Source organism: Brevundimonas sp. (genome assembly GCF_041919755.1).
Taxonomy (GTDB): Bacteria; Pseudomonadota; Alphaproteobacteria; order Caulobacterales; family Caulobacteraceae; genus Brevundimonas.
Genome location: NZ_JAYRTD010000009.1, coordinates 1 through 55899, shown reverse-complemented (window position 1 = coordinate 55899; position 55899 = coordinate 1). Strand labels below are relative to the sequence as shown.

The 55899-nt window shown below is 66.2% G+C and carries 53 protein-coding genes (1 of these 53 only partly in view); 18 read left to right on the top strand and 35 right to left on the bottom strand.

Annotation, left to right across the window (positions count from 1 at the left end):
* The 5 genes from ACE3TH_RS11590 to ACE3TH_RS11570 form a co-directional block, all read right to left on the bottom strand.
* Positions 1–377: the 5' portion of a CpaD family pilus assembly protein gene (locus ACE3TH_RS11590; RefSeq protein ID WP_374599829.1), read on the bottom strand. 292 nt of this gene lie to the left of the window's left edge; 377 of the gene's 669 nt are visible here — the first part of the coding sequence; the start codon lies at positions 375–377; its stop codon lies off the left edge, out of view.
* A gap of 8 nt (positions 378–385) precedes the next feature.
* The gene (locus tag ACE3TH_RS11585) at positions 386–1783 is read right to left on the bottom strand and encodes a type II and III secretion system protein family protein (RefSeq protein ID WP_374599828.1); all 1398 of its coding nucleotides are present in this window, start codon (positions 1781–1783) and stop codon (positions 386–388) included.
* Positions 1780–2691 (bottom strand): Flp pilus assembly protein CpaB, encoded by a 912-nt coding sequence (gene cpaB, locus ACE3TH_RS11580; RefSeq protein ID WP_374599827.1) that lies wholly within the window; start codon positions 2689–2691, stop codon positions 1780–1782. The genes ACE3TH_RS11585 and cpaB overlap by 4 nt, the downstream gene beginning before the upstream one ends.
* A 133-nt stretch (positions 2692–2824) precedes the next feature.
* A complete protein-coding gene (locus tag ACE3TH_RS11575) occupies positions 2825–3337 on the bottom strand; it encodes a prepilin peptidase (RefSeq protein ID WP_374599826.1) in 513 nt (170 codons plus the stop codon).
* A 117-nt stretch (positions 3338–3454) separates the two neighbouring features.
* Positions 3455–3622, bottom strand: a complete 168-nt coding sequence (locus ACE3TH_RS11570; protein ID WP_374599825.1) for a Flp family type IVb pilin — start codon at positions 3620–3622, stop codon at positions 3455–3457.
* A gap of 281 nt (positions 3623–3903) precedes the next feature.
* Here ACE3TH_RS11570 and ACE3TH_RS11565 point away from each other — a divergent pair, with 281 nt between their 5' ends.
* From ACE3TH_RS11565 to ACE3TH_RS11555, 3 genes are read left to right on the top strand one after another with little or no spacing between them, the layout of a single operon-like run.
* Positions 3904–4335 (top strand): pilus assembly protein N-terminal domain-containing protein, encoded by a 432-nt coding sequence (locus ACE3TH_RS11565; RefSeq protein WP_374599824.1) that lies wholly within the window; start codon positions 3904–3906, stop codon positions 4333–4335.
* Positions 4336–4340: 5 nt separating this feature from the next.
* The gene (locus ACE3TH_RS11560) at positions 4341–4901 is read left to right on the top strand and encodes a TadE/TadG family type IV pilus assembly protein (RefSeq protein WP_374599823.1); all 561 of its coding nucleotides are present in this window, start codon (positions 4341–4343) and stop codon (positions 4899–4901) included.
* Positions 4898–5434: a TadE/TadG family type IV pilus assembly protein gene (locus ACE3TH_RS11555; RefSeq protein WP_374599822.1), complete on the top strand. Its 537-nt coding sequence runs from the start codon at positions 4898–4900 to the stop codon at positions 5432–5434. Before ACE3TH_RS11560 ends, ACE3TH_RS11555 begins: the two co-directional genes overlap by 4 nt.
* On the opposite strand, the gene ACE3TH_RS11550 is transcribed toward ACE3TH_RS11555, so the two are convergent.
* From ACE3TH_RS11550 to thpR, 8 genes are all read right to left on the bottom strand, one after another.
* Positions 5386–6726, bottom strand: a complete 1341-nt coding sequence (locus tag ACE3TH_RS11550) for an anthranilate synthase component I family protein (protein WP_374599821.1) — start codon at positions 6724–6726, stop codon at positions 5386–5388. The genes ACE3TH_RS11555 and ACE3TH_RS11550 overlap by 49 nt on opposite strands.
* Positions 6723–7502 (bottom strand): tyrosine-protein phosphatase, encoded by a 780-nt coding sequence (locus tag ACE3TH_RS11545; protein ID WP_374599820.1) that lies wholly within the window; start codon positions 7500–7502, stop codon positions 6723–6725. The genes ACE3TH_RS11550 and ACE3TH_RS11545 overlap by 4 nt, the downstream gene beginning before the upstream one ends.
* Positions 7503–7550: 48 nt before the next feature.
* Entirely contained in the window at positions 7551–7880 is a 330-nt protein-coding gene (locus ACE3TH_RS11540) for a winged helix-turn-helix domain-containing protein (RefSeq protein ID WP_374599819.1), read from the bottom strand.
* Positions 7877–8500 carry a hypothetical protein gene (locus tag ACE3TH_RS11535; protein ID WP_374599818.1) on the bottom strand — a complete coding sequence of 208 codons (624 nt, stop codon included), beginning with the start codon at positions 8498–8500 and terminating at the stop codon, positions 7877–7879. The genes ACE3TH_RS11540 and ACE3TH_RS11535 overlap by 4 nt, the downstream gene beginning before the upstream one ends.
* A gap of 92 nt (positions 8501–8592) precedes the next feature.
* The gene (locus ACE3TH_RS11530) at positions 8593–9456 is read right to left on the bottom strand and encodes an SDR family NAD(P)-dependent oxidoreductase (protein WP_374599817.1); all 864 of its coding nucleotides are present in this window, start codon (positions 9454–9456) and stop codon (positions 8593–8595) included.
* Positions 9457–9468: 12 nt separating this feature from the next.
* Positions 9469–10710: an NAD-dependent epimerase/dehydratase family protein gene (locus ACE3TH_RS11525; protein WP_374599816.1), complete on the bottom strand. Its 1242-nt coding sequence runs from the start codon at positions 10708–10710 to the stop codon at positions 9469–9471.
* 67 nt (positions 10711–10777) lie between these two features.
* Positions 10778–11314 carry a GNAT family N-acetyltransferase gene (locus ACE3TH_RS11520; RefSeq protein WP_374599815.1) on the bottom strand — a complete coding sequence of 179 codons (537 nt, stop codon included), beginning with the start codon at positions 11312–11314 and terminating at the stop codon, positions 10778–10780.
* Positions 11311–11850, bottom strand: a complete 540-nt coding sequence (gene thpR, locus ACE3TH_RS11515; protein WP_374599814.1) for an RNA 2',3'-cyclic phosphodiesterase — start codon at positions 11848–11850, stop codon at positions 11311–11313. Before thpR ends, ACE3TH_RS11520 begins: the two co-directional genes overlap by 4 nt.
* A gap of 126 nt (positions 11851–11976) precedes the next feature.
* On the opposite strand from thpR, the gene ACE3TH_RS11510 reads away from it, so the two are divergent.
* Entirely contained in the window at positions 11977–12732 is a 756-nt protein-coding gene (locus tag ACE3TH_RS11510; protein ID WP_374599813.1) for a Bax inhibitor-1/YccA family protein, read from the top strand.
* Between the two features lie 95 nt (positions 12733–12827).
* On the opposite strand, the gene ACE3TH_RS11505 is transcribed toward ACE3TH_RS11510, so the two are convergent.
* The 4 genes from ACE3TH_RS11505 to ACE3TH_RS11490 form a co-directional block, all read right to left on the bottom strand.
* Complete coding sequence (locus tag ACE3TH_RS11505) at positions 12828–13160, bottom strand: DUF2794 domain-containing protein (RefSeq protein WP_374599812.1); 333 nt, start codon at positions 13158–13160, stop codon at positions 12828–12830.
* Positions 13161–13470: 310 nt separating this feature from the next.
* Positions 13471–14784: a trypsin-like peptidase domain-containing protein gene (locus ACE3TH_RS11500; protein WP_374599811.1), complete on the bottom strand. Its 1314-nt coding sequence runs from the start codon at positions 14782–14784 to the stop codon at positions 13471–13473.
* A 29-nt stretch (positions 14785–14813) separates the two neighbouring features.
* The gene (locus ACE3TH_RS11495; RefSeq protein ID WP_374599810.1) at positions 14814–16283 is read right to left on the bottom strand and encodes an ATP-binding protein; all 1470 of its coding nucleotides are present in this window, start codon (positions 16281–16283) and stop codon (positions 14814–14816) included.
* Positions 16280–17074 (bottom strand): response regulator transcription factor, encoded by a 795-nt coding sequence (locus ACE3TH_RS11490; RefSeq protein ID WP_374599809.1) that lies wholly within the window; start codon positions 17072–17074, stop codon positions 16280–16282. The genes ACE3TH_RS11495 and ACE3TH_RS11490 overlap by 4 nt, the downstream gene beginning before the upstream one ends.
* A 143-nt stretch (positions 17075–17217) precedes the next feature.
* Here ACE3TH_RS11490 and ACE3TH_RS11485 point away from each other — a divergent pair, with 143 nt between their 5' ends.
* Positions 17218–17991: a DUF3313 family protein gene (locus ACE3TH_RS11485; RefSeq protein ID WP_374599808.1), complete on the top strand. Its 774-nt coding sequence runs from the start codon at positions 17218–17220 to the stop codon at positions 17989–17991.
* A 107-nt stretch (positions 17992–18098) separates the two neighbouring features.
* Here the strand turns inward: ACE3TH_RS11485 and ACE3TH_RS11480 are convergent, their stop codons facing one another.
* Positions 18099–19289: an acyl-CoA dehydrogenase gene (locus ACE3TH_RS11480; protein ID WP_374599807.1), complete on the bottom strand. Its 1191-nt coding sequence runs from the start codon at positions 19287–19289 to the stop codon at positions 18099–18101.
* 140 nt (positions 19290–19429) lie between these two features.
* On the opposite strand from ACE3TH_RS11480, the gene ACE3TH_RS11475 reads away from it, so the two are divergent.
* On the top strand, positions 19430–19696 hold the full coding sequence (locus ACE3TH_RS11475; RefSeq protein ID WP_374599806.1) for a DUF6356 family protein: 267 nt from the start codon (positions 19430–19432) through the stop codon (positions 19694–19696).
* Positions 19697–19699: 3 nt separating this feature from the next.
* On the opposite strand, the gene ACE3TH_RS11470 is transcribed toward ACE3TH_RS11475, so the two are convergent.
* Both ACE3TH_RS11470 and ACE3TH_RS11465 read right to left on the bottom strand, forming a co-directional pair.
* A complete protein-coding gene (locus tag ACE3TH_RS11470; RefSeq protein WP_374599805.1) occupies positions 19700–20266 on the bottom strand; it encodes an ActR/PrrA/RegA family redox response regulator transcription factor in 567 nt (188 codons plus the stop codon).
* 70 nt (positions 20267–20336) lie between these two features.
* Positions 20337–21845: an ActS/PrrB/RegB family redox-sensitive histidine kinase gene (locus tag ACE3TH_RS11465; RefSeq protein ID WP_374599804.1), complete on the bottom strand. Its 1509-nt coding sequence runs from the start codon at positions 21843–21845 to the stop codon at positions 20337–20339.
* A 53-nt stretch (positions 21846–21898) separates the two neighbouring features.
* Between ACE3TH_RS11465 and ACE3TH_RS11460 the strand changes: the two genes are divergently transcribed.
* Complete coding sequence (locus tag ACE3TH_RS11460; RefSeq protein ID WP_374599803.1) at positions 21899–22528, top strand: SCO family protein; 630 nt, start codon at positions 21899–21901, stop codon at positions 22526–22528.
* Between the two features lie 47 nt (positions 22529–22575).
* Positions 22576–23766, top strand: coding sequence for a CaiB/BaiF CoA transferase family protein (locus ACE3TH_RS11455; RefSeq protein ID WP_374599802.1), 1191 nt, complete (start codon positions 22576–22578; stop codon positions 23764–23766).
* Here the strand turns inward: ACE3TH_RS11455 and ACE3TH_RS11450 are convergent.
* From ACE3TH_RS11450 to ACE3TH_RS11405, 10 genes are all read right to left on the bottom strand, one after another.
* Positions 23760–24167: a hypothetical protein gene (locus ACE3TH_RS11450; protein ID WP_374599801.1), complete on the bottom strand. Its 408-nt coding sequence runs from the start codon at positions 24165–24167 to the stop codon at positions 23760–23762. The genes ACE3TH_RS11455 and ACE3TH_RS11450 overlap by 7 nt on opposite strands.
* 25 nt (positions 24168–24192) lie before the next feature.
* Positions 24193–25773 (bottom strand): 2-oxoglutarate dehydrogenase complex dihydrolipoyllysine-residue succinyltransferase, encoded by a 1581-nt coding sequence (odhB, locus tag ACE3TH_RS11445; RefSeq protein ID WP_374599800.1) that lies wholly within the window; start codon positions 25771–25773, stop codon positions 24193–24195.
* A 56-nt stretch (positions 25774–25829) separates the two neighbouring features.
* Positions 25830–28835: a 2-oxoglutarate dehydrogenase E1 component gene (locus tag ACE3TH_RS11440; protein WP_374599799.1), complete on the bottom strand. Its 3006-nt coding sequence runs from the start codon at positions 28833–28835 to the stop codon at positions 25830–25832.
* A 195-nt stretch (positions 28836–29030) separates the two neighbouring features.
* Positions 29031–29933, bottom strand: coding sequence for a succinate--CoA ligase subunit alpha (sucD, locus tag ACE3TH_RS11435; protein ID WP_296165342.1), 903 nt, complete (start codon positions 29931–29933; stop codon positions 29031–29033).
* A 21-nt stretch (positions 29934–29954) separates the two neighbouring features.
* On the bottom strand, positions 29955–30380 hold the full coding sequence (locus tag ACE3TH_RS11430; protein WP_374599798.1) for a PIN domain-containing protein: 426 nt from the start codon (positions 30378–30380) through the stop codon (positions 29955–29957).
* Positions 30364–30627 carry a ribbon-helix-helix protein, CopG family gene (locus ACE3TH_RS11425; RefSeq protein WP_374599797.1) on the bottom strand — a complete coding sequence of 88 codons (264 nt, stop codon included), beginning with the start codon at positions 30625–30627 and terminating at the stop codon, positions 30364–30366. Before ACE3TH_RS11425 ends, ACE3TH_RS11430 begins: the two co-directional genes overlap by 17 nt.
* Positions 30628–30717: 90 nt before the next feature.
* Positions 30718–30912: a hypothetical protein gene (locus ACE3TH_RS11420; protein WP_374599796.1), complete on the bottom strand. Its 195-nt coding sequence runs from the start codon at positions 30910–30912 to the stop codon at positions 30718–30720.
* Between the two features lie 362 nt (positions 30913–31274).
* Complete coding sequence (sucC, locus tag ACE3TH_RS11415; protein ID WP_374599795.1) at positions 31275–32465, bottom strand: ADP-forming succinate--CoA ligase subunit beta; 1191 nt, start codon at positions 32463–32465, stop codon at positions 31275–31277.
* Positions 32466–32543: 78 nt separating this feature from the next.
* Positions 32544–34109 carry a spinster family MFS transporter gene (locus ACE3TH_RS11410; RefSeq protein WP_374599794.1) on the bottom strand — a complete coding sequence of 522 codons (1566 nt, stop codon included), beginning with the start codon at positions 34107–34109 and terminating at the stop codon, positions 32544–32546.
* Positions 34110–34225: 116 nt separating this feature from the next.
* Complete coding sequence (locus tag ACE3TH_RS11405; protein ID WP_374599793.1) at positions 34226–36496, bottom strand: TonB-dependent receptor; 2271 nt, start codon at positions 36494–36496, stop codon at positions 34226–34228.
* A gap of 178 nt (positions 36497–36674) precedes the next feature.
* On the opposite strand from ACE3TH_RS11405, the gene ACE3TH_RS11400 reads away from it, so the two are divergent.
* On the top strand, positions 36675–37397 hold the full coding sequence (locus ACE3TH_RS11400; RefSeq protein WP_374599792.1) for a TetR/AcrR family transcriptional regulator: 723 nt from the start codon (positions 36675–36677) through the stop codon (positions 37395–37397).
* Here ACE3TH_RS11400 and ACE3TH_RS11395 read toward each other — a convergent pair.
* Positions 37384–37800 (bottom strand): DUF2141 domain-containing protein, encoded by a 417-nt coding sequence (locus tag ACE3TH_RS11395; protein WP_374599791.1) that lies wholly within the window; start codon positions 37798–37800, stop codon positions 37384–37386. The genes ACE3TH_RS11400 and ACE3TH_RS11395 overlap by 14 nt on opposite strands.
* Positions 37801–37856: 56 nt before the next feature.
* On the opposite strand from ACE3TH_RS11395, the gene ACE3TH_RS11390 reads away from it, so the two are divergent.
* Positions 37857–38636 carry a LytTR family DNA-binding domain-containing protein gene (locus tag ACE3TH_RS11390; protein ID WP_374599790.1) on the top strand — a complete coding sequence of 260 codons (780 nt, stop codon included), beginning with the start codon at positions 37857–37859 and terminating at the stop codon, positions 38634–38636.
* Here the strand turns inward: ACE3TH_RS11390 and ACE3TH_RS11385 are convergent.
* From ACE3TH_RS11385 to ACE3TH_RS11375, 3 genes are all read right to left on the bottom strand, one after another.
* Positions 38633–40111, bottom strand: coding sequence for a carotenoid oxygenase family protein (locus ACE3TH_RS11385; RefSeq protein ID WP_374599789.1), 1479 nt, complete (start codon positions 40109–40111; stop codon positions 38633–38635). The two genes, ACE3TH_RS11390 and ACE3TH_RS11385, sit on opposite strands and share 4 nt — an antisense overlap.
* A gap of 51 nt (positions 40112–40162) precedes the next feature.
* On the bottom strand, positions 40163–40588 hold the full coding sequence (locus ACE3TH_RS11380) for a DUF2141 domain-containing protein (RefSeq protein ID WP_374599788.1): 426 nt from the start codon (positions 40586–40588) through the stop codon (positions 40163–40165).
* 175 nt (positions 40589–40763) lie between these two features.
* A complete protein-coding gene (locus tag ACE3TH_RS11375) occupies positions 40764–42011 on the bottom strand; it encodes a YihY/virulence factor BrkB family protein (RefSeq protein WP_374599787.1) in 1248 nt (415 codons plus the stop codon).
* 83 nt (positions 42012–42094) lie between these two features.
* Here ACE3TH_RS11375 and prmC point away from each other — a divergent pair, with 83 nt between their 5' ends.
* From prmC to ACE3TH_RS11345, 6 genes are all read left to right on the top strand, one after another.
* Positions 42095–42988, top strand: a complete 894-nt coding sequence (prmC, locus tag ACE3TH_RS11370) for a peptide chain release factor N(5)-glutamine methyltransferase (RefSeq protein WP_374599786.1) — start codon at positions 42095–42097, stop codon at positions 42986–42988.
* A gap of 311 nt (positions 42989–43299) precedes the next feature.
* Positions 43300–44271, top strand: a complete 972-nt coding sequence (locus tag ACE3TH_RS11365; RefSeq protein WP_374599785.1) for a DUF4167 domain-containing protein — start codon at positions 43300–43302, stop codon at positions 44269–44271.
* Positions 44272–44362: 91 nt separating this feature from the next.
* A complete protein-coding gene (locus ACE3TH_RS11360) occupies positions 44363–45721 on the top strand; it encodes an ATP-binding protein (RefSeq protein ID WP_374599784.1) in 1359 nt (452 codons plus the stop codon).
* A 72-nt stretch (positions 45722–45793) separates the two neighbouring features.
* Entirely contained in the window at positions 45794–46456 is a 663-nt protein-coding gene (locus ACE3TH_RS11355) for a DUF4893 domain-containing protein (RefSeq protein ID WP_374599783.1), read from the top strand.
* Positions 46387–47655 (top strand): FAD-dependent oxidoreductase, encoded by a 1269-nt coding sequence (locus tag ACE3TH_RS11350; protein WP_374599895.1) that lies wholly within the window; start codon positions 46387–46389, stop codon positions 47653–47655. The genes ACE3TH_RS11355 and ACE3TH_RS11350 overlap by 70 nt, the downstream gene beginning before the upstream one ends.
* Before the next feature lie 52 nt (positions 47656–47707).
* Positions 47708–48460, top strand: coding sequence for a DUF4893 domain-containing protein (locus tag ACE3TH_RS11345; protein ID WP_374599782.1), 753 nt, complete (start codon positions 47708–47710; stop codon positions 48458–48460).
* 3 nt (positions 48461–48463) lie between these two features.
* Here ACE3TH_RS11345 and ACE3TH_RS11340 read toward each other — a convergent pair whose 3' ends face one another.
* On the bottom strand, positions 48464–50122 hold the full coding sequence (locus ACE3TH_RS11340; protein ID WP_374599781.1) for a serine hydrolase: 1659 nt from the start codon (positions 50120–50122) through the stop codon (positions 48464–48466).
* 234 nt (positions 50123–50356) lie between these two features.
* Here ACE3TH_RS11340 and ACE3TH_RS11335 point away from each other — a divergent pair, with 234 nt between their 5' ends.
* Complete coding sequence (locus tag ACE3TH_RS11335; RefSeq protein WP_374599780.1) at positions 50357–52714, top strand: TonB-dependent receptor domain-containing protein; 2358 nt, start codon at positions 50357–50359, stop codon at positions 52712–52714.
* A gap of 105 nt (positions 52715–52819) precedes the next feature.
* On the top strand, positions 52820–55408 hold the full coding sequence (clpB, locus tag ACE3TH_RS11330) for an ATP-dependent chaperone ClpB (RefSeq protein WP_374599779.1): 2589 nt from the start codon (positions 52820–52822) through the stop codon (positions 55406–55408).
* Positions 55409–55899 lie beyond the last annotated feature (491 nt).

The following is a 55899-nucleotide window of genomic DNA, read 5'->3' as shown; positions in this document are numbered from 1 at the left end:
GGAGCACGGGCGTCTGGCGCGTCATAGCCCACGACTTGGATCATATCGCCAGGCACGCCCATCGCCTGCATGGCGTCACGCATCGCATAAGCCTGTGCCGCTGCGGCGGGATCGTTCCCAGAAGGCGACTCGATGCGCAGAATGGAAGCCTGCTCGGACACGAACCGCGATACCAGCCCCCTCAGAGCCTGATGCTGATTGGCTGACAGGCCCTGATCGTGAACAGCCAGTGCAATGCGGTCGATCCCGGGCTCCACCTGCAGAACATACTGCGACAGCGGCGTCACAGGTGCGACGTTCATCTGACCAGTGCTGACCGACGAACAACCAGCCAAACCCAAGGCTATCACGGCGGCGAGTAGGGAAGCATGTTTCACGGCGGACCTCACTCGATCACGTATCCGACGGGGCCGGCCCAGCCGGTGTCGGAAGCAGTATTGGCGTTGCCGCGGCCGTACTGCTGGTTCAACTGACCAAACAGCAGGGTCTGGGCATCGTTGGCGATTACCAGACCGTCAGCAGGTGTCTGGAGGCGACCCGGTGATGTCGGCGATACGATATAGGCCTCGAGCACGATCACGAGCTCGGTCTCGCCGCTGATGTAATCGCGGGATCGGAAAAGAGCCCCCAGAACCGGAACCGAGCCCAGACCGGGAAGTTGGTCGATGTTCTGGCGCAAATCCTCGCGTAACAGGCCCGCGATCATCAGAGATCCGCCGGAAGGCAGTTCGACGGTCGATGATGCACGCCGCACATTCAAAGCAGGGATAACGAGGGCGTTGTCTGCAGTTCCCCCGAGCGTGAACGCTCCCGAGGTAGTCAGCTCCGACACCTCGGTCGATAGCTGCAACGAGATCCGCCCTTCAGACAGCACCACGGGCCGGAAGGCCAGACGGACGCCGTAAGGTTTGAATTCGATCAGAATATTGCCGTCGTTGTCACGGCCTACGGGCACTGGAAACTCGCCGCCCGCAAGAAACTCGGCGCTCTCACCATTTACCGCTGTGGTGTTGGGCTCTGCGAGGATGCGAACGAGACCGGCCCGTTCGAATGCGCGCAGGTTGGTGCTCAAGGCACCATCGTCATAACCGAGGATACCGCCTCCCAACTGGCTTCCCGCGACCGCGAAGGTCGCGTTTTGCGTGAACGTGAGACCGTCCCCGATATTGGACACCAAGGCGCTTACGTCGACGCCCAGTTGTTTGATGGCCGTGCGCTGCACCTCGATAACGCGGGCCTTGACCATCACCTGATCGGAGCCTGCAATCGTCATCATATTGATGACTTTCTCGGGGGCCGAAACGAAGGCGCGAGCGACTTGGGTGGCACGATCCGCCTCGCCCGGGCTGGACGCTGGACCAGTCAGGATGATGCTGTCGTTGACGGCCTCTGCGCGGACCTGGGATCCCGGCATCATCCGGCTGAGGGTATCTTGCAGTGCAGATACCCCTGCGTCGACGCGAATGCGCAAAGAAAGAATGGTTCTGCCAGAGGCGTCGAGGACGACAGCGTCGGTCTCGCCCGGTTGCAGCCCTATTATGGTGATGCGGCGCGGCGAGTGCAGCATGGCTTCAGCCACAATCGGATTGGGCACGATCACGTCGCGGGCATCAGCGGGCAGATCGACCGCCATTGAGGAGCCGCGCGGCAGGTTGATCAACTGGCTTCCTGACCCCATCGGCAGGGCCGCGCGAGATTGCGCCGCGGCCGGCGCAGCAGATGCAGGGATCACGACCACGGCGGTCAGCACCGCCAGACAGCCTGCGAGAATGCGGTGCTTCATTGGACTACAACCACTTCGGGGTCACCGCCGCGATAAACGCGAACGGCTGAGGATTGCGCTTGTCGGGCGGGCGTGTACGTGCGCCCCGAGGGTCCGCCGGTGTCGGCGTACGAGCGCAGCGACAGGCTGAGCTCTCCCTCCGCAACTGCCAGAGCCAGGGCCTCGGCATCAGCAGGCGCAACTTCCAGCGTCGCTGTTGCGCCAACCACTGTCTGGGCGTCATCCCCGACACGCGTGGCTTGATCGATGGCTAGAACCTTCAGATTCTGCAAGACCGTAGACGACGCAAACTTGTTGTGGTTGCCTTCGGTGGAATCGTTGTTGATCTCACGCGTCAAAACCACATCCACGCGATCGCCTGGCAGTATGAAGCCCCCTGCAGAGGTCTCCACTCCGATGCCAATCGACATGGCGCGCATGCCCGGTTCTAGATAGGCGGCCATGTAGCCACTATCGCCGGCCCGCACGATCTTGCGGGCGACGATTGGCTCACCGGCGAGGATCGGTTCACGAACGACGGAACCGACATAGTCAGCTTTCGCGCCCCCAGTGGCCAGATTGGTCGCAACGCGGGTGACCGAGGCGACCGCACCTTTGGGCTTGTCTTCCTCTGCTTCAGGTTGGGGTTCGGCAGCCGTGGGGATTGGGACGGTCCCATCGGTGATGAAGGCCGGATTGACCTCTTCAACAGCCCACTCCTTCCACGCCATGTCGCCCTCGGTCAGCCGTTGACCCGGGGCCAGATCCTTGGCGGCGACCAGGACTTGGGCCATAGGGCGCGCCTCGGCGGGCGCGGCCGTAGCGACAGCAGTTGGCTCTCCTCCCGAACCCATGGCGCGCACCACCAGGGCCAGACCGATGGCGGCGACGGCGGCGACGGCTATCACGGCGATTTTTGCAGGCTTCATCACGATCTCCGGCAGCCCCGCGCCGCGTCAGGATCGGGTCCTGTGGCGCTCTACCGTTAATAAGCATGCAGGGACGGGAGTTAACGCCCCCCTAAACACGCCGACCCATGGTTTTCGACCTATCGTGGTTCGATCAGCGGGCGAGAAAGGTGACTACGAGCGGGGAGGCTGGATAAGCGATCAGAGCGCCGGCGGCGATGGCAATGCCGTACGGAATAGCGCCCTTGGGGGCCAGCAGAGTGCCGACCCAGCCAGGAGCTCCGGGGAGTAGGGGCTGCGCATGCCGGCGGGTGAGAATGAGTACCAAGCCCAGCACACCGCCCATCACCGCGGTCCAGAGTACGAACGGCAGCGTGCCCGCAAGACCCATCCAGAGGCAGGTCGCGGCCATAAGCTTGGCGTCGCCGCCACCGAATATACGCAGAGCGAACAGAAGGATGGCAGCGAGCAGGGCGGCGACGCCGACCCCGACGTGGGTCAAGATGGACATTATTGGCAGGCCGACGGCCAAGGCTGCTGGAAAAAAGCCAATGACCAGTGCGGCAGAAATCCAGTTGGGGATCGTCATGGATGTCATGTCCTTGAGCCCCGCGACAATGGTCAGGGCCGGCATGACCGCAAGGGTGAGCACGATGAGCATTTCCATCGGTCCGTCCTAGCTTCCCAGCTATTAAAGCCAGGTTGCTCGTAGAGCAGGAATGCATGAAAAAAGGCCGGAGCGTTGGCTCCGGCCTCCCTCATCTTGGCAGCTCGAGCGCCAGTATTAGGCGGACAGCTCGTCAGAGACTTCCGTGAACTTCTCGATCAGGCCGTCGCCCACCAGGCCCAGGGCACCGATGATCGCGACGGCGATCAGGGCGGCGATCAGGCCGTATTCGATGGCGGTGGCGCCCGACTCGTCGGAAACGAACTTGGAAATGAACTTGGTCATGATTGTTCTCTTTCAAAAAAGGTCTAGCGGACAACTGTGGGAGAGGTCGGTCGCCCGCTTCACCCCCGTAACGATGCCTATAAAAACCGACCGAAGTTAAAGTCAGGTAGTAGGTCATGGTTACTTTCGCATTTACCCTCTTTTTTTAGTCCGGGTCCTCGGGCCGTCGAGCGCCTTGCTGTATTCAAGAGGACGGTGATCAAGATTTAAAGTTTGTTGAGGTTTGCGACCGATGATCGCCCAGCGCTCACGCGCGCGCCTGTTCATTGGAAGTCGACGCCATGTTTCGGACATACCCCACCTTCGCCGCCTTGGCATTGACTGTCGCCTTGGCCACGCCTGCGACGACGATCGCTCAAACGGCACCGCTGAATGTCGAGATCGACCAAGCCCTGCGCGTGCCGCTGCGTGGTGCCGCGGGGTCAGTCATCGTCGGCAACCCGCAGATCGCCGATGTTACAGTCGTGGATTCGAACACGCTGTACATCACTGGCAAGGGCTATGGAGTCACCGAGATCGTCGCCGTAGACGCTATCGGACGCACCGTTTTCCAGCGACAGATCGTGGTGACAGACGGTTCGGGTGCCGGTCGCGTGCGTGTCTGGCGTGGTGGACAGGCCACTGAAATGGCGTGCGGTACATCCTGTTCACCCACCCTGAGAGGGCCAGGCGGAGCGTCGACTGCACCCTCTTCCCCGCCAGCCTCACGGTAACAACCGTGGCGCGACTCCTCTGGCAGACGCTCGCTTTTGGCAAACGCGGCAGCAGCCGTTGCGCGCGCAGCGGACGCAAAGGCTCCTCTGCGGTGGAATTTGCTATGGTTCTGCTGCCGTTCGCTTTCATGATTTTCGCCATTCTCGAACTGGGTTTGGTGTTCGTCGTGGACTCATCTCTTTCCAACGCCACGATGGAAAGTGGACGACTTATTCGAACCGGTCAGGCTCGTGCTGCAAACATGACGCCCGAGCAGTTCCGGGATGACCTGTGTGGGAGGATGAGCGCTTTCGCAACCGACTGCGATGAACGCATTCGTATCGACGTGCGGGTCATTCCTGCTTTTGGCGCGCCCGTGCCTGACCCCATGGAGGATGGGGTCAGTTTCAACGAAAGCCAACTCGACTTTGACTACGGTACTTTCGGCAGTCCAGTCCTCGTGAGGGTCTGGTACAAGCAGCCCTTGATGACCACCTTTTTGTCGCAAGGTCTCTCGCGACTTTCCACAGAGCCGCGCAGTGCCCGCCTCATGGCTGCGACGGCCTTTCGGAATGAACCGCCATGATCGCCTTACACAAAGCGCTGAGCCGCTTCCGTCAAGATCAGACTGGTCTCGCCGCAGTCGAATTCGCGCTGCTGGCTCCCCTGATCATCCTTTTTTACTTTGGCATGGCTGAGCTATGTCAGGGTTATATGGCCCAGAAGCGTATGAGCCACGTCACGTCTATGATTGCGGACCTGACGGCTCAAGCGCAGACGGTGAACCAGAATGACCTCAACGATATCTTCAACATCGGCAATGAGATCATGCAGCCGTTCTCGCCGACACCCCTGCAGGTTCGGGTCTCAAGCGTGACCCGAGGTGCAGACGGCGTAGTCGATGTCGACTGGAGTTTCGGGCGCAACATGGAGGATCTTGAAGATCCTGTGTCAGTTCCTGCAGGCCTTATAGGAAATGGCGAGAGCCTGATCGTCGCAGAGGCGATCTACGATTATCAGTCACCCGTGGATCAGTTCTTGCCCGGCATCACCGAACTGGGGCGAGTTTTTTATCTGCGGCCGCGCGTGGTGGACAAGGTGGCCTGCTCCAACTGCTGAGCCGTCAGGGCCTCTCGCAGCGCCCTGATCTTGGCCTCTGTCTCGGTCAGCTCCGCCTCCGGATCGCTGTCGGCGACGATGCCGGCCCCGGCCAAGGTTCTGAAGCGCCAAATTCCCTTGGCCTTCTCGAAAGATGCTGTCCGGATCAGCACCGAGGCCGTCAGTTTTCCATCGTCGTCGATGTGGAACAGGCTCCCGCACCACGGGCCACGCGGGGCCTCATGTGCAGCGACCACCTTCATCGCCTGATGCTTGGGCGCGCCGGTGATGGAGCCGGGCGGGAAGGTGGCCTCCAGCAGGTCCGCAGCGCTTGTGCCGTCTCGCGCTTTCGCCACGACGGTCGAGACCAGGTGATGCACCGTCGGATGGCTTTCGATCTCGAACAGACACTCGACGCGGACTGAGCCAGCTGCCGCCACGCGCGACAGATCGTTGCGCATGAGATCGACGATCATCAGGTTTTCGGCCCGGTCCTTGGTGCTGTCGCGCAGATCGGCGGCCAGGGCCGCATCTCGCTCCGCATCGGCATCCCGCCTGCGGGTGCCCTTGATGGGCCGGGTCTCGATCCGCCCGTCGTCCGAATCGAAGGTCAGGAACAACTCGGGCGAGTTCGACACGATAGCCCGGTCGCCGATCTGCCAGAACGCTCCGAAGGCAGCCTCGCGCCCCGCCAGCCGCAGCAGCACATCGAACGGCCCGGTCTCGGGTTTCAACGTCCCGGACCAGGCCCGGGCGATATTGGCCTGAAACAGCTCGCCCGCGGCGATTCGCTTCACCACATCGGCGACGGCGGCGCGATAGGCCGACGGAGATGCCTCCTCCACGAAGTCGACGGCCGGTGCGCGCGGCACATTTGGCGTCGCAGCATGGTCGAGCCAGCGCGCCGCGCGGTCGCACGCATCCTGTGCCGCCGCCGCATCGATACCACGCCCCACGGCCTCGACTGTCCGGGCCTGATGATCGAACACCAGCAGCGCCGGATAGCGCGCCAGCATCAGGTCGGGCCAGGCCGACGCCCGCTCGCCTGTCGCCGGTCGCGCCCCGGCGTCATAGGCGATCAGGCCGACCGTGGCCGTGGCAAAATCCGGGTCGCGCAACGCCTCCAGCCGAGTGCTGTCCACCAGCGGCCCGACATGAACACGGTCCGGTTCGGCCGCCACGAAGGATCGCCGCCCCAGTGCGCCGCCGTCGGACAACAGGACCAGCAGCCCGTCGCGGTCTCTCAGCCCGTTGGCCACCGCCAGGGGCTCGCGCCAGTCGTACGCCCTCACCTGGCGCGCCATCAGGGTCATGCGCTCAACCGTTCGCCGATCCGGTCGCGCAAGGCGGCGTCCACACCCAGCGCTTGTTCCAGATAGGCGTCGACGGAGCCATGGCGCTCATTGATCGTCGACAGAGCCGTCTCGAGAAACACCGCATCGACGCCCAGAAACGCGACCACCGCTTCATGCGAGGCGACCCGGCCTGTCCGTTTCTCCAGCTGGCGCGCGATGGCGGGGGCACGGGCCTCCAGATCGACGGCGGTATTGGTCAGCACATAGTCGGCGATCATGTCGTCGCGGTGCACGCCCAGCAGATGATGCGTCAGGGCCGCCAAGGTTCCGGTGCGATCCTTTCCCACGGCGCAGTGGATCAGGACCGGCCGGTCGCTGTCGCCCAGGGCGCGGAAGTACCGGCTGAAAGTGTCCAGATGCCCCTCGTCGAACGGCAGGGTCCGGTAGGTGTCGATCATGAAGGCCCGACCGGACACGGGCGTCAGTTCCGCCTCGCGGAGAAACTTCATGTGAGGGGCCTCGCCGCCGTCGTCCAGATCGCTTTCGATGACTTGGCCGTCGAAGCTGGCCCATCGCCGCGAGGGCTGATCCCGTCGTTCGCTGGGGCGTCGCAGGTCCACCACGGTGGCGATGTTTAGGGCCTCCAGCCGTTCCAGATCCGCATCGCTGGCCCGCGCTTGATGCCCTGCGCGGAAAAGGTGGCCTGTCCTCAGCCGACGCCCGGCCGCCGTGTCGTAGTCCCCGAAGTCGCGGAAATTATCCAGGTCGTCGAAGCGATGAATGCGGTCGGTCATGGGGCGCTTCTAGCCGACCCCATGACCGCTCGCCACCGTATCGGCTTCTCAGCCCGGCGCGCCCTTTACGAGCCCCTGCATGGCGTCCAGATAGGCGATGAAGGCCTTGCGTCCCGAAGGGGTCATACTCGCCTCGGTCAGGGGCTTACGGCCCTCGAACCGCTTGGTCACCACTACGAACCCGGCATCCTCCAGCTTCCGCAGATGCACCGACAGATTGCCGTCCGTGGCTGAAAGCCGGGTCTTCAAGGTGTTGAAGTCCGCGCTCTCCACCCCCGAGAGGATCGCCATGATGCCGAGGCGAACCCGTCCGTGGATGACGTCGTCGATGCGGTTGATGTCGAAGCTGTCTTCGACCTTTGCCGCGGCCTCGCTCATTTTCCGGCCGCCCGCATGAACACATAGCCGGGCAGACCCATCAGGCCGATCAGGGCTGCCGCATAGGCTAGGTATTGCGCCGTGCTACCGGCAAAAAGGGCCAGCACGGGGGCGGCGATGAAGCTGGCGATCGACAGGATCCACATGGCCCGCGACCGGTGCATGACGGCGCTGACGGCCCAGCCGGTGGCATAGAAGACCAGGATGATCGACGGGATCAGGGCCGAGATGACGGGCAGGGTGTCCATGCCGAGTTTCCAGCCCAGCGTCACCATCGAGACGAACATCGCGAAGATGCCCCAGCCCATGGCCGACCACGCGATGGCCGAGGCCTTGTTGGCCGTTGTCAGGACCGTCTCCGTGCGCTTCAGCTGCGGCGTCGCGATGGCGATGAAGGCGGCGAAGATCACGCCGGACGCCAGCCAGGGAATCCAGACGGCATCCATACCGCCCGGCAGCAGGCCGGTCGCAAAGGCCCAATGGCACAGGCTGGCCACGCCGAACACCAGGCCGCCGGTCATCAGAAACGAACCGCCGCGCATAGGCGTCTGCGCGCCTTCCTCGGCCAGTTGCCGCATCCAGGCGATGTCGGCGGGGGTGTCGATAGGGTCATGGGTCATGATGAAGTCCTCCTTGGCCGACGACATAGGACAAGCGCTTTGCTTTGTAAAGTACATTGTCAAAACGAAATCGTGTGCAGCGTGTTGCGGCTTCACATCAGGCTTTTCAGGCCTTCGCGGTAGGTCGGATATTGGGGCCGCCAACGCAGCTCGGCCTTGGCGCGGGCATTCGAAAGCCGCTTGGAATCGAGATAGAACCGCCGCATGCCGTCGCTGACGGACGGATCGGTCCAGTCGACCGCGGGCGGTTGCGGCAGCCTCATTTCGGTGGCCGCCCATTCCATGACCGCATCTGCCGCAGCCGGTTCGTCGTCGCACAGCGTATAGGCCCGGCCCGGATGCGGCCTGGCCATGGAGGCGAACAGGCCGCTGACGACATCGTCCACATGAATGCGGTTGAACACCTGTCCGGGCTTGCGCACCCGCCGCGCCGTGCCGTCGCGCAACCGGTCGATCGGCGAGCGGCCGGGGCCGTAAAGCGCCGGCAGCCGAAAGATCTGCACCGTCAGCCCCATGCCCCGGCCCGCATCCAGCCAGTCCCGCTCGGCCCGAACGCGCCGTGCGCCCTCCAGGCTGGCGGCGTTCAGGGCGTCGTCCTCGAATGCCCAGCCCCCGTCCCGGTCGCCATAGACGGCTGTCGAGGAGATGTAGCCGATCCAGTCCGGATAGGCCCCCGATGCAGTGATCGCAGGCATGAGGACCTCCAGCCCCGGACAGCCTGACGCTCCTGGGGGCGCGGTGACGAGGATGGTCTTTGCCCTGCCAGCGGCGTGTGTCAGCGCCGCTGTATCGGCGGGGTCGATGGCCTCGAAACCGGAGGCCGCCAGCTCTGCGCGTCGCGCGGGGGCGCGGCTGGTCAGGACGACGCGATCACCGCGGGCGACCGTTTCCTTGGCGACAGCCTCGCCCAGCCAGCCGCCGCCGAAGATCAGAAGATCGGAACCGACTGCGGACACGCTGATGCGACCTCAGGCCGGGATCGCGCGCGCAGAGGCCAAACGTGTCGGAGCGGCGGTGACGGGCTTTTCCGTCTTCACCGCCTCGGCCCGTCTGCTGTTCCAGGTCGAGACGCACGGCACCTTGGCCGGATCGGCTCGGTCGGCATATCGCCGCGCGATGTCCGTCACCTCGTCCATCAGGCCTTGCGCCAGGGTGATGGGCTTGAGCCCCAGATCGCGGAACTGGTCATTGGCCACGACCAGCTCGTTCTCGTCCGCCTCCTGGCGTGGGTTGGGGACATTGTGAACCTCGGCCCCCGTCATCTCGGCGATCATGCCGGCCAGGTCGCGGACCCGGCGGCTTTCGGTCATCTGGTTCAGAATCTTGACCCGATCTCCTGTCTTCGGCGGGTTCTTCAGCGCCAGTTCGACGCAGCGCACCGTGTCCTGGATGTGGATGAAGGCCCGCGTCTGGCCGCCCGTGCCATGCACCGTCAGCGGATAGCCGACCGCCGCCTGCATCAGGAAACGGTTCAGGACGGTGCCATAGTCACCGTCGTAATCGAACCGGTTGATCAGCCGCTCGTCCCGGCGCGTCTCTTCAGTCTGGGTGCCCCAGACGATGCCCTGGTGCAGGTCGGTGATCCGCACGCCGTCGTTCTTGGCATAGAACTGGAACAGCAGGGCGTCCTGGGTCTTGGTCATGTGATAGATCGACCCCGGGTTGGGCGGGAACAGGATCTCCTGCTCGGTCGGGCCGAAGTCGGTGTCCACCGTGACCTTCAGATATCCCTCCGGAATACGCAGGCCGGCGGTCGTATAGCCATAGACTCCCATCGTTCCCAGGTGCGCCAGATGCACGTCGCGCCCACTCTCGACGATGGCCGCCAGCAGATGGTTGGTGGCATTCAGATTGTTGTCGACCGTGTACAGCTTGTGCCGGGCCGACTTCATTGAATAGGGGGCCGCGCGCTGCTCGGCGAAATGGACGACGCTGTCAGGTTGCCAGTCACGGATCAGGGCGACCAGGCGGTCGAACTCCTTGCCGACGGTCATGTTGACGAAGTCGATGGTCCTGCCGCTGACCTCCTGCCAGGCCGCGATCCGCTCGCCCATGGAGCGAATGGGCGTCAGCGACTGGACCTCCAGCTCGTTGTCGATGTTGCGGCGGCTCAGATTGTCGACGACGCAGACGTCCCAGCCCCGCGCCGACAGGTGCAGCGCCGTCGGCCAGCCGCAGAAGCCGTCACCACCCAGAACCAGTACGCGCATCGCAAACCCTTCAAATAGACCCTGCCGTCTCGTTAGCCGAAGGGGACCGAGCGCGCAAAGCGTGGCCCTAACGCCCCCGCGCCCGCCATTGATCCCGGCTCTGGCCCCAGATGTCGACGCGCGCCGTCTCGAACGGGGCCGGCAAGGTCCCGGGGCCCAGGTTGGTGGAGCCCAGCCGTTCGGCCAGTTTTTGCGACGGCCCATTGTCCGGATCGATGCAGTGGATGACCTCGGTCCAGCCCAGAACATCGAAGGCATAGTCGATGCTGGCGACCGCCGCCTCCATCGCATAGCCCTTGCCGTGGGCGTCGGGATGCAGGCTCCAGCCCACCTCCGTGCCGGGCCAGCCCAGCGGCTGCCACGGCCCGATCCGGCCCAGCCACAAGCCCGTCTCACGCTCGATGACCGAGAACATCGCCACGCCCGTCAGGCTCCACGCCCCCGCCATCGACATCATCGCCCGCCAGGTCGCCGGGGGCTGCTGCACCCCGCCGATGAAGCGCGCCGTCTCCGGATCGGCCATCAGCTCGGCCCAGCGCGGGAAGTCCTCCAGCGCCGTGGGACGCAGGGTCAGGCGTTCGGTTTCCAGGATGGGTCCGGTCATAGGCGATACAGCTGCTCCAGCTGATAGAGACTGCCGTCGCTCTTCAGCGTGCTGGAATACAGCCCGAAGCCTTCGATGCGGATCGGCGGCGAATGCAGCAGATTGTTCTGGACCACCCACGCCCCCAGCTTCGCCGGATCGGTCTGGCTGTTGAGATAGGCCAGGGTGACGTGGGGGTGATAGGTCCGCTTCTCCATCTTCACCCCCGCACGCTCCGCCGCCGCCTTGCAGCGCCCGGCCAGCACGCCCAGCCGCTCGCACGGCGCGACGCCGGCCCACAGGGTGTGGCTGCGGTGCCCCTCGCCGAACGAACCGACGCCGGTTAGTTCGATCTCGAACGGCCCGGTGCCTTGCGCCCGCTCCAGTTCCAGCGCCAGATCGTCGGCCCGGCGCTCGTCGATCTCGCCGTAAAAGGCCAGGGTGACGTGCAACTGCTCGGCCGTGCGCCAGCGCGCGCCGGGCAGGCCGGTCTGGCGCAAGGCCAGGCTTGTGGCCACATCCTCGGGGATCGACAGGGCGGTGAACAGACGGATCATGCGACCGTTCGTAGCGGGATGCAGCCTTTGCCCCAAGTCCGGTTTTCCTTGCGGAAGGGCCGGCCGCGCCCGATATTGGTGCAAAGGTTGGGGTTCGCCCGACCGGATTTGGAGGACGATCTCGCGATGAGCGATTTCAGAAACGGCTATTCCGCCCACGTCACCGCCGACATGTCGGTCGACGCGGGCCTGCGCAGCTTCATGCTGGGCGTCTACAACAAGGTGGCCCTGGGCCTGCTGGTCTCGGCCGTCCTGGCCTATGTCACCGGCTCGGTCCCGGCCGTGCGCGACCTGCTGTTCGCCACCCAGGTGTTCCCCGACGGCGTGACCCGCCTGACCGGCTTCACCCTGCTGGGCATGATTGTGGCCTTCTCGCCGCTGGTCGTTCTGCTGGGCTCCAACTTCGTCATGAAGAATCCGACGGCGGCCAGCGCGGGCGGCCTGTACTGGTTGGTCGTGGCCCTGATCGGTGCCTCCATGGGTACCGTCGTTTTGGTCTACACCGGCGCATCGGTCGTCCAGACCTTCCTGATCACGGCCGCCGCCTTCGGCGCGCTGAGCCTGTTCGGCTATACGACGAAGAAGGATCTGACCGGTTTCGGCAGCTTCCTGATCATGGGCGTCATCGGCCTGATCATTGCTTCGGTGGTCAACATCTTCCTGCAAAACCCGATGATGCAGCTAATCATTAGCGCAGTCGGCGTCCTGATCTTCGCCGGCCTGACCGCCTACGACACCCAGCGGCTGAAGATGACCTACTATGCCCTGGGCGGCGATCGGAACGCCATGGGCGTGGCCACCAGCTACGGCGCGCTGAGCCTGTACATCAACTTCATCAACATGTTCCAGTTTCTGCTGGCGCTGTTCGGTGGGCGTCGTTGATCCTAGGGTGCTAACGCTCGCGACGCGGTCACTCGCTGCTTGAGCGGGGACAGTCCAAACAACGAGAAGGGCCCGGAGCAATCCGGGCCCTTTTGCTATTCCACCACTCTGAACTTGCGACTATCGAACACCCTCAGCACCTGCGGCAGCTCGCGGCCACGACGAAGGACAATGCCGCCCTCGCCGATGACGGCCCACTGCCCCTGTTTCAGGCGCAGGGCCGGGCGTTTCTCGATGCGGTAGAGCGGCGCGTCGCCCGAGCGGCGGAAGACAGCGAACTCCGCCACATCCCGGTGCCCGATCATCGCATAATCGCGCCATTCCCCCGCCGCGACCATCCGGCCATAGACCCTCAGGATCAGGCCCAGTTCGGTCCGGTCGAAGAAGACCGGGCCGGGTTGCGACTGCAGGTCGGCGACATCGTTCATGCCATGAAGATTAGGCTGCATCCGGCCAAATGCCAGTATCCGTCGCCGCCGAACGTCGCTTCGTCAATAAATGCGCCCGAACACGAAATCGCCGCCATTCGGCCCATCGCCCGCCGTCATGGAGGGGGAAACCTGTCTCATCGGCTCGCCAGAGTCCGGAGCGGTCCCGGAACCTGAACAGCCCCCCCAGCCCCCCTGGATTTCTCCACGATGGGCTCCGGCGGGCCGATGCTTCCTCCAAAGCAGAGACGCCCGCCCAGCCACCTTCCCCCCTCCGGCCAGGCGGGCGTTTTGCTGTCCGGGATCGAGGTCACTCCAGGGTGATCGTCGGCGTTTCCGCGCCGCGCTGGACGCTCAGGCGTCGCCGCCCTTCGCCCTCCAGCGCCTGACCCAGGGCCGACAGGCTGGACACCCGACGCTCATCGACCGAGCGGATCACATCACCGGCCATCAGCCCGGCGTTTGCGGCGGACGAGCCCCCCTCGACCGCGAACACCACCAGCCCGTCCGAGGCCGCCCGCACCGATGCGCCGCGTCCGATCAGGACCTCGGCCCCGAGCGCGACGTCCTTGGTGGTCGAATCCTCGACCGTCAGGGTCGTGCGCCCTTCGACCCCGTCACGCAGATAGACGACCGCCAGTTCCGTCCCCGGCGCAGCGACGCCGATGGTGGCGTTGACGGTTCCGGCATTGGAGATGGCCCTGTCGTGGATGCGGGTCAGGATGTCGCCGCGCTTCAATCCGGCCGCCTCGGCACTCGATCCCGGGGCCACATCCTCGACCACGGCCCCGCGCACGATGCGCAGGCCGAAGCTGCGGGCGCGCGTCGCGTTCAGCGACCCCAGAATGGCTCCGGTCTTGCCGCGCCTGACCTCGCCGGTCTCGCGCAGCTGGTTTGCGACGTACAGCATGATCCGCGTCGGCACGGCGAAGGCGATGCCGTCGTTGCCGCCGCCCCCACCCGACAGGATGGAGGTGTTGATGCCGATCAGCCGACCGCGGCTGTCCAGCAGCGGCCCGCCCGAGTTGCCGGAGTTCACCGCGGCGTCGGTCTGGATATAGTCCTCGATCCGGTCGCCCATGCCCGACCGCCCCAGGCCGGAGATGACGCCCATGGTCAGGGTCTGGTCCAGACCCAGCGGATAGCCGACGGCAAAGGCCAGGTCGCCGGTCCGCAGCGACTCTGAATCCGTCACCTCGACCTGGGCCAGGCCCGTCGCCTCGATCTTCAGCACGGCCAGGTCCGTCGCCTTGTCCGTCCCGACCAGTGTGGCGTCGAACAGTCGACCGTCGAACAGGTCGACCGTGAACTTGCCCCCGCCCTCGACCACGTGATTGTTGGTGATGATGATGCCCTGGGCCGCATCCACGATGACGCCCGACCCGCTGGAAATCTGGCGGGGTTCGTTGTCGCCGGATGACGGCCCGCTGGACTGGGCCAGGGTCGTCACCTGAACCACCGCCGGCAGGGACTGTTCCAGCCCGGTGGCGAAGCTGAACACCCCGCGCTGATTGTCGAAGAAGGTCGGGTCCTGCGCCGCCGCATGCCCCGCAACAGTCAGCGGCACAGCCGCGACCAGGGCCAGGGCGGACCATTGGGAAGCCCGGATCATCAAACGCCGCATTGCATGCCTCTTTGAAAGATACGGCGACCCTAGCGCGAGAATTGCGCCGTGACGACTGCCCCCGGCGCGGCGTCACCAATCGTCATGGTCGCGCCATGTCGCTTCAGGACGGTGCGGACAAAGGCCAGACCCATGCCGTGGCTCTCCCGACCTTGCGCGACGGCTCTGGCGACAGCGACCGCCGGATCGCTCAGGGCCTCCACAGCGAAGCCGGGGCCCTGATCAGCGACCGACAGAAAGGGTCGATCGTCGCGCATCCCGACGCTTAGGGTGACCGTACTGCCCTCGGGCGAAAACTTGACCGCATTGTCCACCAGATTGGTCACGGCCCTCAGGAGCAGGGACCGCACACCGAGTACCCGCACGGGCTCGGCCTCGACGCGGATGGTCACACCGCGATCCTCGGCCAGAGCGTCGTAGAGGTCGGCGGCAGAGGCCGCCAGCTGGTCCAAACGCACGGTCTCGAACACCCAGGCCTCGCCGTCACGCAGGGTCATGGCCTCGTTCATGGCGCGCGTCAGCTGGGTCAGGTCCGCCTCGACCTCCATTGCCAGACGCAGGGCCTCGGGCGAAAGCTCTGCCTCTTTCAGACGGTCCAGCCGCGCGGTGGCGCGGGCCAGGGGCGTTCGAAAATCATGCGCCAGCTGATCGGCCGAGTCCCGCAGCCAGCTCAGCAGTTCCTCTAGTCGGTCCAACGTGCCGTTCACATGGCCAGTCAGCTCCGTCAGCTCGGGCGCGACCGCCGTCTCGGGGGCTCTCAGCGAAAAATCGCCAATCCCGGCCCTATCAAGGGCCTGACTGACCTCGGTCACCGCGCGGGTCAGGCGCTGGCGAGCGAAGGCGGCAGCGCCCAGTCCCATGGCCAGAAGGGCCAGCCCGGCACCGAGCACCACGATCACGGCTCGTCCCCAGGCCTCGCCGGACCGATCCACCACCCGGCCGACGATGATGTCCAGCGGGCCGACTGGGCGGCGCACGGCCACGACCTCTACGGCGCGATTGGGGCACAGCATGCCCTTGTCCAAGGAGATGACATAGACATCTTCGCCCAGACCCGGCGCTCGATCCGCCTGGGTATCGGCCAGGGCGGCCAGACCCACGGGCGGCCCGACGGGCGAGCGGATGTAGCGCACGCCGGCCCCGCCCCGTCCGGTGCGGCAGGTTTCCTCCAGCGTCCGCGCGCCTCGCGCATTGCCGCTCTGGAAGGTCGCCAGCCAGCCGGCCAGAAATGTCGTGTCGCCCTCGGTCAGGGTCGCGCTGCCCAGCCCCGTCTCGATGCCCAGCTTCTGCACCATGGAGCCATAGTCATCCAGCGCCGCCAGGGCGGCCTGTTCGCGCTGGTCGGTCCGCACCGCCGCACCCGTCACATACAGAGAGCCGGTCAGCGCCAGGGCCGCCACCACGGCCATCAGGACCACCAGCTGGGTCGAGGTGCCCCGCCCCAGTCTGCGCCGCAGGCCGTCGACGCTCCATCGATCTCGCCGCCAGCCCGTCGTCATCGGGTCCAGTCGGACAGGTCGCGGAAGATCAGGCTCTGGCTGCGTGCCGACACGATCAAGGGATGCAGGTCCTCGCCCAGTTCCGGGGCCTGCTCCTTCAGCCGCCGGCGTAGGGCGCTGATGCGGGCGTCGATGATGTTGACGAAGTTGTCGGGCAGGAAGGTCCACTCCACCCAGCATTTCTCCCACAGCATGGTCTTGGTCACCGGCTGGCCGCGCGCGGCGACCAACTCGCAGACGATGGCGAACTCCAGCGGCGACAGGTCGATCAGCCGCGACTGGCCCCCGATCTCCAGCTTCAGCGTCCGCGCGCCGGTCGCCAGCCGGAATGGCCCATTGATCAGATCGGCGCCCACGGGCCGGGCCCGCCGGGCGGCGCGACGCAGCTGGGCCGCGATGCGCGCCAGGAGTTCCTCGTCGCCGATCGGCTTGGACAGATAGTCGTCGGCCCCGCCGATCAGACCCTCGACCCGCTGGCGCTCGGCCCCGAGGGCCGTCAGCATCAGAGCCGGGGCGTCATAGGACAGGCTGTTGCCCGCCCGCATGCGCTTCAGCGTCTCCAGCCCGTCCAGCCCGCGCGTCATCCGGTCCAGGATCAGCACATCGAACGCTTCCCTGCCTACGGCTTCCAACGCCTCCTCGCCGCTCTCGACGCAGCAGACCCGGTCGAAACCCGCATCCAGCAAACGGTCGGCGACATGGCCGGACAGGGCCGCATCATCCTCCAGCAACAGGGCGCTCCGCCCTGCGAAAACCTCGCGCAACTGAACGAAAGGATCGGCCTCTGGCATAGGTGTCGTCTTTCGTCTCAAGCCCCGGCCCCGTGTGACGAAACGATAGGCGCTGGTCGATCAAAGACAATGCCCGGATATCTGATCCTTTCTGACGTCCGCGCGTTAGGGCGCACGATCTCCTCCTACCGACAGGTTCTGCCATGAAGCGTCTCGCCCTCCTGCTGCTCGCGGGGTCCGCCCTCGCCGCCTGCCAGACGGCACCCGCCGCCAACGCCGGGTTCCTGACCAGCTATGACGGCCTGACGACCCGCGACGACACCCTGCGCGCCTCGATCCGTGAACGGCGCGACGACGCGGCGGCCAATGCCGTCGAACAGGTCTATCTGGAGCCGTCGGTCCTGGCCTCCGGCGCAGGCGACGCCCTGTCCGAGGCGGATCGGGCCCTGGTGCTGCGCGAGGTCGATCGTCAGGTCTGCTACGAAATGAGTGAGCGGTTCACCATCGTCGACAGTGCCGCCAATGCCGCCCGCGTCCGCACGGCGGTGACGGGCATCAATCCGACGGGAGCGGCCGGGTCTGGCGTCGCCGCTGTGGCCAATGTCCTGATCCCCGGCCCCGGCACCCTGCGTGTGCCCGGCACCACCGGGGGCCTGGCCGCCGAGGCCGAACTGGTCGCGCCGGGCGGCATGCAGGTCGCCGCCCTCGCCTGGGCCCGCAACGCCAATGTCGTGGGCACCGACAGCCCCTCCCTGTCGCGCGTCGGGGACGCCCTGCAGATGGCCGAGCCGTTTGGCGATGCCGTCGGTGATACCTTCGCTCCCACGGGCCGCGCCGTCCGTCCCATCGCCGACCCCGACCCCTGCGCTCGCTATGGCCCCCGCACCCAGCCCGCCGGCTTTGCCACCCGCCTGGTCACCGGCCTCTATGTGCCCGAGATCAACACCGGCACCCGCGCCGAGCCGCCGAAGGACTAGGCACCATTCTTTCCTCTCCATCGCAGATGGGGAGGGAGACCGCGAAGCGGTGGAGAGGCTCCGCTCAGGCAGCGAGCGCCCGCGGCGCGAGCGTTAGCGTCTTTCTTCTAAAAAGCGCTTTCGCCTGTGATCGCCCGCCCAAGAATGAGAGCATGCACGTCGTGCGCGCCCTCATAGGTGTTGACGGTTTCCAGGTTCATGGCGTGTCGCATGACGTGCATTTCGCCGGTGATGCCGGCCCCGCCGTGCATGTCGCGGGCCTCGCGCGCGATGGCCAGGGCCTTGCCGCAGTTGTTGCGCTTCATCATCGAAATGGCCTCGGGCACCCAGGCCCCCTGGTCCAGCAGACGCCCCAGGGCCAGCGCACCCTCGAAGCCGAGGAAGATTTCCGTCTGCATGTCAGCCAACTTCTTCTGGACCAGCTGGCGCGAAGATAGCGGACGCCCGAACAGCATCCGCTCGCCGACATAGTCGCGCGTCAGGTGGAAACAGGCCTCGGCCGCCCCCATCGCGCCCCAGGCAATGCCGTATCGCGCCTTGTTCAGACAGCTGAACGGCCCGCGCAGACCCTTCACGCCCGGCAGCAGATTCTCTTCCGGCACGAACACGTCATTCAGGCCGATGTCGCCGGTGATCGAGGCGCGCAGGCTCAGCTTGTCGCCGATCTTGTCGGTGGTGAACCCCTCCATGCCGCGCTCGACGATGAAGCCACGGATCGTGTCATCCAGCTTGGCCCAGACCACGGCAAGGTCCGAAATCGGCGAGTTGGTGATCCAGTATTTGGCCCCGTTCAGGCGGTAGCCGCCATCGACCTTGATCGCCTTGGTCTTCATCGAGGCCGGGTCCGACCCGCCGTCGGCCTCGGTCAGGCCGAAACAGCCCACCAGCTCGCCCGCCGCCATCTTCGGCAGGAAGCGCATCTTCTGCTCCTCCGATCCAAAGGCGTAGATCGGATACATGGCCAGGGACGACTGCACCGACATGGCCGAGCGATAGCCCGAATCCACCGCCTCGATCTCGCGCGCGATCAGGCCATAGGCGACGTGGCTGACGCTGGAGCCGCCATACTGTTCCGGCAGCATGGCCCCCAGAAAGCCCATCTGGCCCATCTCGGTCACGATGGCGCGGTCGAAGGTCTCGTCGCGGAATGCCTCGACCACGCGCGGCAACAGACTGTCGCGAGCGTACGACCGCGCAGCGTCCTGAATCGCCCGCTCGTCCTCGGTCAGACGGCCCGACAGGTCCAGCGGATCGTCCCACCGGAAGGTCTTTTGCGGATTGGTGCTGCCGTCGGCCATGGTCGTCGTCCCTGAAGTATACCGGGGCCTCATGCGATCGTGAGCGAGCGTGACGACCGAACCCCTGTTCTGGCGCGCGGTTTAGGACAGAATGGCCGGGACGGGTAGTGGCCCGCACCGTCGCAGGTTAGGATGTCCGCATGATCCGCACCTTCAAGCGCATGTTCGCCGACCACCCGCGCGAGGTCGAGGAAACCTATTTCCAGCACATGGGACATGCCTTTGGGTTCGGCATGAAGCTGGCACGTCTGTCGGCCACGGCCTTCGTGCACGGCATCGTGCCCGGCGTGTGCAAGACCGCTGTTTCGGACGAAATCAAGTCCATGGCCCGCGACATGGGCGGCCGGGCCGAGGAGGCACGCGAGACCCGCATGCGCGACGCTGGTGTCTGGGACGTCGGCCTCTAGGCTTCAGCGCGGCGCGCGCTTGGCCAGGATGCGTTGCAGGGTCCGGCGGTGCATGCCCAGACGACGCGCCGTCTCCGAGACATTGTGGTCGCACAGCTCATAGACCCGCTGAATATGCTCCCAGCGCACCCGATCCGCGCTCATCGGATTGGCGGGTGGCTCGGGCGCTTCGCCGGTGGCCAAGAGAGCCTTGACCACATCGTCGGCATCGGCGGGCTTCTGCAGATAATCCACGGCCCCGGCCTTCACCGCCGCCACCGCCGTCGCGATGGCTCCATAGCCGGTCAGCATGACGATGCGCGCATCCTCGCGCCGATCGCGGATCGCCTCCACGATCTTCAGGCCGTTGCCGTCCTCCAGCCGCATGTCCAGCACGGCAAAGGCCGGCAGCGAGGTCTTCAAGGCGTCGCGCGCCTCGGCCAGAGACGCCGCCAGAGTAACCTCGAACCCCCGGCTTTCCAGCGCACGACCCAGTCGCGTGCGCAAAGCATTGTCGTCGTCCAGCAACAGCAGGCTCTTGTCCGCCAGGGCCGCAATGCGGTCTTCGGTGCTCGTCTCGACTTCGGCCATCAGTGTTCTCCTTGGCGAGGACATCGGTAGCGATACGTTTGCGGTCAAGGTTGGTGCCGGGGGTGCGACACTACGCCGAAGGGGCCTCGACCGAAGGATCCTGGGCCGCGACTTCCAGGGCCGGTCTGGGCCAACGCACGGCCACCCGTGCGCCGCGCGGCTGGCTGCGGTCCGTCGCCCCGTCGCCCGAGCCCACGGCCACCTTGCCGCCCGTCCGTTCCAGCAGGGTGCGCGCGATGAAGAAGCCCAGCCCCATGCCTCCCTGGCTGGGCGCGATTGTCTCCGGCGTCGGCAGCGGCTTGGTCTTGCGTCCCTTGCGACCCGGCGTGGCGGCGGCGACCGAGGAGGCGATCTGGGCCGCCAGGGCCCGGCGGGCCTTGCCCTGCGGCCGGCTGGTCACATAGGGCTCGCCCAGACGCGGCAGGATGTCGGCCGGAAAGCCCGGCCCGTCGTCCACAACCTCGATCTCGATGAATCCCGCATCGACCAGGGCCCGCACCCGCACCTTCGACCCGGCGAAATCCGCGGCATTTTCCACCAGGGTCGACAGGCCGTGGATGACCTCGGGCAGGCGTCGCACGCGCGGCTCCGGCTCGCCCGACGCGGTGCGGACCGATACTTCGAAGGCCAGATCGAATCCGCGATGCGGCTCGGTCACCTCTTCCAGCAGGGCCTTCAGCCCCACATCGGCAAAGGAGGCGTCGCCCTCCTCCGGCTGTTGCGAAAGCTGTTTCAGAATATCCCGGCATCGCTCGGCCTGCTGCAGGATCAGGGCGGCGTCCTCGGCAGCCGGTCCGTCCTTGATCGAGGCCCTGAGCAGTTCCTTGGCCACGACCTGGATGGTGGCCAGAGGCGTCCCGAGTTCATGCGCCGCAGCCGCCGCCAGCCCGCCCAGCGCCGCCAGCCGCTGTTCGCGTTGCAGCACGTCCTGCGTGGTCGCCAGGGCCAGCTCCAGCTTCTCCGCATCCGCCGCAACCCGCCAGGCATAGGCCGAGGTGAAGACCACGCCCGTCACCAGCGCCAGCCCGGTCCCGAACCGGTACAGCGGCGGCAGTTCCAGCTCCGTCCCCGCCTGCCATGGCAGGGGCATGGACATGAAGAACAGGGCCACGGTCGCCGCCAGCACCAGCAGCCCCATCAGCACCGCCTGACGCCCCGGCAGCGAGGCCGCCGCCACCGTCACCGGTGCGACCAGCAGCAGGCTGAACGGATTCTGGAGGCCGCCTGTCAGGCCCAGCAGCATGCTGAGCTGTAGGATGTCGAAACCCAGATGCAGGGCCGTGGTCCGGCCGTCGGCCACCGCCCCGTCCGACCGCTTCAGCCGGGCGGTGGCATTCAGGTTCATCACCACGCTGATTGCGATCACGGCCAGGCAGGGCCACAGCGGCAGGTCGAAATGAAACCAGCCGGTCGCGACGACCACGGTCGCACTCTGCCCGGCGATGGCCATCCAGCGCAGGATGATCAGGGTCCGCAGGCTCAGGCCCCGGCTGCGGCGCGGCAGGTTGCGCCAACCGCCGAAACGGCCGGTCTCCGGCGGGTCGGCCTGCGACGAAAACGGGGCTTGGGTCTGGCTCACGCCTCTTCTATAGCCCGGCTTGCCGCCATTGCGCATGTTCCATGAGGGTCACGATGCCGCGCCGTTCCATTCTGCTGTTCGCCGGTGCCATCGTTGCCATGGCTGTCGCCATCGGTATCTCGACCTGGGTCGTGATCAGCGCGCGCAACGCGGACCAAGGTGCCGTCACCTTCACCGAAACCGGCACCGGACAGCCCCAGGTCGGCGGCCCCTTCCAGCTGGTCGATCAGGATGGCAAGCCGGTCGATCAGTCCATCCTGAACGGCAAGTGGTCGCTGGTCTTCTTCGGTTTCACCTACTGCCCCGACTATTGCCCCACGACCCTGGCCGCGTTGGAAGCGACCCAGCGCCAGCTCGGCGACAAGGCCAGGGATGTCCAGATCGTCTTCATCACCGTCGACCCGGCGCGCGACACGCCCCAGGCCATGAAGGACTATCTGTCGTCCGACGGCTTTCCCGAAGGTGTGATCGGCCTGACCGGCACGCCCGAACAGGTCCGCACCGCCGCCGACGCCTACCGCGCCTATTACAGCCAGGTCGGAGAAGGCGAGGGCTACACCATGAACCACTCGCTGACGGTCTATCTGATGGGGCCGGACGGCAAGTTCCGCGCGCCTCTTGCCCATGATCTGGGGCCCCAGCAGGCCGCCTCGGTCATCGAACGCAACATGGCGCGAGGCTAGATCAAGGCCTGCTTCTCCAGGCCTCTTGGCGAGTTATAAGGTTTGCCATGACCCAGTCCTCAGGCCCGCTGGCCGGTATCCGCGTCCTTGATCTGTCCCGTGTTCTGGCGGGCCCCTGGGCGACACAGACCCTGGCCGATCTGGGGGCAGAGGTGATCAAGATCGAGCGGCCGGGCACCGGTGACGACACGCGCCAGTGGGGCCCGCCCTTTACGCAGAAGGCCGACGGCTCGCGCGGCGACGCGGCCTATTTCTTGTGTGCCAACCGGGGCAAGAAGTCGGTCGAGCTGGATATCGCGACATCGGAAGGGGCCGCCACGGTCCGCGATCTGGTCGCCCTCTGCGACGTGCTGGTCGAGAACTTCAAGACGGGTGGCCTGAAAAAGTACGGCCTGGATTATGCCAGTCTGTCAGAGATCAATCCTCGGCTGGTCTATTGCTCCATCACTGGCTTCGGCCAGGACGGGCCGGATGCCCACCGCGCCGGCTACGACTATATGATCCAGGCCATGGGCGGGCTGATGTCGATCACGGGCCAGCCGGACGGTGCACCGGGGGCCGAGCCGATGAAGGTCGGGGTGGCGGTCGTGGACCTGTTCACCGGCCTATATGCCTCCAATGCCATCCTGGCGGCCCTGATGCATGCGCGGGCCACGGGCGAGGGCCAGCAGATCGACATCGCCCTGTTCGACGTCCAGGCGGCCATGCTGGCCAATCAGGCGTCCAACTATTTCGTGTCGGGAACCGCGCCAACGCGCATGGGCAATGCCCACCCCAATCTGGCCCCGTATCAGCCCTTTCCGTGTACGGACGGCATGGTGGTTATCGCCGTCGGGAATGATGGGCAGTTCCGTGCGCTGGCACAGGCTTTGGGTGCACCCGGCCTCGGCACCGATCCCCGCTTCGTCACCAATGCCCTGCGGATCGAGCATCGTGCCGCCATGACGGCGGAAGTCTCGGCCCTGACGGCCGGTCAGCACATGGCATCCCTGATGGCGGTTCTTGAGGCCGCGAATGTGCCCTGCGGCCCGGTCAACACCATCGATCAGGTCTTCGACGAGCCCCAGGCGAAGCATCGCGGGCTGGAGATCGAACAGGCCCGCTCAGACCTGACCCACCCGGTCCGCACCGTCGCCTCGCCCATCCGCATGTCGCGGACGCCCGTCGCATACCATCGCGCCCCGCCTGCGCTAGGGGCGGATACGGAGGAGGTACTGGGTCAACTTAAGACTCAGTAACCCAAGGCCAGCATCACGCAGCCGGCCAGCGGGAAGACGACGAAGAACAGCACGACCACGATGACGCCCGCCTTCTTGGCGTGGCCCATCACGCCGTGAACCTCGGCTTCGTCCAGTTCGCCGATGCGACCTGGCGTGTGATCGATCATCCAGTCGCCGGACAACTCGGCTTCGTCGGCAAACTCGCCAGCTCGCATTCGTGCGATGATCCGGCGCGCTTCGGCGATGTGCCGGCTGGACGCGATCACGCGCACGCCGCCTAAGGCGATCAGCATGTCCGGGTTCATGGTGGCCATGTCGCGATCGGGCAGACGCGCGTCGATGTCGTGACGCCGCAGCAGCGTCACCGCAAGCTCGGCCTCCGGCAGAGTCGAGAAGCGGGCAACCTCCAGAACGTCCATCCCGCCTCCCATGTGGCTCTGCGCTCTACAGGTCCAGCAGCGCCCGGGCCGGGTCTTCCAGCAGGTCCTTGACGCGGACCAGGAAGGTGACGGCTTCCTTGCCGTCGACGATGCGGTGGTCGTAGCTGAGGGCCAGGTACATCATCGGGCGGATCTTCACCTCGCCGTTGATGGCCATCGGGCGCTGGACGATGTTGTGCATGCCCAGGATGCCCGACTGCGGCGCATTCAGGATCGGCGTGGACATCAGCGAGCCATAGGTGCCGCCGTTGGTGATGGTGAAGGTGCCGCCCTGCAGATTGTCCAGCGTCAGGGTGCCGTCACGCGCCGCCTTGCCCAGCGCCCCGATGCCCTTTTCGATCCCGGCCAGCGACAGGGTGTCGGCGTCGCGCAGGACCGGCACGACCAGCCCCTTGTCGGTGCCGACGGCCACGCCGATGTCGTAGTGGTTCTTGTAGATGATGTCGGTGCCGTCGATCTCGGCATTGACCGCCGGAATCTCCTGCAGGGCCGCGACCACCGCCTTGGTGAAGAAGGACATGAAGCCCAGCTTGACGCCGTGGCGCTTCTCGAACGCTTCCTTGTATTGGTTCCGCAGGGCCATGATGTTGGTCATGTCCACCTCGTTGAAGGTGGTCAGCTGGGCCGCGGTGTTCTGCGATTCCTTCAGGCGGCGGGCGATGGTCTGACGCAGGCGCGTCATCTTCACCCGCTCCTCGCGCGGCTGGTCGGCGCGCGGGGCGGTCGGTGCAGCGGCAGCAGGGGCAGGAGCCGCCGGGGCGGCGGCGGGCGCGGGGGTTGAACCGATGGCGGCCACGGCGTCGGCTTTGGTGATGTTGCCCTTGGGTCCGGTCGCCTTCAGGCTGGCGGCATCCAGGTTGTTCTCGGCCACCACGCGCTGGACGGCCGGCGACAGATGCGGGGCATCGGATGTGATCTGGGCCGAGCCGCGGTTGGCCGAACCACTGCTGGCAGGGGCGGCGGGCGCTGGCGCCGACGATGCAGCAGCCCCCGAGGCCGAAATGCTGCCGATCTGCTGGCCGGGCGTGACGGTCGCGCCATTGTCGACGCTGATGGTCAGGACGCCGTCGGCAGGCGAGGAGACTTCGACCGCCACCTTGTCGGTCTCGATCTCAACCAGCAACTCGTCCTTCTTGACGGTGTCGCCGCTCTTCTTCAGCCAGGTGCCGATGGAGCCTTCGGCGACGCTCTCGCCCATGGTCGGCACGGCGATCGGCAGGCTGTCGCCGCCCGAGCCGGAGGTCACCGGCGCATCGGCGCGGACGGGTTCGGCGGGAGCCTCGGCCTTGGGCGCCTCTGCCTTGGCAGGGGCTTCGGCTTTTGCGGCGGCGGCAGGTGCCGCAGCGGACGCGCCTTCGCTGATCACGCCCAGGACGGTGTTCGGCACGACGGTGTCACCCTCGGCGGCCTTGATCTCGCTCAGGATGCCATCGGCGGGCGCGACCACTTCCAGCGAGACCTTGTCGGTTTCCAGCTCGACCAGGACCTCGTCCTTCTTCACCGCATTACCGACCTTCTTGGTCCATTTGGCGATGGAGGCTTCGGAGACGGATTCGCCGAGGGCGGGGGTCAGGATGTCGGCCATGTCGGGGTCCAGGCTTTCGGTAAGGGCGTCAGGTCAGTGTGGCAGGTGAGGCGAGATCAGGCGAGGGCTTCGGTCAAGAAGGCTTCCAGTTCCTTCAGGTGGCGGCTCATCAGACCCGCCGCCGTCGACGCCGAGGCCGGGCGGCCGACATAGCGGGCGCGCTTGGCTTTGATGTCCAGCTTCTCCAGCGTCAGTTCAAGCCAAGGATCGACGAAGGTCCAGCCGCCCATGTTCTTGGGCTCTTCCTGGCACCAGACTAGCTCGGCCTTGGGGAAGCGGGCCAGTTCGGTCATCAGCGACTTCATCGGCCAGGGATAGAACTGCTCCAGCCGCAGCAGATAGATGTCGTTTACCCCGGCCTTTTCGCGGGCATCCAGCAGGTCGTAATAGACCTTGCCCGAACACAGGACGACGCGACGGATGTCCTTGTCGGCCTTGATCTTGATGCCCGAAACCTCGGGTCGCGTCTGGGCGTCGTCGTGAAGCACGCGGTGGAAGGACGAGCCTTCCGCCATCTCGGCCAGGTTCGAGACCGCCTTCTTGTGACGCAGCAGCGACTTGGGCGTCATGATGATCAGCGGCTTACGGAACGGCCGGTGCATCTGGCGGCGCAGGATGTGGAAATAGTTGGCCGGGGTCGTGCAGTTGGCGACCTGCATATTGTCCTCGGCACAGGCCTGCAGGAACCGCTCCAGACGCGCCGACGAATGCTCCGGCCCCTGACCCTCGTAGCCGTGCGGCAGCAGCATGGTCAGGCCGCACATGCGCAGCCATTTGCGCTCGCCCGAGCTGATGAACTGGTCGATGACCACCTGGGCCCCGTTCACGAAGTCGCCGAACTGGGCCTCCCACATCACCAGGGTGTTGGGGTCGCTCAGCGCATAGCCGTATTCGAAGCCCAGAACCGCCTCTTCCGACAGGGCGGAATCGATGACCTCGAACTGGGCCTGGTCGCCACCCAGATGGTTCAGCGGCACATAGCGGGCCTCTGTCGTCTGATCGACGATGCCGGAGTGACGTTGGCTGAAGGTGCCGCGCACCGAATCCTGACCCGACAGACGCACCGGGAAGCCCTCGGTCAGCAGCGAGCCGAAGGCCAGGCTCTCAGCCGTGGCCCAGTCGATGTTCTGGCCCGTCGTGATCATCTCGCGGCGACCGTCGATGACGCGCTTCAGCGTCTTGTGGATATCGACCTGGTTCGGGATGGTCGTCAGCCGGTGGCCGATGTCTTCCAGCTTGGCACGCGGCACGGCCGTCTCGCCGCGACGCTCGTCGCCATCGGGCAGGCCCACGCCCTTCCACTGGCCGTCCAGCCAGTCGGCCTTCTTGGCCTCGAAGCTCTTGCCGGCATCGAACTCGGCGTCAAGAAAGGCTTCGAACTTGGCGACCTCGGCATCGACCTCGGCCTGGCTGATCACGCCTTCCTCGACCAGACGTTTCGAATAGATCTCGCGCGTCGAGGGCAGGGCGCGGATCTTGGAGTACATCAGCGGCTGGGTGAAGGTCGGATCGTCGCCCTCGTTGTGGCCGAACCGGCGATAGCAGAACATGTCCACCACCACGTCTTTGTGGAATTTCTGGCGGAATTCTGTGGCCACCTTGGCGGCGAAGACAACGGCTTCGGGGTCGTCGCCGTTGACGTGGAAGATCGGGGCCTGGACCATCAGGGCCACGTCCGACGGATAGGGCGAGCTGCGGCTGTTGCGCGGGCTGGTGGTGAAGCCGATCTGGTTGTTGATGACGAAATGCATCGTCCCGCCGGTGCGGTAACCCTTCAGCCCCATCAGGGCAAAGCATTCGGCAACCACGCCCTGCCCTGCGAACGCCGCATCGCCGTGGATCAGCAGGGGCATGACTTTAGAGCGATCCAGCGCCCACTTTTCTTCGGGGATGCCGACATTGGCCTCGCGGATGTCGAAGGCCTGTTTGGCGCGCGCCTTGCCCAGCACGACCGGATTGACGATCTCCAGGTGCGATGGGTTCGCAGTCAGCGACAGGTGGACATTGTTGCCGTCGAACTCGCGGTCCGACGAGGCACCCATATGGTATTTGACGTCGCCCGAGCCCTCGATGTCGCTGGGCACGGTCGAGCCGCCCTGGAACTCATGGAAGATGGCGCGGTAGGGCTTGCCCATCACCGCGGCGAGGGTGTTCAGACGCCCGCGGTGGGCCATGCCGATGACGATCTCGTCGACGCCCAGGGCCCCGCCGCGCTTGATCATCTGCTCCAGCGCCGGCACCGCCGCCTCGCCGCCGTCCAGGCCGAACCGCTTGGTCCCGGGGAACCGCTTGTGCAGGAACCGCTCGAACCCTTCCGCCTCGATCAGCTTGTTCAGGATGGCCAGCTTGCCTTCCTTGGTGAAGGCGTTCTCGGCGAACTTGTCCGGGCCCTCGAACCGCTGCTGCAGCCAGGACTTCTCCTCCGGCTCGGCGATATGCATGAACTGGATGCCGATATTGCCGCAGTAGGTGCGCTTCAGGATGTCCAGCACCTCGCGGATGGTGCCGGTCTGCAGACCCAGGACGCCGTCCAGATAGATGGGTCGGTCCAGGTCGGCCCCGGTGAAGCCATAGAATTCCGGCGTCAGCTCGGGGTTCTGCACCCTTTGTTCGATCCCCAGCGGGTCGAGATTGGCCTGCAGATGGCCGCGCACGCGATAGCTGCGGATCAGCATCAGGGCGCGGATGGAATCATGGGCGGCGGCGCGCACGGCCTCGGCGGAAATGTCGGCGGGTGCAGCGGCTGCGGGCGAGGCAGCGACGGGCCCGGCACCCGGCTTCTTCGGATCGGGCTTCGGCGTAGGCCAGCGACCGTCGAACACCGCCTCGGCCTCGCTCGGCTCGGAGGTGACCGGACGGCCCCAGCCACCGGCGGCGCCAGAGGCCTTCACCGTCTCGGCATTGTCGCGCAGCTGGTCGAAGAAGGTGCGCCATTCGGCGGAGACGGAGGCCGGATCGGCCGCCCACCGGCTGTGCAGGTCCTCGATGAAGGCGGCATTGGAGCCATAGAGGAAACTGGTCTCGGCAAAGACCTGATTCAGTCGGCCGGCATCGTCCGCCATGTTCGTCTCGTTGTCCCTTCAAGCCCCACGGTCACAACCGCGTGAAGCCAGCGCACTGCATATAGGCGCTGTTTCCTGACGGGTCATGACCGAATGGGGGCAAACCGGCATGAATTTGGTCGCAGCCCCAAAGAAAAACGCCCCCGACCTTGGTCGAGGGCGTCTTTATCTCACGAGCGTAGCCGCTTAGGCGGTTTAGCCTTTCAGCACTTCCACCAGCGTCTTGCCCAGGCGTGCGGGCGAGGGCGAGACGCGGATGCCCGCTGCCTCCATGGCCGCGATCTTGCTTTCCGCATCACCCTTGCCGCCCGAGACGATGGCGCCGGCGTGGCCCATGGTGCGACCGGCGGGCGCGGTGCGGCCCGCGATGAAGCCGGCCATCGGCTTCTTGCGGCCCTTCTTGGCTTCGTCGATCAGGAACTGGGCGGCGTCTTCCTCGGCGCCGCCACCGATTTCGCCGATCATGATGATGGAGTGGGTCTCGTCGTCGGCCAGGAACAGTTCCAGCACGTCGATGAACTCCGTGCCCTTGACCGGGTCGCCGCCGATGCCGACCGCCGTGGTCTGGCCCAGGCCCTCGTTCGTCGTCTGGAACACGGCCTCATAGGTCAGGGTGCCGGATCGCGAGACGATGCCGACATTGCCCTTGGAGAAAATGCTGCCCGGCATGATGCCGATCTTGCATTCGTTGGGCGTCAGGATGCCGGGGCAGTTGGGGCCCAGAAGGCGCGACTTGGAGCCTTCCAGACGGCGCTTGACCTTGACCATGTCCATCACCGGAATGCCCTCGGTGATGCAGGTGATGAAGGGGATTTCCGCCTCGATGGCCTCGATGATGGCATCCGCCGCGCCCGACGGCGGCACATAGATGACCGAGGCGTCGGCACCGGTGGCCTCCTTGGCGTCCGCGACGGAGGCATAGATCGGCAGGGTCTCGCCGTGGCTGCCGGTCCAGGTTTGGCCACCCTTGGTCGGGTGCACGCCACCGACCATCTGGGTGCCGTGATAGGCCAGCGCCTGTTCGGTATGGAAACCGCCCGTCTTGCCGGTCAGGCCCTGGACGATGATCTTGGTGTTCTTGTCTACGAGGATGGACATGGCGGCTCGCTCTTCTGTGCTTCAGGCTGGGAGGAAGGGGTTTACGACGCGGACGGACCCATAGGTCTGGCCGTGGTTCAGATCTTCGGAATAGACGGTCTTGGCCCCCAGCCGCTCGGCGGCGGCGATGATGGCCCCGTCCCAGTAGGACAGCTGATAGCGGCGGGCGTGATCGATTCCGGCCAGCACCACCTCGGGCGTCACCGGCTGGCAAGGTTTCATGGCGACGATGCGGACCCATTCTCGGGCCTTGTCCGGAGTCAAGGGTGTCGCGCCCTTACGGGTGGCGTTGGTGTAGAACTCGGCCAGCACCTGGCCTGAGGTGCAATAGTCCTCGCTCAGCACGATCTCACGCGCGCGCTCCCACCGATGGCCCGCGTGTTCGCGCCCGAGGGCCGCGTAGAGCAGAATGTTGGTGTCGAGAAAGACCTCAGAACTCGCGATCAAACCGAGGTTCCCCGCTATAAGTCTCTTCGCGCGTGGGCGGGCGCCAGCCTTCGCCACCCCGGCCCTCGGACTCATCGATCAACTTCAGCAGCGCCTCGCGCGCCTCGTCCTTGGATGTCTCCTGCTGGACCATGCTGGTCAAAAACCCGCGCACCATCTCGTTGACGCTGGTCCGCCTCATGGCCGCCAGCACCCGCACCTTGTCCAGCAGGTCGTCGTCAATGGCGAGGGTCAGGTTCCGGGTCACAGTGGAAATCTACACGGGTTATGTGTGGCACACAATCCGTGTGAGCTTGGCTCGTCTTCAGTCTCGGGTCCAATGGCGCTTTGGACCGGCCTAATCGTCGACATCGCGCGGCTGGCTACGCACGATCAAGATTTCAAGAATGCCCCGCGTTCGATCCTCACGCAGAGTGACGGTCGCACGTTGTTCGACGAGGCCGTAGTAGCGCACCGCGCCATTCTGGCCTGCACCTTCAGCGGGCCGTAGCAGTTCGGGAAAGGGCGTGAGCTGACTGGCCGCGTCAAGCACCGTCGCGGCCTGACGCCAATCCCCCGTCGGTGCCCTCAGCGCTACGAGACAATGACTTCTCGCCAGAGCCACGATGCGAGGCAGTACCGAAGGCGCTCCCGAAGATGCCTCTGACGAAGGTGTCAAATATAGCCCGACCACAGTCTCGCCGGCCCGATATGTGTCCATCCAGACCACATCGTCTCCTGGAGGCATCCCGACCGAAGTCCAGCCCTGCGCCTGCGCCAGCTCGCTGACGGCCGTTCGCTCGCCGCCTGTATCTATGCAGGTCCGGATGAAATTCCTCGCGGCATCTGAGGATAACCCCTCCTCCGGGGCAATCCCGAGTGTAGCTGCGGCAAGAAGGCTTGCCAGAAGCAGGGTCACCCCACCGCCGCCACGATCTTCTGTGCCGCGTCGTCCAGATCATCCGCCGACGTAATGGCCAGACCGCTCTCGTTCAGGATCTTCTTGCCCAGTTCGACATTGGTGCCTTCCAGGCGGACGACCAGCGGCACCTTCAGGCCCACTTCCTTCACGGCCGCGACCACGCCCTCGGCGATGACGTCGCACTTCATGATGCCGCCGAAGATGTTGACCAGGATGCCCTGGACGTTCGGGTCGGCGGTGATGATCTTGAAGGCCGCCGCGACCTTCTCCTTGCCGGCGCCGCCGCCGACGTCGCAGAAGTTGGCGGGTTCCTTGCCGTAGAGCTTGATGATGTCCATCGTCGCCATCGCCAGGCCGGCGCCGTTGACCATGCAGCCGATGTTGCCGTCCAGGGCGACATAGGCCAGGTCCCACTCGGACGCCTCGATCTCCTTGGCGTCTTCCTCGGTCTCGTCGCGCAGGGCCTTGATGTCCTCGTGGCGGAACAGGGCGTTGCCGTCGAAGCTGACCTTGGCGTCCAGCACGCGCAGGTGGCCGTCCTTCATCACGATCAGCGGGTTCACCTCCAGCATCGCCATGTCGGTCTCGACGAAGGCCTTGTACAGGATGGGGAACAGGCGCTTGCCGTCCTCGGCCGCGTCGCCGCTCAGGCCATAGGCGGCGTTGATGGTGGCGACATCGGCCTCGGTCACGCCGGCTTCGGGATCGATGACCACGGTCTGGATCTTCTCGGGCGTGTCATGGGCGACGGCCTCGATGTCCATGCCGCCCTCTGTCGAGACGACGAATGAGACCCGTCCATGCTCGCGGTCGACCAGCAGCGAACAGTACAGCTCGCGCTCGATGTCGGCACCGTCCTCGATATACAGGCGGTTGACCTGTTTGCCGGCGTCACCCGTCTGGGCGGTGACCAGGGTGTTGCCCAGCATCTCCTTCGCATGGGCCACGGCTTCCTCGACCGAGAAAGCCAGGCGCACACCGCCCTTGGCGTCAGCCGGCAGTTCCTTGAACTTGCCCTTGCCGCGTCCACCGGCGTGGATTTGCGACTTCACGACATAGAGCGGACCAGGCAAAGACTTAGCCGCCGCCTCGACCTCATCGACCGAGGTCACGGCCACGCCCGCCGCGACCGGCGCGCCAAAGCCCTTGAGAACCTGCTTGGCCTGATATTCGTGAATGTTCATGGAGGAGCCGTCCCTAGGGAAAAAGGTCGCCGTGCTTATAGGCGGCGACCGTTCGCAGGTGCAACCGTCCCCGAGACCTTAGTCGACCCAGTCCTTCCTCAGCGTGCGCGACGCGCCGATCAGCAGGATCGACGCCAGCACATAGAAGCCCATGCCGGTGTAGATGGCCCAGCGCAGGCTCTCATCGCCGAAGCGCGGGGCCAGAAGGTCGCTCATCCAGCCGAAGTAGAAGAAGCCGACCGCGATCCCCAAGAGGTTGTTCAGCAGCAGGAACAGGGCCGAGGCCGTGGTCCGCATGGCCGGCGGCACCAGATGCTGGACCGAGGCCGTGATCGGCCCCAGCCAGGACAGGTTCAGCCCCGTCGGGATCAGGAAGATCAGGAAGGCCATGGTCAGGCCCCAGGCCTTGTCCGCGCCCGGCATGACCTGTTCGATCACCCAGGCCGAATTCATGGCCAGGATGAAGCAAGGGGCCGAGATCAGAAAGGCGATGGCGGGCACCAGCGGATAGGCGCCCTTGCCGTGCCTGGCCAGCTTGTCGGCGATCATACCGCCGCCCCAGATGCCCGCGATCCCGCCGATCAAGGCGATGCCGGAATAGTACCAGGACACCTCCGTCAGGGTCATCTCGAAGCTGCGGATGAAGAAAAGCGGCAGCCAGCCGGCGATGCCATAGCCGCAGACCGAGGATGATGCCGCTCCCAGCGCCAGTAGCCAGAAGCTCTTCTTGGGCACGACGATCGAGGCGGTGGCTCGCGCGATGAACAGGGAGATGCCGATCACCCCGGCCAACAGGGCCCCGAACCCGGCGGTCAGGCCTGCGGAGACGGAGCCTGCCGTTATCACCTGCACCAAGGCCGTGGCCGCAGCGATTGCCGCGATCCCGAGGACGATGACGGCGGTGACTGTCCCTACGCTGACCTTTGCGGGATTGCGCCCGACAGTTCCCTCGTTGACCGATGCTGTCGTCGCGTCGAACGTCTTTGCGATCGTCTCGCTGGGCCGGACCGCATCCTGCCCTCCGCGCGGCGGATCCTTGACCGTCATGCGCAGCACCGGCGCAACGACGAGACCCAGCAGGCCGACGACGATGAAGGCCCTCTGCCAGCCATAGGCCGCGGCCAGCAGGCCCCCGACCAGCGTCCCTGCCGCCGTGCCCAGCGGGATGCCGAAGGCGAAGGCCGCCAGCGCGCGCGCCCGCTGATGCGGCGGGAAGTAATCCGCCACCAGCGAATAGGCCGGTGCCACGCCGCCCGCTTCGCCGACACCCACGCCCATGCGATAGAGGAACAGCTGGCCGAACGATCCGGCCACGCCGCACAGGGCGGTAAAGCCGCTCCAGACCGCCAGGGCCCCGGTCATGATCCAGACCCGGCTGTAGCGATCCGCCAGCCAGGCCAGGGGAATGGCCAGGGTCGAATAAACGGAGGCGAAGGCGATCCCGCCCAAGAGGCCGAACTGGCTGTCCGACATGTTGAAATGCGCCTTCAGCGGCGCGGCCAGGATGCCGATGATCTGGCGATCCACGAAGTTCAGCATGTAGACCAGGATCAGGATCGCCAGCACATAGAAGCGATAGCCGGTCGAGGGCACCGGGGCCTCTGGCGTCCCGGGAGATGCGGCGGCGACGTCCGTGGTGCTCATGGCGTTCCCTCGATGTCTTATTGTCTTTGATCGAACCGTAGCGGCACCATTGGCCACCGCAACGAAAAAGGGCGGCGGCCTTTTCGAACCGCCGCCCTGATCGGAAAAGCCGGACCCTAGTACCGGGCCGACAGCTTGATCATTACCGTCTGGGGCGCACCGTAGTAGGCGGTGCGAATGTTGCCGACGGACGAGAACTCCTGAGCATCGGTCTTGTAGACCTCGTTCAGGATGTTCTGGCCGTAGACGCCTACCGTGTAGCGACCCGAGACGTCGGTCCAGGCGACGCGGGCGTCGAACAGCCAGTAGTCGTCCTGGAACATGCCGGGCAGCTCGACGGCGCTGTTCACCGGCGTGTTGTCGACGGCCAGGGCCATGCGGCTGCGATACTTGGCGACACCCCCGAAGGTGACCTCGCCGCCGCCATTCGGAACCTCGGCGACATACTGCAGACCATAGCGGGCAGTGACGCGCGGCGAGAAGGCCGGTTCCTGGAAGGCGCGGCTGCCGCCGAAGGCCGTGAAGCGGGCGTCGGCGAACTCGTCATATTCGGCATCCAGCAGGCCGATCTGGGTGTCGAACGTCAGGTTCGGCGTGATGGCCCAGGTGCCTTCGACCTCCAGACCCGAGATGTTCAGCGCCCCGGCGTTGATGACGCTGAGCACGGGGGCAGGCAGGTTGGTGATCGGGTCGATGTCCAGACCGGACACGCGGGCCTGGAAATCCTTGTACTCGGTCGTGAAGGCCGCCACGTTCAGGCGCAGACGGTTGTCATAGCCCGTGGCCTTGAAGCCGATCTCATAGCTGTCGGCCGTTTCCGGATCGTAGCGCGTCGCCTCGGCCGCGGAGTTGGCCCGGCCGTTGTAACCGCCCGACTTGAAGCCCTGCGAAAAGCGTCCGTACAGCATGACCTGATCGGTCAGCTGATAGTCGATCGACGCCATGTAGGAGGTGTCTTCGAAACTGGCTTCCGGTGGTGCGAACGGGAAGGTCGCATTGAAGGCGGGCAGGGCGCTGAAGAAGGTCGAGGTGGTCCGGACGTAGTCCTTGTCCTCTTCCGTGTAGCGAATGCCGCCCGAAATCCGCAGGGCATCGGTCAGGGCGTAGCTGACGTTGCCGTAGACGGCCTTGGATGTCGTCTCCAGCGTATCGTCCACCGTACGCAGGAAGCCGGAGTTGAGGAACAGCGGGCCCAGCAGATCGTCGGCATAGGCCTCCTGATGCGAGTCGATGTTCTCGCGCAGGTAATACAGGCCACCGACGGCGGTCAGCGGACCGGAATCGTAGGTCATCTGCAGTTCCTGGCTGAACTGGTCTTGATCGACGGCGACCAGGGCGCTGGACACCTCACGTGGCGTCGCATCGAAGTCGATGTAGTCGTCGGTGTTCAGGCGGCGATAGGCCGTGATCGACTTCAGGGTCAGGGCGTCGCTGAAGTCGTAGCCGACATTCAGGGCGATACCGCGCGATTCCAGCCGCGTCTCATTCGGCAGGGTCGGATCGACCACCGTCTGGAACTGATAGCGGGGCAGGGGCGAGGGCACGGTCACGATGGTCTGGCCGCTGGAGCCCACCAGATTGTTGGTCGCCTGGCCGACCGTCAGACCGGCATCGTCGGTCGAATAGTCCGCCGTCAGATCGACCCGCAGGTTGGACATGGGGTCCCAGGCCAGGGTCGCGCGCACGGCCTGGGTGTTCTTGTCGTTGTATTCCTCGCCCGTGACGGGGTTGGAGACATAGCCGCCGCGCTCGGAATGCAGGGCCGAAACGCCGAAGGCCAGCGTGTCGCCGATCGGGCCGGAGACAGCGCCCTGCACGTCGATCATGTCATAGCTGCCATAGGCAACGGAGCCGCGCGCGCGGAACTCCTGACCCGGACGACGCGACACCAGACGCAGCGCCCCACCGATGGTGTTCTTGCCGTAAAGCGTGCCCTGCGGTCCCCGCAGAACCTCGATGCGCTCCAGATCCAGCAGGTCGAACTGCGTCCCCCGGATTCGGCTGTAATAGACATCGTCCACATAAACGCCGACCGCCGGGTCGAAGGTCTGCAGCGCGTCAGGCTGGCCGATGCCGCGGATGTAGATGTTGGTCGCGTTCGACGAACCACGGCCCTGGACCAGGTTCAGGTTGGGCACCGAGCCCTGCAGGTCGGTGACCTGGGTCGCGCCCGTGCGCTCCAGAGTCTCGCCCGAGAAGGCCGAGACGGCCAGCGGCGTGCGTTGCAGAGATTCACTGGTCCGGCGTGCGGTAACGACGATGTCGTCCAGACCCGTCACTTCGTCCTGCGGGGCCGTAGAAACGGGGGCCTCCTGTGCCAGGGCCAGCCCCGACAATGCAGTCCATGCGGCACCGGCCAGCAGTGCGGTCTTTACGTAGCGATTCATGATGAGCCCCAATCCTGATGTTTCGTCCGGACGCTTATTTATTCAGCGTTCAATGATTTTTGGTGAACGTAACCGGTTTCCACCCGCTGTCAAACGGTGGCGCTTACCCTGGGTCATGTGCGCGCCGGACTGTGTCCCCGTTGCCATGACCGACGGATGGGGCCTAAGCCTTGCCGTCATGACCCGGTCCGCTGCCAAATCTCCTGTTGATGCCAGTGCGGCGCCTGCCCGGCGCGGCCGCCCCCGCAAGGCGTCGGAGGCCGGCCTTGCCGACACGCGCGATCTGATCCTGGACGCGGCTGAGGATCTGTTTTCCAAGCACGGCTTCTATGGCGTCACCATCCGCGAGGTGGCGCGCGAGGCGGGCGTCGATACCGCCCTGATCCACTATTATTTCACGGCCAAGCGCGGCTTGTTCGACGCCGTCTTCCTTCGCCGGGCCGAGGTCTGGAACAACGAGCGGGTCGACGCCATCAACCGCTATGCGTCGGAAAATGCGGGCGCGATGACGCTGGAAGGTCTGCTCGAGGCCTTCCTGCGCCCGCCGTTCCAGTGGTCATTGAAAGGCGGGCCGGGCTGGAAACACTATTCGGCCCTGGTGGCCCAGACCAATGCCAATCCGGCCTTTGGCGGCGAGACCATGGCACGCTATTTCGACCCGGCGATCCATCGTCTGATCGAACTGATCCGACAGGTCCTGCCGGGCGCGCGAGAGGTCGATCTGTACTGGGCCTACCACAACCTGTCGGGTGCCCTGACCCTGACGCTGGGCGAGACCGGACGGCTGGACCGGCTGTCGAATGGCCTGTGCCGATCCGGCGATCTGGAGACGGCGTCCGACTATATGGTGCGGTTCGCGGCGGCCGGATTTCGCGCGGTCTGCACCCCTAGCGAAGCGTGATCGACTGACGCGCGCCAGTGGCCGGCAGGTCGAAGGCGGCGGCCTCGAACGAGGGTGGGCCGAACCGCCCCCGGGCATTGCGTGAAAAGCCATAGGCCTCCTTGGGAAGACCGACGGGCCAGGTCGACAGCCGTCCGTTGCCGTCAGTGTCATGGAAGACCGCAACCACATACCGCCCCGGCTCCAGGTCCGTCAGCGTCGTGGTCGTGACCGGTCCGGTGCGATCGACCATGACCGTGCGCACCGCGCCCGTGCTGCGACGCAGGCTCTCGGCGTCGCGATACAGGGCGATCGCGATCTTGCCGCCCGAGGCCTGCGTCGTCAGCGACAGCGTCAGATCCCCGGCCGTCGCGGCACCCGCGCTGAACAGGAGAGCGGCCAGGGCCATCGATAGCGTCTTCATCCCGGCTCCGTTTCGTGGTCTCAAGGGGCGGACAGTTGCGGGGAGCTTCTTACAACATGGCCGACACGTCCGCGACGCACGATGTCGTGCGCATCGCCATCGACAAGCGTCTGATGCGCGGCATCGGCGTGGCCCTGGCGGCCGGGGTCGTTCTGGCCCTGACCGGGGCCTTCGGCATGGACGATGCGCCGCTGACCACCCGTCTGATCTACTGGCTGATCGTCATGCTGATCGGGTCGGTATGGGGGCATCTGTGCTCTCGCGGAGTCGAGCGGTTCGTCGATCTGGAGACGCGGCCCTGGCTGGGGGTGCTGGTCCTGACCCTGGTTATTTCGGGTCCGCTGTCGGTCATGGTCTGGGCCGCGACGGCGCTGATGTTCTCGGGCAACCGGTCCATCGATGTCGCCGACCTGCCGCTGTTTCTGTTTCCGGTGACCCTGGTCACGGCCGTGCTCAGCGCCCTGAACATCTTCTTGCAGCGCAAGCCCGTCCAGACCCACGCGGCCCCCGTGGGCACGGCCCCCGCCCGCTTTCCCGACCGTCTGCCGATGAAGCTGAAGGGCGCGACCATCCATGCGGTCGAGTCCGAGGATCACTATCTGCGTATCCACACCGACCGCGGCTCGGACCTGATCCTGATGCGGCTGTCGGACGCCCTCATTGAGCTGGAAGGTCTGGAAGGAGCCCAGACCCATCGCGGCTGGTGGGTCGCCCGCGACGCCGTGCGTGGGGTCAGCCGGGGCGATGGCCGCGCCACCCTGACGCTGGAAGGCGGCGTCCAGGCCCCTGTCAGCCGCCGTTACGCCAAGGCCCTTCGCGACGCGGGCTGGTACTAGGCCCAGCAACCATGGAAGCCGGCGGGCAAGGCCACATCCGCCCGCCAGGTGCAGACCGGCCCGTCCGAGACATGCGCCGCCTCGAACACATGCAGCTCCGTCACCCCGCGACGCAGATTGATCGATGGCGCGACCAGCCAGGCCTCGGCCTCTCCCGACCGTCCCGGCTTGGGCACGAAGACCGCCTCCTCCATGATCTGCCCGTCACCGAATTCGAACCCATCCGACCGCCCGGTCTGCCAGTCGTGAACCGCCAGGCCGGTGGGCAGGGGCCGCCCGCCCCGCTCGCCCGCGACATGAACAGTCAGCCGCCTTTCCAGACCGGCCCGGCGCGGATCGCCCTTGGGGAACTCCGCCGTCACGCCCGATTTGACCATCTCGGCCCGGCCATCCGTGTGCAGGGTGATCAGCGACAGTTGGGCCGGCTCGCCCGGCACGGTGCCGCGTCCCTCGACCAGCACGCGCGCGCCCTCGATCGCAAAGGCCACATCCTTGCCGGCCGCCAGATCGAACTGGATCGCGCCGTCCGCCCGCTCCCAGGCATCGCCCAGATGGAAGAAGCTGAAGGTCGGCAGCTCATAGATGCGACGCCGACTGAGATCGGCCTTGTCCACCACCATGACCTGGGTGCCCATGTCGCCGTGCCAGGCGAACTGGCTGGCATAGGGCATGCCCGCATGGTCGAAGACCCAGGGCTGCATGACGATGATCAGGTGCCGTTCCGTGGCGGTGAAGTCGTGCATATAGCTGGCGCGCGGCAGCGGGATCACCTGCGCGTCCCGCAAGGAGCGATCAGCGTTCAGGTGCCAGACCACGGCCTTGTCGCCGTGCAGGCCGATGTTCCAGATGGTCCCGTCCGGCGCATAGCGGGGGTGGGCCTGGAACGGCATGCCCTTCAGGTCGTCCCTCAGGGTCACGAAGCCACCGGTCGAAAGGTCCGATGCCGACATCGCCAGCGGTGCCCCGCCCTCCCAAAGGGCCCAGACCGTGTCGCCCGCCGTCATCACCGCCGTATTGGCCGCATTGGCATCGTCGTTGGAGCCGATGCGCGCCCGAGCGTCGCCTGCGGTGCCGAAGCCGGGGGTGACCACGGCGTCGATCTCCGTCTCATAGCGGCGCTTGGGTGTGTCGGCGAACCGGGCCTGAAGCGTCGCCCGTCCGCCGTCGATGCGAAAGGCCCGCATCAGGCCGTCGCCGTCGAACCAGTGGGTGGCGCTGCCGCCCGCCCTGCGGAACTTGCCCGGTCCGTTGCGGAACAGGGTGCCCGCCAGCCCGGTCGGAGCGCGCCCTCGAACAAGGCTCAGGGCTCGGGGCGCGACGTCTGCTTCCAGATCCGCCGTGGCCAGGGCCCAGTCGGCGCTTCCCGCCTCGGCACTGGCCTGCATCGCGGCCATCGCGCGCACCGTCTCCGGCGTAACCACGGCGGCGGACAGGGCGGCGGCACCCATCATGAATGAACGACGAGAAGCGAGCATGGCGGAACTCGAAAGGAAGAGAGGAGAAGGAGGCGGGCGACCGGTCGCGGCCTATTTGATTTCGATCGTCTGGGCCGTGGCTCCGGCGACCGCGAAATGCGCCCGGTCCCATTCGGCCGGACCCATGTTGCCCCGCGCATTGTTGGAAAAGGCATAGGGCTCGACCGGCATGCCGAAGGGGTTGGTGTCCATCCGGCCATTGCCGTTGACGTCGTGGAATGCCTTCACCGCATAGTCGCCGGCGGGCAGGTTCTCAAACACGGCCACGACCGGGCCGGAGGCGGGGATGGCTTTCGACGCGACCGGCGTGCCGCCCGAATAGGTCGCCTCGGCGTTATAGAGCGAGATCATCACGGTGCCGGTATTTGCGCCGGTCTCGAACGTCAGGGTCAGGGTGTCGGCCGCCGGTTCGGCATGGGCGGCGGCAGAGCCCAGCAGCAGGGCGAGGGCGGCGGTGGTGGAGGCGAAGCGGATCATGGCGGGCGTCCTGTCGGTGTGGTGAAAGACCCGACCACCGGGCCTCTCGATACCCAGACCGTGCCGCCGACCACCCGCCGCCGCCACGCCGTTTGCAGGATCGCCCGCCCCGCCTTCGCCAACGACCGCAGGTGTTCATTCGCGAAACGCGAACGGACAGGCCAAATTATTTCCTCTAGGGTTCGACCCCCGTGTCGTGCCGGACCCTGCGCTTCAGGACCCGATCCGCCATCGCCTCGGCGTGTTTCAGGGTGAAGGCCAGGGCCGCCGGATTGCCCCGCCGCGGGCCGACGGAATCGGCCATGACCGCGCCGCGTTCGCCCAGCGGAACCGGCTCGCCCGTGGTGGTGTCGAGCGCGGTCTGGTGCTCGATCTCGGCATTGACCTTGGCCCCCATCAGGATGATCTGCACCGACAGCCAGGTCCACAGCAGGAAGCCCATGATCGCCGCCAGCGGGCCATAGGAATCGGTCCGCACGAAGTTGGTCAGGTACCAGCTGAAGACGAAGGACAGCGTCACGCTGGCGATGGCCGCAAAGGTTGCCCCCGGCATCAGCCAGCGCCAACGCGCCCGCGCCCGGCACGGCCCCATGCGATAGATCAGCGTCAGGGCCGCCGCATAGCCGACGAACAGCAGCGGCCACCTCAGCGGAGCCAGATAGGCCCATTCATCCGCCAGCCCGAACAGGGCCAGAAAGATCGGTACCCCGACCACCAGACCCGCGCTCAGCATCACGGCGATCAGCCCCGTCACCGTGAAGGCCATGCACAGCAGGTTGTAGGTGACGATGTTGCGCTTCTCGACCTCGTGATAGGCCAGGTTTAGTCCGTAGAAGAGCGTCTTGATCCCGTTGTTGGCGATCCACAGCGACAGGGCGAGGGTCCAGACCAGGGTGAAGGTCAGCTGGCTGTTAGAATCGCCCGCCAGCCGCGCCATCTCGTCGCCCAGGAACTGGATCACATTGGCGGGCAGGAAGGCGTAGAGAAAGCTCAACCGCCCCCAGGCGTCGGTCGGATCGGCGAACAGGCCGTAGATGGTCACGAAGGCCGCCAGTGTCGGGAACAGCGACAGCAGGATGAAAAAGGTCACGCCGCCGGCGACGAACCCGACCCGGTCGCCGAAATAGCCCATGGCCACCCGCCAGACGATGTCGGCCCAACCCTTGCGCGGAATGTGGTGCGGATGGGTGGCCAGACGCCCGCGACGCGGCTCCTTCGCATCGAAATCCTCGGGCGTCGGCGGCTTTGGCGGAAGGATGTCAGGCCGCGCCGGGCGCAGCTCCACCCCGAACTTGTGGCCGCGCGTGTACAGCAGATGCGCCGCACCTGCTCCGGCCGCCAGTCCACCGGCGACCGAAGCGATCACGCTCCAGAGGCCGAGGCCGCGCCTGGCCGGTTTGAGACGGTCGAGCTTAATCTGCATGTCGCGGACAACGATTCATGATCGGAGCGCGTTCCTGCACCCTGCGCTTGATATTCCTGCAAACCCGCGCCAAGGCCAGCGTCATGACCGATACATCCTCCGCCCCCACCCTGGTCACCGCCTGGAAGGCCGCGACGGCGCGGCTGAAGGCCGGACAGATCGACAGCCCCTCGATCGACGCCCGCCTGTTGCTGGAAGTGGCGACCGGTGCGGGCCGGGCCGACATCCTGACCGATCCTTACCGCGCCGTGACGCCGGAACAGCAGGCGACCCTGGACGGCTATCTCGAGCGCCGCCTGAAGCGCGAGCCCGTGTCGCGCATCCTGGGCAAGAAGGGCTTCTGGAAGATTATGCTGAACGTCACGCCCGACGTGCTCAGCCCACGTCCGGACACCGAGGCCATTCTGGACGTGGTCATGCTGGCGTTTCCGCCCCATCAGGCCTTCACCATGATCGACCTGGGCACGGGGTCGGGGGCCATCCTTCTGGCCACCCTGGCCGAGCGAGCCGGAGCGCGCGGCGTGGGCACCGATATCTCTTTCGAGGCTCTGGCGGTGGCGCGCGACAATGCCGCCAGTCTGGATCTCGACGGTCGCTGCGACTTCCTGCGCACCGAATGGGCGGCGGGCATGGCGGACCACAGCTTCGACCTGGTCGTCTCCAACCCCCCTTACATACCGTCGGACGACATCGACGGACTGGACCCCGAGGTCCGCGATCACGATCCGCGCCTGGCCCTTGACGGCGGCCCCGATGGCCTTCAGGCCTACCGCGACCTGGCCCCCGAAATCCTGCGCATCCTCAAGCCCGGCGGCATCTTCGCGGTGGAGATCGGCTGGGATCAGGGCCCGCAGGTCAAGGCCCTGTTCGAGGCGCAAGGCTTCACCGATGTCATCGTGGTCAAGGATCTGGCCGACCGCGACCGCGTGGTGACCAACGGCCCCGACCCCCGGACCAATCCCATTCCCAAGATGTAGTCTCGGTCGCAGGGGCTGACTGCGATTAGCCCTTGGAAACGCCACGATCCCGCGCTACATCTGCGTCGTCTCCCACCCAAAACGCACGCCTTGGACCGCTTCTGGTCCGGTCTCGCGCGTCCGGGCATGTGAAGGTCGGGCCGGTCGCCCGGCGCACCACGGGTGGCAACGGATTTCCGATCACATCGTCAGCGGGGATTGGCCCCGCACGAAACGGAAGACGACCCCGGACGGCGACAGGCTGCACTATCTTGCAGGCCCGCCCTCCCTCACGAAAAGCACGGTAAGCGCCGATGAGAGATTTCAAGGGCATGAAGCGTCAACGCGGACGCAACAGAAAGCCCGGCGGTGGCGGCAACAACCACGCCAATGCCACCAACCCCAACCGCTCCTGGGATTCGCAGGGGCCCGAGAACATCAAGGTCCGGGGCAATGCCCAGACCGTCTATGAACGCTATATGCAGCTGGCGCGCGATGCGTCCGCCGGTGGCGACCGTGTTCTGGCCGAGAACTACACCCAGCACGCCGAGCACTATTTCCGCGTCCTGCGCGCGCTTCAGCCGTCGCGTCCCGTGTCGGAGATCGCCCAGCGCGAACTGGCCGGCCAGGGCTTCGACATCGACTTCGAGGACGAGACCGGGGCTCAGGCCGCCGCCATCATCGCCGCCGAAAAGGCCGAGGCCGAGCGCGTCGCCGCCGCCGAGGCTCGTCAGCGCGAACAGGAAGAGCGTCAAGCCGAACGGCAGGCCGAACGCCAGGCCCAGGGCGGCGACCAGCCCCGCCGCGAATGGCGCGACCGCCCCGAGCGCTCCGATCGATATGACGACCGCGAGCCGCGCGAACCGCGTGCCGAGGGCGAGGGCCAGTCTGGAGAGGCCCGCGAGGGCGGTCGTCGCGAAACGCGCCGCGAACGTTGGGAGCGTCGCCGTGCCGAGAACGCCGGACGACGGTTCGAGAACGATGGTGAGGGAGGCGGTGCCGAAGCGTCCTCTGATGACCAGCGCCAGGACGCCGAAGTCGTTGATGCGCCCGCACCCGCAGCGGAGGCCCATGACGCCGGCGAGCGCCCGGCTCGTGCCGAACGTCGTCCCCGTCGCGACGCAGCGCAGATTCGCGACGATCAGGCTGACGAGGCACCCTCGGCCCTGCCCGGTTTCCTGACGCGTTCCACAGCCCCCGCCGCGCCTGTGGTCGAGGCCACTGACGAGACCACGGCCGAGGCTCCGGCCCCTAAACGCCGCGCCCCGCGTCGCAAGGTCGAGGTGGTTCCCACCGAGGACTGATCAGCACGGGGCCGCACCACTTCAGGTCGCATTTTCACGATCGCTCAATCTGTTCGCGTCATTGTTGCGGGCGTGAATGGAGGCGTGGGCGATGGAGTTGCTGCTTGTTCTGACGGCTATTGGGCTGACCGGCCTGTTGGGGGCGGTTCGGCTGGCCATGCGCTCGCGGGCAGAGGCCGTAAGGCTGCGAGCCATCAACAATGCCCTGGAATCTCGGGTGGCAGAGCGGACCCGGTCGCTTCGCCAGGCTCTGGATGCCGCGGGCGATCAGGCCCTGGCCCTGGCCGACGTCAACCGCGCCCGCGCAGATTTCCTGGCCGGGATGAACCATGCGCTGCGCACGCCGCTGAATGCCGTCATCGGCTTCAGCGACCTTCTGACCCGCAATGCCGAACACGAGCCGCTGACCCATAAGCAGGCGCGGGCCGTGGCCGAAATCCGCGTCGCGGGCACGCGCGTGCTGGGACTTATCGACCGCATCCTGGACTTTGCCGACATCGAGGCGCGGCCCGTCGCCGTCTCGGTGACCCGCATAGACCCGCTGCTGATTGTCCGCCAGGTCGTCGAGGCTTTGCGGGTCCAGGCTGCCGAGGCCGGTGTCATTCTTCAGGCCCCCGCCGCCAGCCCTGGTTACACGCTGGCCGCCGACCCGGAGCGGCTGCGTCAGATACTCACCAACCTGGTGTCGAACGCCATCGACCACAACAAGCGCGGCGGAACCGTCTTGATTGAAGTGCGTCGCGCAGGGGACAGCATGACCGTGGCGGTTCATGACGACGGCCCGGGCATCGCACCGGAGCGGATGGCGGACCTGTTCCAGCCCTTCTGCCGCCTGCTGCCCGGGGCGGATCGTCAGCAACCGGACGAGCATGCCGCGATCGGCGTCGGCCTGGCCGTCGCGCACCGGCTGGCCGAGGCCATGGGTGGCACCCTGACCGCTGCCAGCACACTGGGCGAAGGCTCCAGCTTCACCCTGACCCTGCCCTTGGCAATGGCCGCATCGCGGGCGGCTTCAGGATCGGTGGATGAGGTGGGTGAGGCCATCGATCTGTCGGCCCTGACCGTCCTCTACATCGAGGACAATGCCGCCAACATCACCCTGATGCGCCATGTCATGAGCGCGCTCGGACCGTCGTTGCATGTCGCCGAGACGGGAAGGGCGGGCGTGGCCCTGGCACGTGATCTGCGACCCGACGTCATCCTGCTGGACATTCACCTGCCCGACGTTGACGGCTTCGAGGTCAAGGCGCGTCTGGTCGACGACGCGCTGACCCGCGACCTGCCGGTCGTCGCCCTGACCGCCGGATCGGGGCCCGCAGAGGCGAGGCGGGGGCACGACATGGGCTTTGCCGCCTGGCTGACCAAGCCGCTCGATATCGCGCTCCTGACCACCACTCTGCAGCAGGTGGCGGGGGCAGGGCCGCCGCCGCTGCGACGTCAGGCGGCCTGACTGCGGCTGCAGCATGGGTTGACGCCAGGCGGTATGGGTGGCCCTTAGCGACTGTCTCGCCCGGGAGTGCCCATGTCGCGTCGTACTCGATCCGCTCTGATGGTCGCCATGGCCGCGACCCTCGTCACCGCCTGCGCCACGCCCGCCCCACCCCCGCCGCCGGTCCCGCCCCTGCCGGGCCAGACCAGCGACAGCGCGCTGCCCGACTGGCGCGGTATCGTGACCCGCGCGGACCGGGGTCGCTTCGACCGCCGCGACGCCGCCTGGCGCGACGCCCTGCGTCAGGCCCGCAGCCTGCAGGGCTCCGGCGACCTTGCCTCCACGGGAGCCCTGATCGATCCGGACGCCGGCATCGACGGCGTCACCCCGCCCGTCGGCAACTATCGCTGCCGCACGGTCAAGCTCGGGTCTCAGGGCGGCGACGACGGCTTGGGCTATGTCGTCTATGGCTGGTTCGCCTGCCGGATCGAACAGACGCCGAACGGCCTGAAGTTCATCAAGCGCACCGGCTCCCAGCGCCCGTCCGGCCTGCTGTTTCCGGAGAACGAGCGCCAGATGGTCTTCCTCGGCTCGATGGCCCTGGCCGATGAACCGGCGGCCAGTTCCTATGGCCAGACGCCTGACCGCGACATGATCGCCGTGCTGGAGCGGATCGGCCCGGCCCGCTGGCGGCTGGTCATCCCCTGGCCCACGGCGGAATCGAAGCTGGACCTCATCGAACTGGTCCCCGCCTGACGACCGTACAGAATATCGCCGTTGTCGGAGCGGGCCCATCCGGCCTGGCCTTCGCCCTGATGCAGGCGCGCGAGGGTCTCCGCGTCACCCTGTTCGAGCGGTTCGAGGTGGCAGGTCCTGTCGGTGCGGGCTTCATGCTGCAACCCACCGGTCTGGCGGTCATGGACGACCTCGGCCTGACACCGGCCATCACACGACTGGCGCAACCCATCGACCACATCTTCGGGCGGGAGGCGCGTCGCGGCCGGGTGGTCCTGGACGTCCGCTACAGCGACCTGCATCGCCCGCGTCAGGCTCTGGGCGTCCACCGCGCCGCCCTGTTTCACGTCCTGCATGAGGCGGTAGTGGCAGCAGGCGTCGAGATCGCCACAGGCCGCGAGATGATCGCGGCCAGCGCCGGCCGACTGACGGATGCCGCCGGGCGTCAGACGGCCGCCTTCGATCTGATTGTGGACGCCTCCGGTGCCCGCTCGCGCATCGCGGCGGACCATGGCGCACGACCGCGCCCCCTCGCCTTCGGGGCCCTGTGGGGAACGGTGCCCTGGCCCGGCGCGCCGTTCGACGAAACCGCCCTGCAGCAGGTCTATCGCGGTGCCTCGAAGATGATCGGCGTCCTGCCCGTCGGTCGCCATCCGGGCTCGGACGATCGCCTGGCCACCTTCTTCTGGAGCTTGAAGGCTGATGACTATGACGCCTGGCGCGCGGGCGGTCTGGAGCGATGGAAGGACGAGGTTCGCAGTCTCTGGCCCGAAACCGCGCCGATCCTCGCGGGCATCGACCACCCCAACCGGATGACCCTGGCCCGCTATGGGCACCATACCCTGTGGCGGCCCCATGCCGACCGTCTGGCGATCATCGGGGATGCGGCACATTCAACCAGTCCGCAGCTGGGTCAGGGCGTCAACATGGGGCTGCTAGACGCCCAGGCCCTGACTATGGCCTTGCGCACCCGCGACGACCTCCAATCCGCCCTCGCAACCTACGCTCGGTCCCGTCGCCTGCATCTGAGCCTCTATCAGGCCCTCAGCATCGGGTTCACGCCGTTTTATCAGGCTGACGGTCGTCGCAGGCCCTGGATCCGCGACCATATCCTGGGCCATGTCGCCCGCCTGCCACCGGCCCCTCGCCTGCTGGCCGCGACCGTCGCGGGCCTGCTGCTCGACCCTCGACAGGCGGGGCCGGATCGCGCGTCGCGCTGAACCTCACCGGTTTCGAGCCGTTGATGACGGCGAACAGTCCGGAGTTTGCCCGATGCGTACCGTCCTCGCCGCCGCCTCGACCGCCCTTCTTCTGACCGCCTGCGGTCAGGGCGCTGGTCCTTCTCAGGATGCTCCTCGACCCGAAGAGGCGTCCGGGCCGACCGGTACGGCGACACAGCCCACCGGTGATGCGCCGCCCCCTTCAACTCCGGCCAGCCCAGCCCCTGCCACCGATACCACCCCGGCCGAGGGCGAGCAGGGCGGCACCGACGACTGGCGGCAGGTCGTGTCCGCCGCCGATGCCGCCAATCTGTCCCGGCTGGATCAGGCCTGGCGCATGGCCCGCGCCGAGGCTGACGACAAGGGGTTCGCAGACGAAGTCACGGCCCTGGGGCCGCTCGTCGATCCGAATGCGGGACAGGCAGGGCGGCTTCAGCCTCCCCCAGGCACCTATCGCTGCCGCACGATCAAGATGGGCACGAAGAGCGAGGCCGGTCTGGCCTTCAACCCCTACGGCTTCTTCCGGTGCACGGTCGAACTGACGCCCGGTGGCGACCTGATCCTGACCAAGGTCACGGGATCCCAGCGTACGCGCGGCCTGCTCTATCCGGACACGGATCGTCGCCTGGTCTTCGTCGGAGCCCAGGCCTGGGGCATGGATGAAACCGGCTTCCCCCGCTACGGCCAGATGCCGGAACGCGATCAGGTCGGTGCCTTCGAGCGCATCGGTGCCAACCGCTGGCGCCTGGTCATCCCCTGGCCTCGGGTCGAGTCGAAGCTGGAAATCCTCGAACTCGTTCGCTGACCGTCAGACTCTCGTCAGCCGCAGGTCGTGATAGTCGTAGCTGAAGTCCGCGTCAGGACTGACGGCCTTCATCGTCGCCGAGACGGGCATGCCGTTCTCGAGATTGAAGGTGATGAAGGCGTCTTCTTCGCGCTTGTCGGTGAATCGCGTGCGCAGAGTGTCGCCGTCATAGGCCTCCAGCGGCCCGGTCAGGCTGGGCGTGCGGGTGAAGGTCAGGTGCGGGGCCGTGAGGCGGTTGCGACCTCGACCCGTCGTTTTCAAGGCAATGACGATGTCGCCATACCAGGGATCGCGCCATGTCCCGACGTAGCCCTCCAGCGGCAGTGACGGCGGTGCGCCCGCCGCCTGTTTCGCATCGATTTCGGCGGCGGCGGCGATGGATTTGACGTCGCCTTCGGCCCGCAGCCGCGCGCTGTCGGCGATCCAGTCAAAGGCCGAAAAGCTCCGATCCTGGCCCAGGATGATGTCGACGATCCCGCTGCGCAGGGCCCGCAGCAGGAAGCTCTCCTCGGCATTGGTGAAATAGGAAAAGCCCGTCTTGCGCCCCGGCAACAGGACGGTGCCCGAGATATAGCCGGGCGCGCCTCCGCCGTGGGTGATCAACCGCTCGCCGCGATAGTCCATCACCTGCCAGCCCATGGCATAGGTGGCGGCGATCGCGCGTCCCGGCATGTCCGGCGTCGGCCCGCCCGAGTTGGAGATGATGACGTTGGGCTTCCACATCTCTTCGGCCCGCGCCTCGGCATACAGGCGCGTGCCGTCGGGCAGGAGGCCCTTGTTCAGCTGCACCGCGATCCACTTTGACCAGTCCACGGGGTTGGTGACGAAGCCGCCCGCCGCCCCGGCCGAGGTCCAGTTCCACACCTCCTGGATCGACTGGCCGATGACCTGGGTCTCGCCCTGATAGCGCAGCGGAGGTCCGATCCGGCCATGCGGCAGGGCCGAGACCGTCGGATCCGCCCCCGCCATAACCGGCAGGGTCTCCGTCATGCCCAGACGGTCCAGGATGCGCGTCTGAACGAAATCCTCCCACGTCATGCCCGAGGCCGCCGCGACCACCTCGCCCGCCACCACGAACATCAGGTTGCAATAGTTGTAGCCGGCACGGAACGCCCCCTCGATCGGCACATGCGGCACCGCCGCCATGATCTCGGCCCGTGTCCGGTCGCTGTTGGGCCAGAACAGCAGGTCGCCTGCCCCCAGGCCGAAGCCGATCCGGTGACTGACCAGATCGCGCACCGTGACCATGTCGTTCAGCTCAGGCTTGGACAGGGCAAAGCCGGGCAGATAGGTCCGCACCGGCTCGTCCCATTTGACCTTGCCCTCATCCACCAGAATGGCCAAGGCCGCACAGGTCACGGCCTTGGTGTTGGAGGCGATGGCGAAGCGCGTGTGTTCGTCGATGGGCGTCGCGTCACCCTTTCGCCGCACGCCATAGCCGCGCGTCAGGGCCGGTTGTCCGTCGGCGACCAGGGCGACCGACACTGCGGGCTGGTCCGGGAACGCCGCCATGGCCCGCTTCACGAACCCATCCACCTGATCGGCCAGCGACGCGCCGTCATTGGCGGCGGTCTGCGCCCAGGTCCGGGCTGGCACGATCGCGGCGGTCGCGGCACCCATGGAGGCGAACAGGGTGGTCCGGCGGGTGGGGCTTATGGACATCGACATCTCCGGCTTTGGCTCACACCAGACCTAGCCCGACAGCCTGATCGACACCAGCGCCACAAGCCTTTCGTTTGATCAGACCAGCACAAGTATAGATGACCGTTCTGTAATGTTCGGCCGTGTCTTTTCCTGCCCTGATCATGACGAAGAAGTAACTCGCAACGCGGTCAAGGACGCTTTACGTCAGCCGCGATGACACCGTGTTACGTGACCGGTGCGAGGGGATTTCTCATGACGTCGTTCAAATTCCTGCTGCTGGCCGGCACGGCCCTGGCGGCTTCGTCGGGCGCAGCCGCCGCCCAGACCGCCCCTGCGCCTCAGGGTCAGACCCAGGCCCAGCGCCCCGCCGCCCAGACGCCAGCACAGACCCCTGCTCCCGCAGTCAGCCAGAACTCGGCACCTCAGCAGGCTCCGGCACCGGCTGAGGATGAAGAGGACGAAGAGGCCACTGCGGTGTCCGACGTCGTCGTCACCGGGCGAACCAACGACATCCGCACCTCCATCGATTCCATCAGCTACAGCCTGGCTGACGACCTTCAGGCCGCGACCGGCACACTTGCCGATGCGCTGCGCAATGTGCCGTCGGTCGATGTGGATCCGTCCGGCAACGTCTCGCTGCGCGGCGATTCCAACGTCACGATCCTGGTCGACGGGCGTCCCTCGGCCATTCTGTCAGGGCCCAACCGGGGCGACGTCATCCTGCAGCTGCCGGCCGACCGCTATGCGCGGATCGAGGTCATGACCAACCCTTCCGCCGCCTACAGCCCCGAAGGATCGGGCGGCGTCATCAACCTGATCACAAAGCCTGCGCCGCGCCCCGCTGCCGGCCAGGCTGCGGTGCCGGGCGCACCGGGCGCGCCGGGTGCCCCGGGCGGCGTCACACGAACCGCCTCGCTGCGCGCCAACGTCGGCGACAATGGCCGCTACAATTTCGGAGCGGGCGGCACCTGGCAGAAAGACAAGCTGACCCTCACCGGCGACGCCAACTATCGCTACGACCAGCAGCCCTTCGAGCTGACCCGCCTGCGCGAGCAGCTGGACGGGACCGGTGCGGTGACGTCGACCTCCACCACCGACCTGGACTCGAACACAACGTCTGACGGCGTATTCGGTCGCCTGGCTGCCGAATATGCGCTGACCGACAAGACCCAGCTGACCGGCGAGCTTCGCTACAACAGCTTCTCTTCGGACAACGAGACGGACAGTGTCTTTCAGACGCGCAATGCAGCAGGCGTTGTGACGAGCGAGTATGAGAGAAACGGCGACGGCGGCTTTGCCTTCTCGGGCTGGGGTGCCACCGCGCGGGTCCTGCATCGGTTCGATACCTCGGGCCACGAATGGTCGAACGAACTGCGCTTTGATCGCAACGAAAACGAGTTCAGTTCGCGCACGCTGAGCCAGTTCGCCGTGCCGGTGACGCCGTCGTTCTTCGAAGAGCAGGCGCAGGAAGGCGGCCAGGACCAGATCGGCTTTACCAGTGCCTATACCCGTCCCTGGGAGAGCGGAGCCCGTTTGCGGGCCGGCTATGAGCTGAACATTCAGCGCCCCGAGCAGGACAATATCCTGCTTCGCGGAGCGACCGAGGCGACCCTCGCCCCCGTGGCGGGCCTCAACAACACCTTCGAGGCCGAACAGACGGTCCACGCCCTGTATGCCACCTACGAACGGCCGTTCGGCGAGAAATTCTCGGGCCAGCTGGGCCTGCGGCTCGAACAGGCCGAGATCGACATCGAAGACGTCACCAACGGCGTATCGGCGTCCCAGGACTATTTCCGCGCCTATCCGACCGCCCACATCCAGTACACGCTGACGGATACCCAGACCCTGCGTGCCAGCTATTCAAAGCGCATCCAGCGGCCGCAGCCGACCCAGCTCAATCCCTTCGTGGCCTATGGCGATCCGCAGAATCTGCGCTCGGGCAACCCCGACCTGGAGCCGCAGGAGACCGACAGCTTCGAGGCCATGTGGCAACTGCGCCAAGGCCAGAGCTTCTATCAGGTGACCGGCTATTATCGCGACACGACCGGGGCTTTCACCGACGTGGCGACCGATCTGGGGAACGGCGTCTTCCTGACCCGCCCCGAAAACCTGGGCGGCCGCACCGACCTGGGGGTCGAGGTTACTGCCAGCGGGCGCCTTCACCCCACGCTGCGATACAATGCCAGCGTCAACGCCTTCCGTCAGGAAATCGACGCGCGCGGCATCCCCGGAGGCCGCACCCGCGAAGGGGATCTGGTGGCCGGTCGTCTGAGCCTGAACTGGCAGCCGACCACAAAGGACTTCGTCCAGGTTTCCGGCTTCTGGCAAGGCGATCAGCTTCTGGCTCAGGGCACGCGCGAAAGCGGTGGCATGTTGAACATCGGCTATCGCCGCAAGCTGACCGATACGGTGTCGCTCAACATCACCGGCCGCGATATCCTCAACTCGTTCGGCGGTGCCACGGTTTACGATACGCCCCAGTTCCGCGAACGGACCGAGCAGGACATCAAGCTGCGCGCCTTCTACATCGGCCTGACCTGGACGCTCGGTTCCGGCCCGCGTCGCCAGCCCGAACAGTTCGACTTCTCGGCGCCCGCCACCGGCGGCTGACGGCACTTGCACAGGGTCGTCGCCACGCCCACCTGAAACGGCAAGAGGCCGGGATTTCGCCCAGCAGGGGAGGTCCCGGCCCATCCGCTTCTCGAAGGGATACCGATGAACCTCGACCTCTATTCCGACCGCGCCAAACAGGCCGTCCAATCGGCTCAAAGCCTGGCGCTCGCTCGCCGTCACCAGCAGTTCGCGCCCGAACATCTGCTCAAGGTGCTGCTGGAGGAACGCGACGGCCTGGCCCGTAACCTGATCACCTCAGCCGGCGGCGACGCCGCCCGCGCCGAGACCGCGACCGAGACCGCCCTGAAGAAGCGCGCCCAGGTCGAGGGCGGCAGTGGCCAGCTCTATCTGGACGGCGACACCGCCCGCGTCTTCGCGGCTGCCGAGGAGGCCTCCAAAAAGGCCGGCGACGCCTTCGTCACCACCGAACGCCTGCTCAGCGCCATCGCGCGCGAGGGCGGCACGGCGCGCGAGATCCTGAAATCCGTAGGTGCCACGCCCGACAAGCTGGACGCCGCCATCGCCGACATCCGCAAGGGCAAGACCGCAGACAGTGCCGGGGCCGAGGACGGCTATGACGCCCTGAAACGCTATGCGCGCGACCTGACCCTGGCCGCCGCCGACGGCAAGATCGACCCTGTCATCGGCCGGGATGAAGAGATTCGCCGCACCATCCAGGTCCTGGCCCGGCGCACCAAGAACAACCCCGTCCTGATCGGCGAGCCGGGCGTCGGCAAGACCGCCATCGTCGAGGGCCTGGCGCTGCGTATCGTCAACGGCGACGTGCCGGAATCCCTGCGCGACAAGACCGTGATGGCGCTGGACATGGGCTCGCTGATCGCCGGTGCCAAATACCGTGGCGAGTTCGAGGAACGGCTGAAATCCGTCCTGGCCGAGGTCACGGCGGCGGAAGGCCAGATCATCCTGTTCATCGACGAGATGCACACCCTGGTCGGGGCCGGTAAGGGCGACGGGGCCATGGATGCGTCCAACCTGCTGAAACCCGCCCTGGCGCGCGGCGAGCTGCACTGCGTCGGGGCCACGACCCTGGACGAGTACCGGAAATATATCGAGAAGGACGCGGCGCTCGCCCGTCGCTTCCAGTCGGTCTTCGTCGACGAGCCGACGGTGGAGGACACGGTGTCGATCCTCCGTGGACTGAAAGAGAAGTACGAGGTCCACCACGGCGTGCGCATTTCCGACAGCGCCATCGTCGCCGCCGCCACGCTCAGCAACCGCTACATCACCGACCGCTTCCTGCCGGACAAGGCCATCGACCTGATCGACGAGGCCGCCAGCCGCGTGCGCATGGCCGTCGACTCCAAGCCCGAGGCGCTGGACGAAATCGACCGCCGCCTGGTCCAGCTGAAGATCGAGCGCGAGGCCCTGAAGAAGGAGACCGACAGCGCCTCCAAGCAGCGGCTCGAAAAACTCGACGACGAGATCGACGACCTTCAGGCCCAGTCCGACGACCTGACCGCCCGCTGGAAGGCGGAAAAGGACAAGGTCGGCCAGGGGGCCCAGCTGCGCGAGACCCTGGACCGTCTGCGCGCCGACCTGGCCCTGGCCCAGCGCAACGGCGACCTGGCCCGCGCGTCAGAGATCGCCTACGGCCAGATCCCCGGCATCGAGAAACAGCTGGCCGAGGCCGAGGCCAACGAGGCCGACAAGTCCGGCCCCCTGACGCCCGAGGTCGTCGACGCCGAACAGATCGCCGCCGTCGTCAGCCGCTGGACCGGCGTCCCGGTCGAGAAGATGCTGGAGGGCGAGCGCGAGAAGCTGCTGTCGATGGAGGACGCCCTGCGTCACCGCGTCGTCGGCCAGGACGCGGCGCTGGAGGCCGTCTCAGATGCGGTGCGCCGCGCCCGTGCCGGCCTGAACGACCCCAACCGCCCGCTCGGATCCTTCCTGTTCCTGGGCCCGACCGGCGTGGGCAAGACCGAGCTGACCAAGGCCCTGGCCGCCTTCCTGTTCGACGACGAGGCCGCCATCACCCGCATGGACATGTCCGAATACATGGAGAAACACTCGGTCAGCCGCCTGATCGGGGCCCCTCCCGGCTATGTCGGCTATGACGAGGGCGGGGCCCTGACCGAGGCGGTGCGCCGCCGCCCCTATCAGGTCGTCCTGTTCGACGAGGTCGAAAAGGCCCACCCCGACGTCTTCAACGTCCTGCTTCAGGTGCTGGACGACGGCCGCCTGACGGACGGTCAGGGCCGGGTCATCGACTTCAAGAACACCCTGATCATCATGACCTCCAACCTGGGGTCGGAGGCTCTGGCCGGTCAGGCCGAGGGCGACGACGTCGAAAGCGTGCGCCCCTATGTCATGGACCAGGTCCGCGCCCACTTCCGGCCCGAGTTTTTGAACCGCATCGACGAGATCATCCTGTTCCGCCGCCTCGGCCGCGAACAGATGGGCGGCATCGTCCGCATCCAGCTGGCCCGGTTCGAAAAGCTGCTGGCCGACCGCCGCCTGACCCTGGCGCTCGACGACACCGCCACCGCCTGGCTCGCCGACCGCGGCTACGACCCGGTCTATGGGGCCCGCCCGCTGAAACGCGTCATCCAGAAGGATTTGGTCGACCCGATCGCGCGCAAACTGCTGGCCGGCGAGATCGAGGACGGCAGCGTGATCGCCGTGTCAGCGGGGGCGGACGGACTGGAGATCGGGAAGGCGCGGGTGCATTAGAATAGTTCGGCTTGAGGGTTTTCGTCGACCCGCAAGACTCCAACGAGCAGCCACTGATTGTTTCGCCGTGAATGTGTCCCCAAGGCGAATCGCATCCCTCTCTGGGGATACTCAACCTCGTAGGTTTGCTGGAGAGACTTTAAACCGTCCTCTTCCCCGTACGCGTCTCGGCGGACGGCGAATGCCGTCGAGGTCTCCCAGTCGTCGCACGTATGACGTCGGTCCTGACCCGTTTCGTCTTTCCATTTGAACGAAAATTCGAAAGGGCAGGGGTCTAGAGGTTCCACTGGATCATTGAAGAGTGAGAGCTGGTTCGCCAACGCGGCGTGCTTTGCTCGTTCGTCGCTCAACTCGGCAATCGACTTTGACGTGCCCCTGAGAATTTCCTCCACGTGGAGCTAGAGTCCGGCCCTTGAAAGGACGGACGGAATGAAACGAGCGAGATTCACGGAAGAGCAGATCATCGGGATCCTGCGGGAGAACGAGGCCGG

What these genes read in the sequence shown, in the direction of transcription:
- ACE3TH_RS11585 (WP_374599828.1), bottom strand. Translation starts at nt 1,783, where the DNA reads ATGAAGCACCGCATTCTCGCAGGCTGTCTGGCGGTGCTGACCGCCGTG.
- cpaB (WP_374599827.1), bottom strand. Translation starts at nt 2,691, where the DNA reads ATGAAGCCTGCAAAAATCGCCGTGATAGCCGTCGCCGCCGTCGCCGCC.
- ACE3TH_RS11575 (WP_374599826.1), bottom strand. Translation starts at nt 3,337, where the DNA reads ATGGAAATGCTCATCGTGCTCACCCTTGCGGTCATGCCGGCCCTGACC.
- ACE3TH_RS11570 (WP_374599825.1), bottom strand. Translation starts at nt 3,622, where the DNA reads ATGACCAAGTTCATTTCCAAGTTCGTTTCCGACGAGTCGGGCGCCACC.
- ACE3TH_RS11565 (WP_374599824.1), top strand. Translation starts at nt 3,904, where the DNA reads ATGTTTCGGACATACCCCACCTTCGCCGCCTTGGCATTGACTGTCGCC.
- ACE3TH_RS11555 (WP_374599822.1), top strand. Translation starts at nt 4,898, where the DNA reads ATGATCGCCTTACACAAAGCGCTGAGCCGCTTCCGTCAAGATCAGACT.
- ACE3TH_RS11550 (WP_374599821.1), bottom strand. Translation starts at nt 6,726, where the DNA reads ATGACCCTGATGGCGCGCCAGGTGAGGGCGTACGACTGGCGCGAGCCC.
- ACE3TH_RS11545 (WP_374599820.1), bottom strand. Translation starts at nt 7,502, where the DNA reads ATGACCGACCGCATTCATCGCTTCGACGACCTGGATAATTTCCGCGAC.
- ACE3TH_RS11540 (WP_374599819.1), bottom strand. Translation starts at nt 7,880, where the DNA reads ATGAGCGAGGCCGCGGCAAAGGTCGAAGACAGCTTCGACATCAACCGC.
- ACE3TH_RS11535 (WP_374599818.1), bottom strand. Translation starts at nt 8,500, where the DNA reads ATGACCCATGACCCTATCGACACCCCCGCCGACATCGCCTGGATGCGG.
- ACE3TH_RS11525 (WP_374599816.1), bottom strand. Translation starts at nt 10,710, where the DNA reads ATGCGCGTACTGGTTCTGGGTGGTGACGGCTTCTGCGGCTGGCCGACG.
- ACE3TH_RS11520 (WP_374599815.1), bottom strand. Translation starts at nt 11,314, where the DNA reads ATGACCGGACCCATCCTGGAAACCGAACGCCTGACCCTGCGTCCCACG.
- thpR (WP_374599814.1), bottom strand. Translation starts at nt 11,850, where the DNA reads ATGATCCGTCTGTTCACCGCCCTGTCGATCCCCGAGGATGTGGCCACA.
- ACE3TH_RS11510 (WP_374599813.1), top strand. Translation starts at nt 11,977, where the DNA reads ATGAGCGATTTCAGAAACGGCTATTCCGCCCACGTCACCGCCGACATG.
- ACE3TH_RS11505 (WP_374599812.1), bottom strand. Translation starts at nt 13,160, where the DNA reads ATGAACGATGTCGCCGACCTGCAGTCGCAACCCGGCCCGGTCTTCTTC.
- ACE3TH_RS11500 (WP_374599811.1), bottom strand. Translation starts at nt 14,784, where the DNA reads ATGCGGCGTTTGATGATCCGGGCTTCCCAATGGTCCGCCCTGGCCCTG.
- ACE3TH_RS11495 (WP_374599810.1), bottom strand. Translation starts at nt 16,283, where the DNA reads ATGACGACGGGCTGGCGGCGAGATCGATGGAGCGTCGACGGCCTGCGG.
- ACE3TH_RS11490 (WP_374599809.1), bottom strand. Translation starts at nt 17,074, where the DNA reads ATGCCAGAGGCCGATCCTTTCGTTCAGTTGCGCGAGGTTTTCGCAGGG.
- ACE3TH_RS11485 (WP_374599808.1), top strand. Translation starts at nt 17,218, where the DNA reads ATGAAGCGTCTCGCCCTCCTGCTGCTCGCGGGGTCCGCCCTCGCCGCC.
- ACE3TH_RS11480 (WP_374599807.1), bottom strand. Translation starts at nt 19,289, where the DNA reads ATGGCCGACGGCAGCACCAATCCGCAAAAGACCTTCCGGTGGGACGAT.
- ACE3TH_RS11475 (WP_374599806.1), top strand. Translation starts at nt 19,430, where the DNA reads ATGATCCGCACCTTCAAGCGCATGTTCGCCGACCACCCGCGCGAGGTC.
- ACE3TH_RS11470 (WP_374599805.1), bottom strand. Translation starts at nt 20,266, where the DNA reads ATGGCCGAAGTCGAGACGAGCACCGAAGACCGCATTGCGGCCCTGGCG.
- ACE3TH_RS11460 (WP_374599803.1), top strand. Translation starts at nt 21,899, where the DNA reads ATGCCGCGCCGTTCCATTCTGCTGTTCGCCGGTGCCATCGTTGCCATG.
- ACE3TH_RS11455 (WP_374599802.1), top strand. Translation starts at nt 22,576, where the DNA reads ATGACCCAGTCCTCAGGCCCGCTGGCCGGTATCCGCGTCCTTGATCTG.
- ACE3TH_RS11450 (WP_374599801.1), bottom strand. Translation starts at nt 24,167, where the DNA reads ATGGACGTTCTGGAGGTTGCCCGCTTCTCGACTCTGCCGGAGGCCGAG.
- odhB (WP_374599800.1), bottom strand. Translation starts at nt 25,773, where the DNA reads ATGGCCGACATCCTGACCCCCGCCCTCGGCGAATCCGTCTCCGAAGCC.
- ACE3TH_RS11440 (WP_374599799.1), bottom strand. Translation starts at nt 28,835, where the DNA reads ATGGCGGACGATGCCGGCCGACTGAATCAGGTCTTTGCCGAGACCAGT.
- sucD (WP_296165342.1), bottom strand. Translation starts at nt 29,933, where the DNA reads ATGTCCATCCTCGTAGACAAGAACACCAAGATCATCGTCCAGGGCCTG.
- sucC (WP_374599795.1), bottom strand. Translation starts at nt 32,465, where the DNA reads ATGAACATTCACGAATATCAGGCCAAGCAGGTTCTCAAGGGCTTTGGC.
- ACE3TH_RS11410 (WP_374599794.1), bottom strand. Translation starts at nt 34,109, where the DNA reads ATGAGCACCACGGACGTCGCCGCCGCATCTCCCGGGACGCCAGAGGCC.
- ACE3TH_RS11405 (WP_374599793.1), bottom strand. Translation starts at nt 36,496, where the DNA reads ATGAATCGCTACGTAAAGACCGCACTGCTGGCCGGTGCCGCATGGACT.
- ACE3TH_RS11400 (WP_374599792.1), top strand. Translation starts at nt 36,675, where the DNA reads ATGACCCGGTCCGCTGCCAAATCTCCTGTTGATGCCAGTGCGGCGCCT.
- ACE3TH_RS11395 (WP_374599791.1), bottom strand. Translation starts at nt 37,800, where the DNA reads ATGAAGACGCTATCGATGGCCCTGGCCGCTCTCCTGTTCAGCGCGGGT.
- ACE3TH_RS11390 (WP_374599790.1), top strand. Translation starts at nt 37,857, where the DNA reads ATGGCCGACACGTCCGCGACGCACGATGTCGTGCGCATCGCCATCGAC.
- ACE3TH_RS11385 (WP_374599789.1), bottom strand. Translation starts at nt 40,111, where the DNA reads ATGCTCGCTTCTCGTCGTTCATTCATGATGGGTGCCGCCGCCCTGTCC.
- ACE3TH_RS11380 (WP_374599788.1), bottom strand. Translation starts at nt 40,588, where the DNA reads ATGATCCGCTTCGCCTCCACCACCGCCGCCCTCGCCCTGCTGCTGGGC.
- ACE3TH_RS11375 (WP_374599787.1), bottom strand. Translation starts at nt 42,011, where the DNA reads ATGCAGATTAAGCTCGACCGTCTCAAACCGGCCAGGCGCGGCCTCGGC.
- prmC (WP_374599786.1), top strand. Translation starts at nt 42,095, where the DNA reads ATGACCGATACATCCTCCGCCCCCACCCTGGTCACCGCCTGGAAGGCC.
- ACE3TH_RS11365 (WP_374599785.1), top strand. Translation starts at nt 43,300, where the DNA reads ATGAAGCGTCAACGCGGACGCAACAGAAAGCCCGGCGGTGGCGGCAAC.
- ACE3TH_RS11360 (WP_374599784.1), top strand. Translation starts at nt 44,363, where the DNA reads ATGGAGTTGCTGCTTGTTCTGACGGCTATTGGGCTGACCGGCCTGTTG.
- ACE3TH_RS11355 (WP_374599783.1), top strand. Translation starts at nt 45,794, where the DNA reads ATGTCGCGTCGTACTCGATCCGCTCTGATGGTCGCCATGGCCGCGACC.
- ACE3TH_RS11345 (WP_374599782.1), top strand. Translation starts at nt 47,708, where the DNA reads ATGCGTACCGTCCTCGCCGCCGCCTCGACCGCCCTTCTTCTGACCGCC.
- ACE3TH_RS11340 (WP_374599781.1), bottom strand. Translation starts at nt 50,122, where the DNA reads ATGTCCATAAGCCCCACCCGCCGGACCACCCTGTTCGCCTCCATGGGT.
- ACE3TH_RS11335 (WP_374599780.1), top strand. Translation starts at nt 50,357, where the DNA reads ATGACGTCGTTCAAATTCCTGCTGCTGGCCGGCACGGCCCTGGCGGCT.
- clpB (WP_374599779.1), top strand. Translation starts at nt 52,820, where the DNA reads ATGAACCTCGACCTCTATTCCGACCGCGCCAAACAGGCCGTCCAATCG.